This window comes from Streptomyces sp. NBC_00386 (genome assembly GCF_036063235.1).
GTDB lineage: Bacteria > Actinomycetota > Actinomycetes > Streptomycetales > Streptomycetaceae > Streptomyces.
This window is the reverse complement of the sequence record NZ_CP107950.1, coordinates 9,089,449-9,145,201: the sequence shown is the minus strand read 5'-3', so window position 1 is coordinate 9,145,201 and position 55,753 is coordinate 9,089,449. Positions and strand designations below refer to the sequence as shown.

Annotated in this window: 53 protein-coding genes and 1 riboswitch (1 of these 54 cut by a window edge); of the genes, 23 read left to right on the top strand and 30 right to left on the bottom strand. The window is 71.4% G+C overall.

The features are described from left to right. On the bottom strand, positions 1–1,086 hold the 5' portion of the coding sequence (locus tag OG780_RS40025) for an MFS transporter (RefSeq protein ID WP_328456658.1). The gene continues 372 nt to the left of window position 1, outside the view; 1,086 of the gene's 1,458 nt are visible here — the first part of the coding sequence; its start codon is at positions 1,084–1,086; the stop codon falls past the left edge of the window. 250 nt (positions 1,087–1,336) lie between these two features. On the opposite strand from OG780_RS40025, the gene OG780_RS40020 reads away from it, so the two are divergent. After that, on the top strand, positions 1,337–2,122 hold the full coding sequence (locus OG780_RS40020) for an SAM-dependent methyltransferase (protein ID WP_328456656.1): 786 nt from the start codon (positions 1,337–1,339) through the stop codon (positions 2,120–2,122). A 365-nt stretch (positions 2,123–2,487) separates the two neighbouring features. On the opposite strand, the gene OG780_RS40015 is transcribed toward OG780_RS40020, so the two are convergent. The 6 genes from OG780_RS40015 to OG780_RS39990 form a co-directional block, all read right to left on the bottom strand. After that, complete coding sequence (locus OG780_RS40015; protein WP_328456655.1) at positions 2,488–3,015, bottom strand: DUF6328 family protein; 528 nt, start codon at positions 3,013–3,015, stop codon at positions 2,488–2,490. A gap of 130 nt (positions 3,016–3,145) precedes the next feature. Further along, positions 3,146–3,472: a plasmid stabilization protein gene (locus tag OG780_RS40010; protein WP_328456653.1), complete on the bottom strand. Its 327-nt coding sequence runs from the start codon at positions 3,470–3,472 to the stop codon at positions 3,146–3,148. A 241-nt stretch (positions 3,473–3,713) separates the two neighbouring features. Next, positions 3,714–4,217 carry a DUF3618 domain-containing protein gene (locus tag OG780_RS40005; RefSeq protein ID WP_328456651.1) on the bottom strand — a complete coding sequence of 168 codons (504 nt, stop codon included), beginning with the start codon at positions 4,215–4,217 and terminating at the stop codon, positions 3,714–3,716. Between the two features lie 155 nt (positions 4,218–4,372). Continuing rightward, positions 4,373–5,386, bottom strand: coding sequence for an NAD(P)/FAD-dependent oxidoreductase (locus OG780_RS40000; protein WP_328456649.1), 1,014 nt, complete (start codon positions 5,384–5,386; stop codon positions 4,373–4,375). Next, positions 5,383–5,916, bottom strand: coding sequence for an isoprenylcysteine carboxyl methyltransferase family protein (locus OG780_RS39995; RefSeq protein WP_328456647.1), 534 nt, complete (start codon positions 5,914–5,916; stop codon positions 5,383–5,385). Before OG780_RS39995 ends, OG780_RS40000 begins: the two co-directional genes overlap by 4 nt. 41 nt (positions 5,917–5,957) lie before the next feature. Beyond that, positions 5,958–7,016, bottom strand: coding sequence for a type III polyketide synthase (locus OG780_RS39990; RefSeq protein ID WP_328456646.1), 1,059 nt, complete (start codon positions 7,014–7,016; stop codon positions 5,958–5,960). A 143-nt stretch (positions 7,017–7,159) separates the two neighbouring features. Between OG780_RS39990 and OG780_RS39985 the strand changes: the two genes are divergently transcribed. After that, complete coding sequence (locus OG780_RS39985) at positions 7,160–8,032, top strand: UbiA family prenyltransferase (RefSeq protein ID WP_328456644.1); 873 nt, start codon at positions 7,160–7,162, stop codon at positions 8,030–8,032. A 180-nt stretch (positions 8,033–8,212) separates the two neighbouring features. Here OG780_RS39985 and OG780_RS39980 read toward each other — a convergent pair whose 3' ends face one another. Continuing rightward, positions 8,213–8,770 (bottom strand): lamin tail domain-containing protein, encoded by a 558-nt coding sequence (locus OG780_RS39980; RefSeq protein ID WP_328456642.1) that lies wholly within the window; start codon positions 8,768–8,770, stop codon positions 8,213–8,215. An 851-nt stretch (positions 8,771–9,621) separates the two neighbouring features. After that, complete coding sequence (locus tag OG780_RS39975; RefSeq protein WP_037622929.1) at positions 9,622–9,825, bottom strand: cold-shock protein; 204 nt, start codon at positions 9,823–9,825, stop codon at positions 9,622–9,624. Between the two features lie 515 nt (positions 9,826–10,340). Here OG780_RS39975 and OG780_RS39970 point away from each other — a divergent pair. Both OG780_RS39970 and OG780_RS39965 read left to right on the top strand, forming a co-directional pair. Further along, positions 10,341–11,900, top strand: a complete 1,560-nt coding sequence (locus OG780_RS39970) for a hypothetical protein (RefSeq protein ID WP_328456639.1) — start codon at positions 10,341–10,343, stop codon at positions 11,898–11,900. 258 nt (positions 11,901–12,158) lie between these two features. Further along, positions 12,159–16,259 carry a molybdopterin-dependent oxidoreductase gene (locus tag OG780_RS39965; RefSeq protein ID WP_443062350.1) on the top strand — a complete coding sequence of 1,367 codons (4,101 nt, stop codon included), beginning with the start codon at positions 12,159–12,161 and terminating at the stop codon, positions 16,257–16,259. Between the two features lie 39 nt (positions 16,260–16,298). Here OG780_RS39965 and OG780_RS39960 read toward each other — a convergent pair whose 3' ends face one another. Then, complete coding sequence (locus OG780_RS39960) at positions 16,299–16,796, bottom strand: NUDIX hydrolase (RefSeq protein WP_328456635.1); 498 nt, start codon at positions 16,794–16,796, stop codon at positions 16,299–16,301. A gap of 231 nt (positions 16,797–17,027) precedes the next feature. Between OG780_RS39960 and OG780_RS39955 the strand changes: the two genes are divergently transcribed. The 3 genes from OG780_RS39955 to meaB are packed head-to-tail and all read left to right on the top strand — an operon-like array spanning position 17,028 to position 21,990. Beyond that, positions 17,028–18,836, top strand: a complete 1,809-nt coding sequence (locus OG780_RS39955) for a methylmalonyl-CoA mutase family protein (protein ID WP_328456633.1) — start codon at positions 17,028–17,030, stop codon at positions 18,834–18,836. After that, on the top strand, positions 18,836–21,010 hold the full coding sequence (scpA, locus tag OG780_RS39950) for a methylmalonyl-CoA mutase (RefSeq protein ID WP_328456631.1): 2,175 nt from the start codon (positions 18,836–18,838) through the stop codon (positions 21,008–21,010). The genes OG780_RS39955 and scpA overlap by 1 nt, the downstream gene beginning before the upstream one ends. Further along, complete coding sequence (gene meaB, locus OG780_RS39945) at positions 21,007–21,990, top strand: methylmalonyl Co-A mutase-associated GTPase MeaB (protein WP_328456629.1); 984 nt, start codon at positions 21,007–21,009, stop codon at positions 21,988–21,990. The genes scpA and meaB overlap by 4 nt, the downstream gene beginning before the upstream one ends. Before the next feature lie 238 nt (positions 21,991–22,228). Here the strand turns inward: meaB and OG780_RS39940 are convergent, their stop codons facing one another. From OG780_RS39940 to OG780_RS39930, 3 genes are all read right to left on the bottom strand, one after another. Next, the gene (locus tag OG780_RS39940) at positions 22,229–22,450 is read right to left on the bottom strand and encodes a CbtB domain-containing protein (RefSeq protein WP_326784383.1); all 222 of its coding nucleotides are present in this window, start codon (positions 22,448–22,450) and stop codon (positions 22,229–22,231) included. Positions 22,451–22,695: 245 nt separating this feature from the next. Continuing rightward, complete coding sequence (locus OG780_RS39935; protein ID WP_328456627.1) at positions 22,696–23,802, bottom strand: enoyl-CoA hydratase/isomerase family protein; 1,107 nt, start codon at positions 23,800–23,802, stop codon at positions 22,696–22,698. Positions 23,803–23,937: 135 nt separating this feature from the next. Then, complete coding sequence (locus OG780_RS39930) at positions 23,938–24,444, bottom strand: cupin domain-containing protein (protein WP_328456625.1); 507 nt, start codon at positions 24,442–24,444, stop codon at positions 23,938–23,940. Between the two features lie 138 nt (positions 24,445–24,582). On the opposite strand from OG780_RS39930, the gene OG780_RS39925 reads away from it, so the two are divergent. The 12 genes from OG780_RS39925 to OG780_RS39870 all read left to right on the top strand — a co-directional run bounded on the left by OG780_RS39925 (position 24,583) and on the right by OG780_RS39870 (position 36,345). Further along, positions 24,583–25,017 (top strand): RrF2 family transcriptional regulator, encoded by a 435-nt coding sequence (locus OG780_RS39925; RefSeq protein WP_328456623.1) that lies wholly within the window; start codon positions 24,583–24,585, stop codon positions 25,015–25,017. Positions 25,018–25,049: 32 nt separating this feature from the next. Further along, positions 25,050–25,967, top strand: coding sequence for a DsbA family oxidoreductase (locus OG780_RS39920; protein ID WP_328458707.1), 918 nt, complete (start codon positions 25,050–25,052; stop codon positions 25,965–25,967). A 551-nt stretch (positions 25,968–26,518) separates the two neighbouring features. Next, on the top strand, positions 26,519–28,093 hold the full coding sequence (locus OG780_RS39915; protein WP_328456621.1) for an ABC transporter substrate-binding protein: 1,575 nt from the start codon (positions 26,519–26,521) through the stop codon (positions 28,091–28,093). A gap of 31 nt (positions 28,094–28,124) precedes the next feature. Beyond that, entirely contained in the window at positions 28,125–29,153 is a 1,029-nt protein-coding gene (locus tag OG780_RS39910; protein ID WP_328456619.1) for an ABC transporter permease, read from the top strand. 2 nt (positions 29,154–29,155) lie between these two features. Next, on the top strand, positions 29,156–30,058 hold the full coding sequence (locus OG780_RS39905) for an ABC transporter permease (protein WP_328456617.1): 903 nt from the start codon (positions 29,156–29,158) through the stop codon (positions 30,056–30,058). After that, positions 30,055–30,957: an ABC transporter ATP-binding protein gene (locus OG780_RS39900; RefSeq protein ID WP_328456615.1), complete on the top strand. Its 903-nt coding sequence runs from the start codon at positions 30,055–30,057 to the stop codon at positions 30,955–30,957. The genes OG780_RS39905 and OG780_RS39900 overlap by 4 nt, the downstream gene beginning before the upstream one ends. Before the next feature lie 131 nt (positions 30,958–31,088). Next, positions 31,089–31,955, top strand: a complete 867-nt coding sequence (locus OG780_RS39895) for an ABC transporter ATP-binding protein (RefSeq protein WP_442814229.1) — start codon at positions 31,089–31,091, stop codon at positions 31,953–31,955. Between the two features lie 27 nt (positions 31,956–31,982). Further along, positions 31,983–33,323: an LLM class flavin-dependent oxidoreductase gene (locus tag OG780_RS39890; RefSeq protein ID WP_328456611.1), complete on the top strand. Its 1,341-nt coding sequence runs from the start codon at positions 31,983–31,985 to the stop codon at positions 33,321–33,323. Positions 33,324–33,440: 117 nt separating this feature from the next. Then, positions 33,441–34,475, top strand: coding sequence for an LLM class flavin-dependent oxidoreductase (locus tag OG780_RS39885; protein ID WP_328456609.1), 1,035 nt, complete (start codon positions 33,441–33,443; stop codon positions 34,473–34,475). A 1-nt stretch (position 34,476) separates the two neighbouring features. Then, positions 34,477–35,256, top strand: a complete 780-nt coding sequence (locus OG780_RS39880) for a serine aminopeptidase domain-containing protein (RefSeq protein ID WP_328456607.1) — start codon at positions 34,477–34,479, stop codon at positions 35,254–35,256. A gap of 105 nt (positions 35,257–35,361) precedes the next feature. Beyond that, complete coding sequence (gene ssuE / locus OG780_RS39875; RefSeq protein WP_328456605.1) at positions 35,362–35,919, top strand: NADPH-dependent FMN reductase; 558 nt, start codon at positions 35,362–35,364, stop codon at positions 35,917–35,919. 60 nt (positions 35,920–35,979) lie between these two features. Beyond that, positions 35,980–36,345 (top strand): YciI family protein, encoded by a 366-nt coding sequence (locus tag OG780_RS39870; protein ID WP_328456603.1) that lies wholly within the window; start codon positions 35,980–35,982, stop codon positions 36,343–36,345. Here OG780_RS39870 and OG780_RS39865 read toward each other — a convergent pair whose 3' ends face one another. From OG780_RS39865 to OG780_RS39815, 11 genes are all read right to left on the bottom strand, one after another. Continuing rightward, positions 36,346–37,500, bottom strand: a complete 1,155-nt coding sequence (locus OG780_RS39865; RefSeq protein WP_328456601.1) for an NADAR family protein — start codon at positions 37,498–37,500, stop codon at positions 36,346–36,348. It abuts the gene before it with no gap. 132 nt (positions 37,501–37,632) lie between these two features. Beyond that, positions 37,633–38,760: an MsnO8 family LLM class oxidoreductase gene (locus tag OG780_RS39860; RefSeq protein ID WP_328456599.1), complete on the bottom strand. Its 1,128-nt coding sequence runs from the start codon at positions 38,758–38,760 to the stop codon at positions 37,633–37,635. A gap of 14 nt (positions 38,761–38,774) precedes the next feature. Then, on the bottom strand, positions 38,775–39,914 hold the full coding sequence (locus OG780_RS39855) for an LLM class flavin-dependent oxidoreductase (RefSeq protein WP_328456597.1): 1,140 nt from the start codon (positions 39,912–39,914) through the stop codon (positions 38,775–38,777). After that, positions 39,911–41,287 (bottom strand): NtaA/DmoA family FMN-dependent monooxygenase, encoded by a 1,377-nt coding sequence (locus tag OG780_RS39850; protein WP_328456595.1) that lies wholly within the window; start codon positions 41,285–41,287, stop codon positions 39,911–39,913. Before OG780_RS39850 ends, OG780_RS39855 begins: the two co-directional genes overlap by 4 nt. Before the next feature lie 18 nt (positions 41,288–41,305). Then, positions 41,306–42,514: an LLM class flavin-dependent oxidoreductase gene (locus OG780_RS39845; RefSeq protein WP_328456593.1), complete on the bottom strand. Its 1,209-nt coding sequence runs from the start codon at positions 42,512–42,514 to the stop codon at positions 41,306–41,308. A 73-nt stretch (positions 42,515–42,587) separates the two neighbouring features. Continuing rightward, entirely contained in the window at positions 42,588–42,701 is a 114-nt protein-coding gene (locus tag OG780_RS39840) for a putative leader peptide (RefSeq protein ID WP_328456591.1), read from the bottom strand. Between the two features lie 104 nt (positions 42,702–42,805). After that, on the bottom strand, positions 42,806–43,615 hold the full coding sequence (locus OG780_RS39835) for a GNAT family N-acetyltransferase (protein WP_328456589.1): 810 nt from the start codon (positions 43,613–43,615) through the stop codon (positions 42,806–42,808). Positions 43,616–43,705: 90 nt separating this feature from the next. Next, a complete protein-coding gene (locus OG780_RS39830) occupies positions 43,706–44,731 on the bottom strand; it encodes a transporter substrate-binding domain-containing protein (protein ID WP_328456587.1) in 1,026 nt (341 codons plus the stop codon). 150 nt (positions 44,732–44,881) lie between these two features. Next, a complete protein-coding gene (locus tag OG780_RS39825) occupies positions 44,882–45,781 on the bottom strand; it encodes an amino acid ABC transporter ATP-binding protein (protein WP_328456585.1) in 900 nt (299 codons plus the stop codon). After that, positions 45,778–46,782 carry an amino acid ABC transporter permease gene (locus tag OG780_RS39820; protein WP_328456583.1) on the bottom strand — a complete coding sequence of 335 codons (1,005 nt, stop codon included), beginning with the start codon at positions 46,780–46,782 and terminating at the stop codon, positions 45,778–45,780. The genes OG780_RS39825 and OG780_RS39820 overlap by 4 nt, the downstream gene beginning before the upstream one ends. Positions 46,783–46,977: 195 nt before the next feature. Then, a complete protein-coding gene (locus OG780_RS39815) occupies positions 46,978–47,112 on the bottom strand; it encodes a hypothetical protein (protein WP_326789910.1) in 135 nt (44 codons plus the stop codon). 157 nt (positions 47,113–47,269) lie between these two features. Next, positions 47,270–47,414, top strand: a riboswitch (SAM riboswitch). A gap of 36 nt (positions 47,415–47,450) precedes the next feature. Between OG780_RS39815 and OG780_RS44780 the strand changes: the two genes are divergently transcribed. Then, positions 47,451–47,516 carry a putative leader peptide gene (locus OG780_RS44780; protein WP_351121255.1) on the top strand — a complete coding sequence of 22 codons (66 nt, stop codon included), beginning with the start codon at positions 47,451–47,453 and terminating at the stop codon, positions 47,514–47,516. Between the two features lie 111 nt (positions 47,517–47,627). Continuing rightward, positions 47,628–48,419 (top strand): glutathione S-transferase C-terminal domain-containing protein, encoded by a 792-nt coding sequence (locus tag OG780_RS39810; protein WP_328456580.1) that lies wholly within the window; start codon positions 47,628–47,630, stop codon positions 48,417–48,419. A 96-nt stretch (positions 48,420–48,515) separates the two neighbouring features. Here OG780_RS39810 and OG780_RS39805 read toward each other — a convergent pair whose 3' ends face one another. Beyond that, positions 48,516–48,806, bottom strand: a complete 291-nt coding sequence (locus tag OG780_RS39805) for a hypothetical protein (protein WP_328456578.1) — start codon at positions 48,804–48,806, stop codon at positions 48,516–48,518. A 404-nt stretch (positions 48,807–49,210) separates the two neighbouring features. Between OG780_RS39805 and OG780_RS39800 the strand changes: the two genes are divergently transcribed. Both OG780_RS39800 and OG780_RS39795 read left to right on the top strand, forming a co-directional pair. Continuing rightward, a complete protein-coding gene (locus OG780_RS39800; RefSeq protein WP_328456576.1) occupies positions 49,211–50,485 on the top strand; it encodes an acyltransferase family protein in 1,275 nt (424 codons plus the stop codon). Between the two features lie 112 nt (positions 50,486–50,597). Beyond that, on the top strand, positions 50,598–51,554 hold the full coding sequence (locus tag OG780_RS39795) for an expansin EXLX1 family cellulose-binding protein (RefSeq protein ID WP_328456574.1): 957 nt from the start codon (positions 50,598–50,600) through the stop codon (positions 51,552–51,554). A 61-nt stretch (positions 51,555–51,615) separates the two neighbouring features. Here the strand turns inward: OG780_RS39795 and OG780_RS39790 are convergent, their stop codons facing one another. The 5 genes from OG780_RS39790 to OG780_RS39770 form a co-directional block, all read right to left on the bottom strand. Next, entirely contained in the window at positions 51,616–52,854 is a 1,239-nt protein-coding gene (locus OG780_RS39790) for a PP2C family protein-serine/threonine phosphatase (protein WP_328456572.1), read from the bottom strand. A 91-nt stretch (positions 52,855–52,945) separates the two neighbouring features. Next, positions 52,946–53,704 carry an IclR family transcriptional regulator gene (locus OG780_RS39785; protein ID WP_328456570.1) on the bottom strand — a complete coding sequence of 253 codons (759 nt, stop codon included), beginning with the start codon at positions 53,702–53,704 and terminating at the stop codon, positions 52,946–52,948. Positions 53,705–54,038: 334 nt separating this feature from the next. Then, positions 54,039–54,497, bottom strand: a complete 459-nt coding sequence (locus OG780_RS39780; RefSeq protein ID WP_328456568.1) for a MarR family winged helix-turn-helix transcriptional regulator — start codon at positions 54,495–54,497, stop codon at positions 54,039–54,041. 60 nt (positions 54,498–54,557) lie between these two features. Beyond that, the gene (locus tag OG780_RS39775; RefSeq protein ID WP_328456566.1) at positions 54,558–54,917 is read right to left on the bottom strand and encodes a DUF6204 family protein; all 360 of its coding nucleotides are present in this window, start codon (positions 54,915–54,917) and stop codon (positions 54,558–54,560) included. A gap of 104 nt (positions 54,918–55,021) precedes the next feature. Further along, a complete protein-coding gene (locus OG780_RS39770; RefSeq protein ID WP_328456564.1) occupies positions 55,022–55,378 on the bottom strand; it encodes a hypothetical protein in 357 nt (118 codons plus the stop codon). Positions 55,379–55,753: the final 375 nt, after the last annotated feature.

Sequence of the window (55,753 nt, the reverse complement as noted above, 5' to 3'; positions counted from 1 at the left end):
GAGCGGCAGGGGATGCGCCCAGGTCAGCGCGGCGAGCGCCACCCCGCTCAGCAACAGCCCCACCGCCATCAGCACCTCCGCCCGCCACCGGTGCGCCAGATGGCCCGACCAGTAGCTCGCCGCGCCGACTCCCGCCGACAGCGCCAGGAAGACCACTCCCGACTCCAGCGGTGACAGCCCCCGCGCCTGCTCCAGATACAGCGCCGCCAGCACCGCGACGAGGCAGTACACGATGTTCGACACCGTCCCGGCCGCCGTCACGGTCACGAACGGCCTGTTGCGCAGCAGGGTCAGGTCGATCAGCGGTTCCGCCGCCCGCCGCTCGACCGCCACGAACAGGGCCAGCATCGACGCGCCCACGGCGAAGCACGCCAGGGTGGCCGCCGAGCCCCAGCCCCAGTTCGATCCCTGGTCGACGGCGATCATGACGGCTGTCAGACCGCCGGCCAGCGTGATGGCGCCCGGCAGGTCCATCCCCCGTGTGGCCCCCTCGTCCCGCGACTCCGTCACGTACCGCAGCATCAGCAGCACAGCCAGCGCGCAGAACGGAACGTTCAGCAGGAAGACCGCACGCCAGCTGACGAGCTCGGCGAAGGTGCCGCCGACGAAGGGCCCCAGCGCGGTACCGACGGCGCTGAAGGCGAGAACCGTCCCGACGGCCCGGCCCTGACGACCGTCACGAAAGTGCGCGGTCACCACCGCCACCGCGATGGGCAGGACCAGGGCCGCCGCCATCCCCTGGACCACGCGTCCCGCGGTCAGCCACACCGCGTTCTGCGCGGCGCTGCACACCACCGACATCACGGCGAAGCCGGTCAGCCCGACGACGATGATCCGTCTGCGGCCGTACAGGTCGGCTGCCCGCCCGCCGACGATCATCAGTGCCCCGAGTGTCAGCATGTAGCCGCTCACGAGCCACTGAAGGTTCGTGGCCGGTGTCCCGAAGTCCCGGGCGATCACGGGCAGCATCAGGTTCAGCGCGAACCAGTCCAGCTCCACCAGCAGCATCGCGATCGAGGCGGCCGCGATGACGGCGCGGTCCCGGCGTGAGAACAGTCCCGTCGTCCGGCCTGCGGATCCGCTCACGACGACCATCCCCTGCCACGGGTCACTCCTCCCGCCAGCCTGCGGGCGCCCGCGGAGCCCCGCAACCGGAGCCCTGCCCGGTCGGCCGCGCGGCTCCGCGACCCCCGGCGGGGGTGCCCGTCCCGTCCCGTTCCTCGTGGGCGGCTCCTGGTCCGCTCAACTCCCTTGCCGTGCCGACCACATGACCGCTCCGAGTAGGATGATCGAACACTTGGTCTGCCCGCGTTTCCGTGGTGCGATGGGAGCTAGCATGACGATCGACCGACAGTCGTTTCCGCCGCTCGACACCAGTAAGGCGCATCCCGCGCGGGTCTACGACTGGCTGTTGGGCGGCAAGGACAACTACCCGGTCGACGAGGCGGTGGGAGAGAAGCTGCCGCCCGAGGCGAGGGACGCGGCCCGGCAGAACCGCGAGTTCATGCAGCGGGCGTCCGCCTGGCTCGCCGAGCAGGGCGTCGACCAGTTCCTGGACATAGGCACCGGCATCCCCACCCAGCCGAACCTGCACCAGATCGTCCAGGACATCACGCCGTCGGCGAAGGTCGTCTACACCGACAACGACCCGATCGTGCTGCGTCACGCCGAGGCGCTCCTGGTCAGCAGGCCCGAGGGTGTCACCGACTACATCCAGGCCGATGTGCGGCGGCCGCAGGACATCGTCCAACACGCCCGCCACGTCCTGGACTTCAGCCGTCCGATCGCGCTGTCGCTGATCGCGCTCATGCACTTCATCCCCGACGAGCAGGACGCCCACTCCATCGTCCGCAACCTCGTCGACACCCTGCCCTCGGGCAGTTACCTCGTGTTGTCGCACGCCTCCTCCGACGTGTTCCCCGAGCTCTCCGCGCAGGTCACCGCCGAGTACGCGAAGGGCGGTATCCAGCTCGGCTTCCGTACCCGTGCCGAGGTGGAGCGCTTCTTCGACGGCCTCGACCTCGTCTCCCCCGGCCTGGTGACCGCGACGAAGTGGGCCAAGTCGGCGGCGCCCGCTCCGGAGGACAGCGGCATCTACGCGGCGGTGGCACGCGTCCGCTGAGCGGAACGGGTACGGCGGATGTTCCGCGCCCCGCGCCCCCGGTGATGGTGATCCGCAGGACGCGGCCCGGCATCGCGTCCATGCGGGTGGCGTATGGGGCGGCGGCGAGCCCCCGATGGCATGACCGGCGTTGTGCACGGTGCCAACTCACGATCAGTCAGAGAGGACGTCCCGTGCGTCGAACCATGCTGTTGTCTGTCTGTGCTCTTGTCGCCGCCGCCGCCACCGGATTCTTCACCACCAGCGCGATCCGCAACCGCTGACAGCGAGACGCCCCACGCGCTCACGGACATTGCGCGACCGGGCGGCCGCCGGGTGGGACGGCCGGAGGCCGTCCCACCCGGGGCATGTGCCGGGCGTCCGGTTCAGTCCGTTCCATCGCTGTCCTCGTCGCGGGGGTCGGCCGCGCGGTCCGCCATGCGCACGCGAAGAGCCGCCGGGATGACGAGCCACCACAGGATGTACAGCCCGGCCACACCCGCGACGATCCAGGGCACGTACGAGTCGTCGTCGGTGGCGGTGCGCAGCACCAGCAGGAGGGAGGAGATCATGGTGAGCAGCAGGAGCAGCAGGCCGAGCAGAGTCAGCCTGGACGCCCATACGACAGCCTCCGGCTTGATGAAGCGGCCCGTCACGATGCGGTGGAACGCCACGGGGGCGACCAGCGCGCCGATGGCCGCGGCACCGAGGACGATCGTGACCATGTACAGGGTCCGGTCCGCCTCGGACAGCCGCCGGTAGGACGGCTGGAACACCACGGTCAGCAGGAAGCCGAACAGGATCTGCACGCCGGTCTGGGCCACGCGGATCTCCTGGAGCAGGTCGGCCCACTTGCGGTCGGCCCGCTCCTCGGGCGATTCATCGCGTCCGTCGGTCCGTGCGTCGCCCTGCATCGGCAGTCCCTCTCCTGGTGGCACCACCCGCTGAGCCGCCCCTCGTGTCGCGGCTCGCTCGTGTGACGCGGCGTGTGACGCGGCCTCCCGGCCGGCGGCCGGTCTCCCGCTCGGCGCCGCGGTACGTCGCTCAGCGACCCAGCGCGTTCTTCAGCTGCTGCTTGCTCATGGACGAGCGTCCCTGGATGTCGCGCTTCTTGGCCTCTTCGTACAACTGGTCCTTGGTGGGGCCCTGCGCCCCCGAGTGCGAACGCTCGCCACCCCGCTGCGACGCCGACTTCGGGTCGCGCAAAGACGCCTTGCTCGCCGTCTCGGACTCGCCGGCCCTGGCCCGCTCCTTGTTCACCGTGCGGGCCGCGATCTCCTTGGCGCGGCCCGTGGACTCCCCGCGGTCCTGCGCGCTCTGCTTGATGTGTTCGTACTGCCGCTCGCGCTTCCTGTTCGATCCCGCCGGCATGGTGCGCCCTCCTCCTGGATGCGGCCCGTACGTGCTGGATGTGGCCCGTACGTGGACATCGAGTACCCCCGATGGTCCGCGGCCTCACGGGTCGCCCGGAATTGCGTCCCTACGGCCCAGGAACGGCGGAAGTCCCCGCACCGGGACGGCCGGGGACTTCCCTGCGGCAGTGGACACCGGCGGACAGGAGCACCGCGCGTCGCGGCGGATCAGCCCGACGCCGCTCCGCGCGGCCGCCCGTTCATCCCTTCCGGTGGCGGAGCACCAGCCACAGGAGGACGGCGGCGCCCGCCGCGGCCAGAACCAGCGTGCGGTTCTCGCGCGCCAGCCGCGCCCCCTGGGCCGCCTGCTGCCGCAGGGGCTCCGGTGCCTTCTCCTGCCACACGCCGCCGGCCTGCGCGGCCTTGTCCCGCACCTGGTCCGCGGCCTGGGCCGCCCGGTCCCTGACCGGGTCGGGCACCTTGTCCTGCACCGTGTGCGCGGCCCTGGCCGCCCTGGTCCTCAGCTCGCCCGCCTTGGCCAGGGCCTGCTCGGCGACCTCAGCGGTCTTCTCCTTGGCCTGCTCGGCCATCTCCACGGTCTTCTCCTTGACCTCGGCTCCCTTGTCCTTGGCACGGGCCTTGGCATCGGCCTTGTCGGCCAGTGCCTGGACCGTCTCTCCCAGCTCGGCGCGGGTCCGCTCGACCTGCTCACGCATCTCGCCGGGTGTCGTCGGGGTGTGCTTGTCGTCGGACGGTTCACTCATCGGTGGGCACTCCTCTTGATCGCGATCACGGTGGCCACGAGGGCCTGAATTGTCGGGACCCAGCGTGCTCCGGCCGTCGCTCAGGACCCGGGTACCCCGAACCAGGCGGTCCAGGGCGGTTCTCGCCGTTCCCCGTCGGTGAGGTTTCCGCCGCGCTACTGGAGGGCGCGGACAGCGGCGGTGAACACCGGAGGCAGCCGGGCCGCCGCCGGGACGACCATGCGGGCGGTGCCGGGGCGGCGGCTCGCGGCCAGGAGGGCGCCGGTCAGCAACCGGTGCCGCCTGGTCAGCAGGGCCCACGCCCGCTCGTACTCCCGTGCCCTCCCCGAGACGAGGCAGTGGACGGCGGCACCGGCCGTCGCCAGGCCGAGGGCGATCCCCTCGCCGGTGAGGGCGTCGACGTAGCCCGCCGCGTCGCCGACGAGCAGGACACGTCCGGCGACCCTGCGGCGTGTCCGCTGGAGCAGCGGCCCGGCGCCTCGCACGTCCGTGGCCCCGGCCCCGCGCAGCGACGCGGTGAGGTCCGGGAAGCCGACCAGGTGCTCGTCGTATCCGCCCCGCACGCGGCTGAGGACCGCGACACCGACCAGGTCGTCGGCGACCGGTGTCACGTAGGCCTCGCCCTGGCCGGACCAGTGGACCTCGACGAAGTCCGTCCAGGGCTCGACACGGTAGTGCCGGCGCAGTCCGTAGCGCCGGTGCGCGCCGCCGGGCAGTTCCAGTCCGAGGCCGCGGCGGACGGCGGAGTGCAGGCCGTCGGCGGCGATCAGCCAGCGCGCCGTGAGTCCCGCGGCGGTGACCGTGTCCGCGGTCTGGCGCACCTCCCCCGCCCTGCCCGGCACGATCCGCACACCGAGGCCGAGCGCGCGCTCGTGCAGCGCGCGGTGCAGCTCGGTACGGCGGATGCCCAGGCCGCGGGAGCCGCGGAAGGACGCCTCGGCGCGGGCGGTGCCGTCCACGTATCGGATTCCGCGCAGTTCCTTCCCCACGGGTTCGACGCCCAGCGCCCGCAGCCCGGCGACGCCGCTGGGCATGACGCCTTCTCCGCAGGCCTTGTCGACGGGCGCGGTCCGCGGCTCGACGACGACCGCCTCCAGGCCCGCCAGCGCGCTGTGGATCGCGGCAGCCAGACCGGCCGGGCCGCCACCGGCCACCAGGACGTCGATCACGCCGGAACGGACCCGAACGAGGTGGCCACGCCGGCCAGTGCCCGGTTCTCGCACCGGATGCGTACCGTGAGCACGGCGGCGTTCACCAGCGTGAAGACGACCGCCGTGACCCAGGCGGTGTGCACCAGGGGCAGGGCCACACCCTCCGCGACGACCGCCACGTAGTTCGGATGCCGCAGCACCCTGTACGGGCCGCGAGCCACCAGCGGCAGGCCGGGCACGACGATCACCCGGGTGTTCCACCGGGACCCCAGGGTGACGATGCACCACCAGCGCAGGGCCTGGGCGCCCGCGAGCACGGCCAGCATGGACCAGCCGAGTGCCGGGACGAAGGGCCGGCCGGCCAGCCACACCTCGGCCGGGCAGCCGAGCAGCAGGGCGGTGTGCAGGGCGACCATCGCCGGGTAGTGCCCCCGGCCCGCCTCGATCGCGCCGCGCGCACGGCTCCAGCGCCCGTTGCGACGGGCGACGACGAGTTCGCCGGCCCGTTCGGCGGCGACGGCGGCCACCAGCAGTGCGTACCAGTCCATGTGTCCGTGTCCCAACCGTTCCATGTCGTGCGCCGGGTGGCCTACCAGCGCAACAGCACCAGTTCACAGGCGAAGCCCGGCCCCATCGCCAGCAGCAGGCCCGGGGTGCCGGTGGGCGGCCGGCAGGTGGCCAGGGTGTCGCGCAGTACGTGCAGCACGGACGACGAGGAGAGGTTGCCCACGTCGGCCAGATGACGCCAGGTCACGTCCAGGGCCCCGTCCGGCAGGTCGAGTGCGTCACCGACGGCCTCCAGGATCTGGGGCCCGCCGGGATGGCACACCCACGCGCTGACGTCCTTCGTCTTCAGACCGTGGTCGTCCAGGAACCCCCGTACGTCGTCGGCGAGGTGACGGCGCACCACCTCGGGGATCTCCGGGTCCAGAACGACCTGGAAGCCCGAGTCCTTGATGTCCCAGCCGAGGATGCGGCTGGTGTCGGGATACAGCCGGCTGCGCGTGTCCACGATCGTGGGGCCGGCGGCTTCGCCCGTACGACGGGATCCGCAGGCCACCACCGCGGCGGCGCCGTCGCCGAACAGGCCGGTGGCGACCAGGTTGGCCAAGGAGGCGTCGTCGCGCTGGAAGGTCAGCGAGCACAGTTCCACCGACAGCAGGACCGCGACTTCCTCGGGCCGGCCCAGCAGATAGTCGTGCATCCGGGAGAGGCCCACGGCACCCCCGGCGCAGCCCAGGCCGAACATCGGCACCCGTCTGACGTCCGGCCGCAGTCCGAGGCGGCCCGCCACCCGGGCGTCGACGGAGGGCGCGGCGATCCCCGTGACGGAGGTGAAGACCAGCAGGTCCACATCGGCCGCGGACAGACCGGCCAGGCGCAGTGCCTCCCGGACGGCCTTGGCCCCCATGTCCGTCGCGGCCTGGACGAAGACGCTGTTCGCGGCGCCGAATCCGTCCAGCGCCTCGTACTGTTCGAGCGGCAGGGTCATGTGGCGGCCGCCGACCTTCGCGGCGCGGTGCAGCCGGTCGAGCGCGCGGCGGTCGGCCCCGTCCCGCAGACACCTGCGGGCCACCATGTCGGTGATCTCGGACTGGTCGTAGCGGTGCGGCGCGAGGGTTCCGTGAACGGCGGCGATCCGCGTCATAGGGCTCCCGTCCGAACCGGCTGGGGTGGGCTTGCCCCACAGCCCTTCCCCGGACCCGCACATCGGCACCAGGGATCGCCCGTCCGGCCGTTCGTCCCGTGGCGAGCCCGGACCGCGTGGACGAAGCCTTCTACCATCGCCGGGTGGGTACTCCCGAGCACACGACGGCCGGAGACACCGCGAGGCGTGGGAGCGGCCTGGTGGCCGGTCTGGGCCGGGCGTGCCACCCCGGGCCCGTCGTGGCGGTCACCACGCTGACGGCGGCGCTGGCCGTGATCACCGGCCGTGGTCCCGGGGCTTGTTTCCTGCTCTGGGCCGCCGTGCTCGCGGGGCAGTTGTCCGTCGGCTGGTGCAACGACGCGTTCGACGCGCGGCGGGACATCGCGGCCGGCCGCCGTGGCAAGCCCGTCGTGGACGGCGCGATCGGAGCGGGGCAGGCGTGGGCCGCCGCGTACGCGGCGCTGGCCCTGTGTGTACCCCTCTCACTCCTCTGCGGCCTCACGGCCGGCGCCGTCCACCTGACCGGGGTCGGTGCGGCATGGGCGTACAACCTGCGGCTCAAGGCCACCTGTTGGTCCTGGGCGCCCTACGCGCTGGGGTTCGCCGCGCTTCCCGCCTTCGTGACGCTCGGGCTGCCAGGCCGTCCGTGGCCGGCCTGGTGGGTCCTGGCCGCCGGAGCGCTCCTGGGGGTCGGAGCGCATCTGGGCGATGTGCTTCCCGACATCCGCGGCGATCTGGTGGCGGGTGTACGGGGGTGGCCGCAGCGGCTGGGACCGGACCGTGCGCGACTGCTGCTCCCGGTACCGCTGGTGATCGCGTCCGCGCTGCTGGCGCTGGGGCCCGCAGGGCCGCCCGGCCGGCGCGAGGTGACGGCGCTGGCCCTGGTTCTCCTGGTGGCGGTGACGGGGACGGTGCTGGGACGCCGCAGAGAGCGGCTGGCGTTCGCGACGGCGGTCGTCGTGGCGGCGGTCGATGTGGGCCTGTTGCTCGGCGGCACCGGGATGGGGCCCGGCTGAACGGTCATGGCCCCGCAGGGGCGCGTTCCCGTACACGCGGAGGACCCGCACCGTGCGGTGCGGGTCCTCCTCAGCGAAGCCGTCCGGCGAGCCGAGTGATCACGGGGTCTGGCGGCGTCCGGCCGTCGGCCGGTCATCCTCCATCATCCGGTGCTGAACGGGCGTGCCGTCAGGGGACGTTCAGCGGCCGTCGTGACCACGGTGGTCGTCGTGCCCGTGGCCGCGGTGGTCGTCACGGCCGTGGCCACGGTGGTCGTCACGGCCGTGGTTGCGGTCGTGGTGCCGGCCCCAGGAGACACTGTCGACGAAGCGGCCGCGGTCGTTCCGCAGCGTGGCTTCGTCGGAACGGTTGTCCCAGACCTCGTTGCGGCGGTCCTGGAAGAGGTCACGGCTGGTGTCACGGCCGTAGCCGGTGTGGACACGGACGGTGGCACGGCCGGCCAGGGTGTAGTGCCTGAAGGTGTAGCGGTTGCCGTCCTTGTCCTTCAGGGTCCACCCGTTCAGGTTCACCCCGTGGCGACCGGAGTTGGTGATTTCCACCCACTCCGCGTTCAAGGAACGCGCGGAGCGGTCGTCAAAGCCCGGCGCGTCGCTCTGGACCCTGCTGATGGCGACGTGCGAACGGTCGAAGCGCGGATCCGCGGCCGAGGCCGACACGGACGCCGAGCCGACCAGCGCGCCGGCCGCCAGGGCGGCGGCCACCATGCGACGGGCAGTGACAGACGTGGAAACGGACATGAATGCTCCTCAAGGTTCGAGAGCCGGCACACCCCGTGCGGGCGCCCCTCTCGGGGAACCCGCACGGTGCGACCCTGTGCGAGTCCCGGCCCGGTGGCCGAGGACTCATAACTTGCTGCACATCCCCGCCCAGGACGGGCAACACCCGACCCCTGTTACGAATTACGGACATGTCGGTTACAGATGCTTGTATCAGCCCTTTAACTGCTGAAAGCCGACGATTGACGGCTCGTCATCGCCAACTCCCGTACTCCTACAGCTTCCAGGCGATAGTCGGGCATCCTCGACGTCACCCCAGCCCACCGAGCCGTCACCCGAAAGTGAGTAACACCGTTCCGCTCCGGTCGGATCGCGTGACGGTCCGGGGATCAGGCTCGACGAGACGACCCGGAAGACGGGACCTCGAAAACAGGGCCTCGAAAAACACGGCCCGGAAAAAACAGAACCCGGAAGGCAGACACATCATCGACGCGGCCGGACCACAAGTCGCGGAAGCAACGGGGGGCATCCGGGGGAGTCTGCGCCGCGACAAGCGTCATCGGCAGGACCCTCGCCGACGGACTCGGCCCGGTCCCGGGCCGGAAGGCCTCGGGCGCTTCGGCACGACCCGCGCGAGGTGGTGGGTCGCCGACGAGGGAGGACGGCGCCACTCGGGCCGTCGGAGCATCGGCGCCGGAGGCGCCGGAAAGGGCGGATACCGCCCGCCGCAGGCATGTCGCACGCTGCCGCTGTGTCAGTACGCGGCCCGGCCGCCCCTCTTGGGGGAACGGCCAGTCTTTGTCGTCCGTCGTCCCGCACGACGCCTCGACCGAAAGTGTTCGGCGAGGCGCCGTGCGGACGTGACGCGGAAATCAGGCGGGGGTGATGTTCTCCGCCTGCGGGCCCTTCTGACCCTGGGTGATGTCGAACGTCACGGCCTGGCCTTCCTGGAGCTCACGGAAGCCAGTGGCGTTGATGTTGGAGTAGTGCGCGAAGACGTCGGGGCCGCCGCCGTCCTGCGCGATGAAACCGAAACCCTTTTCGGCGTTGAACCACTTGACAGTTCCGCTGGCCATGCCAGTGCCTCTCACTCGATGACGGGTCCGCACCGCGCGAACCCGGAGGTAGTCGTCCTGGTCCTCGGGCACTGCACAGCAAAACGCCCGCACCACGGCGCGGGCAGGTACTGCGAACCACGACATCTGCCAGCGACGTTACACGGCGAGAGCGCCTCTCACCAGAGAGCGAAGGCCGTCAGGTGCGGCGCCACTGCAGACACACACGCCTCACGACGGCCCGATGTCCGCGTCCGGCCCCGGTCGTCGGGCAACGTCGTAACGCGGCCGCCCCATGGCTCATGGTCACGTACACCTGTCAGGGCAGCGCCGAAAAGGCTCGCGGACGGCGCCGCCCCACGTGACGCAGAACACGATGAGAAGACGCGGTCACTTCGTGTGCGACGTGCGGGGCGCCGCCGTTCGGATTGGCGGGCGGGGCGCAGAGAGTCGACGCGGGCACTGTCGCAGGTCGTTGACTGTCCGTACGCTGACAAGTCAGGTAGCTTCAGGCGTGATCGACGGGGGGGACCGTCATGTCCTGGGATCATCAAAGTGCTCGTGACGGCTTCGTCGTTCCGCCGATGCCGGCCGCGCCGCCGCCCGCTCCCGCCAACCTCTGGCGGGCCCTCGCGGTGGCGTTGCTCAACCTCAGCGGACTCGGGCTCGGTTATGCCGTCGTGCGGCGCTGGGGGCTGATGGCCGTCTGCTGGGTCGCGACGGCGATCCTGCTCGTGGTGGCCCTGCCCGCGGACCCCGACGGGGTCCCGGGCACCGCGCTCGTGCTCTACCTGGTCTTCCTGGCGCTGGCCGCCGCGCACGGCGCGTCCGTGGGCCTGCGGGCCCGGTTGGCGCTGCTGCCCAGCGCGTTGATCGCGGCGGTGCTCGGCGTCGTCCTGCTGGCCGTGCCCGCGGGGGGAGTCGTCCTGTACGACGGAGCGCGCGACGAGGCGACGGAACGGATGCTCCTCGACCGGCTCGACCGGGCCGACAAGCTGGTCGGACAGTCCGGGAAGCAGGACTTTGCGACGGCCGAGGCCGGCTATCGCCGCGCTCTGGCCGCCTACAGCGCGCTCGGCGAGGACCACCCGGGCTCACGCGCGGCCCGGCGAGTGCCCGACCGGCTCAAGACCTACTACGCCACCGTCGCCGCCCCGTACGCGCGAAAGGACTACTGCTCCGCCGTACCGCCCTTGCAGTACCTGCGTACGCTGCCGGGCACCATGGACAAGAAGGCGCTGGGAAACCTCGCCCACTGGCCCGACGACCGGCTGGCCACGTCGCTCTACGCCTGCGCGGCGGCGTCCCTGAGCGGCGGGGAAGCGGGCTGGACCGCACAGTTCGGCGAGCTGCTGTCGACCTTCCCCAGGTCCGCGCAGGCCGGGAAGGTCGAGCCCGCCGTGAAGAGCGCGGTCGACAAGGTGGTCGGCGCCGTGGGCGGCGACGACCCGTGCACCGCCGTGAAGCGGCTCGGCACCCTCGACACCCAGGTCCGCGGACTGCCCGGGGAAAAGGCCGGTGTGGCCGACGCCCTCGGAAAGGACGCCGACCGGGCCTCGCAGAGCGCGCGTTCGGGCGCGTACGCCTGCGGTGTCGACCAGTACAAGGACGGGAGCTTCGCCGACGCCGTCACCACCATGAACGACTTCGCCAAGAACAACCCGCACCACAAGAACCGGGCGCGCGCCCAGAAGATCGCCATCGCCGCGGAGGTCGCGCAGACCGTGCCCGCGGCCGGGAAGCGTCTGCCGACGACGGCGTCGGGCGGCAGCATCACCGTCACGGTCAAGAACGACAGCCCCGACGAGGTAACGGTCCTGTACACGGGACCTGTGACGGGGAGCTTCAACCTCAAGGCCTGCGGGGGCTGCTCCTCGTACTCGCTGGGCAGCACGCTGGGAATCGGCTTCAAGCCGTGCAGCGACAGCGGCAAACACTACCCGCAGCGGACCATCCATCTGCCCGTCGGCACCACCTACTTCGTGCACAAGTCCCGGAGCGGCACCGGGAAGTCCCCCGCCTCGGACACCGCCAAACTGTCACCGGGCTACATCTACACGGAGTGTGCGTACACCACCACGAGCTTCGGTTACTGAAACGGTGACGGGGCGCCCGGCGCGAGTCCGGGCACCCCGTCATCGGCGCAGGCCACGCGGCACGGACCACACCTCACAAGCCCCGGAGCAGCGGTGTGTGGAGCGCGTAACCCCCGGTGATCGAGCGGCGTGACAACCGCGTAATGGGTCCTTCGTAGCGTCGGTGGAGGAAGGTACCGATCACACGGAGGGCCGCTCGTGACCACGACCACCCAGCAGGTGCGGACGGTCTGCTCGTACTGCGGTGTCGGCTGCGGGATGGTTCTCGACGTCGGTATGGGGCCCGACGGACGGCGTACGGTCCTGAAGGCGTCCGGCGACAAGGCGCACCCCGCCAACTTTGGGCGTCTGTGCACCAAGGGCGCGACCACGGCCGACATGCTCGCCGCTCCCGGACGTCTGTCCTCGGCCCTCGTGCGCGCCGAACGGGGAGCGGAGGCCGAGCCCTCGCCGGTGGACGCGGCGATCGCCGAGACGGCCCGTCGGCTCCGCGCGGTGATCGACGAGCACGGCCCGGACGCCTTCGCGTTCTACGTGTCCGGGCAGATGAGCCTGGAGGCCCAGTACCTGGCGAACAAGCTGGCCAAGGGTTTCGTCGGGACCAACCAGATCGAGTCGAACTCCCGGCTGTGCATGGCCAGCGCGGGCACCGGATACAAGCTGTCGCTGGGCGCGGACGGCCCGCCCGGCTCCTACCAGGACTTCGAGCACGCCGACGTCTTCCTCGTGATCGGCTCCAACATGGCCGACTGCCATCCCATCCTGTTCCTGCGGATGATGGACCGGGTCAGGTCGGGCGGCGCCCGGCTGATCGTCGTCGACCCGCGGCGCACCGCGACCGCCGACAAGGCGGACCTGTTCCTGCCGGTCCGGCCCGGCACGGACCTGGCGCTGCTCAACGGTCTGCTGCACCTGCTGTACGAGAACGGGCACACGGACGAAGCCTTCATCGCCGCGCACACCGAGGGATGGGAGGCGATGCCGGAGTTCCTGGCCGACTACCCGCCCGCCACGGTCGCCGCGATCACGGGCGTGGCGGAGGACGACATACGCGAGGCGGCCCGGCTCATCGGCGAGGCCGGGGAGTGGATGAGCTGCTGGACCATGGGCCTGAACCAGTCCACGCACGGCACCTGGAACACCAACGCGCTGGTGAACCTGCACCTGGCGACGGGGGCGATCTGCCGGACCGGCAGCGGCCCGTTCTCGCTGACCGGCCAGCCCAACGCCATGGGCGGCCGGGAGATGGGATACATGGGTCCGGGCCTGCCCGGACAGCGGTCGGTGCTGGTCGACGCGGAGCGCGCCTTCGTCGAGGAGCTGTGGGAACTGGCCCCCGGCACGGTCCGCGAGGACGGGGTCGGTCAGGGCACGGTCGAGATGTTCCGGAAGATGGCCGACGGGGACATCAAGGCGTGCTGGATCATCTGCACCAACCCCGTCGCGTCCGTGGCCAACCGCAAGACCGTCATCGAGGGCCTGGAGCGGGCCGAGTTCGTCGTCACCCAGGACGTGTTCGCCGAGACGGAGACCAACGCGTACGCGGATGTCGTCCTGCCGGGGGCGCTGTGGACCGAGACCGAGGGCGTCCTCGTCAACAGCGAGCGCAATGTCACGCTCGCCCGGCCCGCGGTGGATCCGCCCGGGGAGGCGATGGCGGACTGGCGGATCATCGCCGCCGTCGCCCGCGCGATGGGATACGAGCGGGGCTTCTCCTACGACAGCGCGGAAGAGGTCTTCGAGGAGATCAAGCGCGCCCACAATCCGAAGACGGGCTACGACCTGCGGGGCGTCAGCTACGAGCGGCTGCGCTCCACCCCGGTGCAGTGGCCCTCCGCGCGCGAGGACGGTCCCGACCGCAATCCGATCCGCTACGTGGAAGAGGACGGCGGGGGCCCGGTGTTCCCCACGGCGAGCGGCCGGGCGGTGTTCCACGCCCGCCCGCACATCGCTCCCGCCGAGATGCCGGACGACGACTACCCGTACGTCCTGAACACCGGCAGGGTGCAGCACCAGTGGCACACCCTCACCAAGACGGGCAGGGTCGCCAAGCTGAACAAGCTCAACCCCGGGCCCTTCGTGGAGCTGCACCCGGACGACGCCGCCGCGCTCGGTGTCGCCGACGGCGACTCGGTGGAGGTCGCCTCCCGGCGCGGCAGGGCGGTGCTGCCCGCGGTGGTGACCGATCGGGTACGGCCGGGCTGCTGCTTCGCGCCCTTCCACTGGAACGACCTGTTCGGTGAATACCTGAGCGTCAACGCCGTCACGAGCGACGCCGTGGACCCGCTGTCCTTCCAGCCGGAGTTCAAGGTGTGCGCGGTGTCGCTGACCAAGGTGGCGACTCCGGTGTCCGTGACGGCACCGCGAACGGCCACGGTCGCGGCCGCAGTCACGGTCACGACGGGACCCGGGAGCGGGGCCGGCGCGGTTCCGGCCCTCGCGGCGGCCGCCGTGACCGGGAGGCCGGGCCTGCCGGCCGCCCTGCCCGCGGGTCCCGCGGGCGTCTTCGGGCTCGAGCCCGCCCCGCCACCGGTCCTGGCAGAGCACGAGCGGCGGTATCTGGTCGGCTTCCTCGCCGGCATCGAACCGGGCGCTCCCGGCGTACCGGTGCTGCCTCCGGGCGCGCCCTTCAGCCCCGAGCACGCCCTGTGGGTGAACGGGGTGCTCGCCGGCATGTACTCCCGGGCCGTTCCGGGAACACCGCCCCCGGCCCCGGCGCCCGCCGGCCCCGTCCGGGAGGTCGTCGTCCTGTGGGCCTCGCAGACCGGCAACGCCGAGGAGTTCGCCACGGCCGCCACCGACCGGCTGACCACCACCGGGCACAAGGCCACTCTGGTCGGCATGCACGACGCCCACCCGGGGGAACTCCCCGCCGGCGCCGATGTCCTCCTGATCACGAGCACCTTCGGTGACGGTGACGCGCCCGACAACGGCTCCGGGTTCTGGGACGCCCTGGCCGCTCCCGACACTCCCCGACTGGACGGCCTGCGCTACGCGGTCCTCGCGTTGGGCGACTCCTCGTACGACGACTTCTGCGGGCACGGCCGCCGCCTCGACCGGCGCCTCGACGAACTGGGGGCCGTACGCCTCGCACCGCGCACCGACTGCGAACCCGACTACGGGTCCTCGGCCACGGCCTGGCTCGATCAGGTCCTCACCTCCCTGACCGACGACACCGTGGAGACGGCCGCGCCGGGAGCGTCCCCTCCCCCGGCACCGCCGTCCGCCGCCCCGCCGAGGAGGCCGGGCCCCGTCACCGCCCGTCTGGCCGGAAACCGGCTGCTCAGCCTGCCCGGCGCGGGCAAGGAGGTCCGGCGCTTCACCTTCGACACCCGCGACAGCGAGACCCCGCTCGTGTACCAGGCCGGCGACGCCCTCGGCGTACGCCCCGTCAACGGCCCGGAACTCGTCGCGGAATGGCTGGCCGCGACCGGACTCGCGCCGGACGGCACCGTGCGTCTGGAAGGCGGCGGGGAGGTGCCCTTCCACGACGCCCTGCACCGGCATCTGGACATCACCCGGATCACTCCCGGGATGCTGCGCTTCGTCGCCGAACGCACGCACGACCGGGTCCTGAAGAAGCTCCTGCGCCCCGACAACAAGGACGAACTGGCCCAGTGGTCCTGGGGCCGTCAGGCGGTCGACCTCATCGCCGAACACCCGGTCCGGGCGGACGCCCAGGAGTGGGCCGACATGCTGAGGCCGCTCCAGCCCCGGCTGTACTCCATATCCTCCAGCCCGCTGACCGACCCGCACCTCGTCTCGCTCACGGTCTCCGTCGTCCGCTACGAGAACCACGCCGGACGACCGCGCCAGGGCGTCTGCTCACCCTTTCTCGCCGACGCGGCCCCCGGCACACCGGTACCGGTCTTCGTCCAGTCCTCCCCGAGGTTCCGGCCGCCGGTCGACCCCGCCACCCCCATGGTGATGGTGGGCCCCGGCACCGGGGTCGCGCCCTTCATGGGTTTCCTGCACGAACGACGGGCCCTCGGCCACCGCGCGCCCAACTGGCTGTTCTTCGGAGAGCAGCACCGGGCCACCGACTTCTACTACGAGGAGGAGCTCGCCGGCCTCCTCGCCGACGGCACCCTCGGCCGCCTCGACACGGCCTTCTCCCGCGACCAGCGCGCCAAGGTCTACGTCCAGGACCGGATGCGCGAGCACGGTTCCCAGCTGTGGTCCTGGCTCCGCGACGGAGCGCACTTCTATGTGTGCGGCGACGCCTCCCGCATGGCCAAGGACGTCGACCAGGCCCTCCGGGACATCGCCGTCGCCCACGGCGGCCACAGCGCGGAGGGCGCCGCCGCGTACGTCAAACAACTCGCGGCCGAGAAGCGGTACGTCCGCGACGTGTACTGATCGAGGCGGGCCCCGCCGAACGCGGGGCCTCGCTCCCGCTCAGGGCGCGAGGCCGCCGTCGGGCATGAAACCGAGGTCGACGGGCGTCGTGGGCGGACCGTCCCGCCGTACCGAGGCCAGCAGTTCCGGAAGCCGGGGCGGCCACAGAGGTTCCGCCGCTTCCGAGAGGTCGCGCGGCGACCACCATCTCCCGCCGAGAATGCCTTCCGCCGCCTGCGAGGCGGCCAGCTCACCGCCCGGCTGCCTGCGAGGGCCGTACGCGAGGAAGATGTGCTCGTACTGCCGTACGGGGACACCGACGCGGGTGAAGTCGTGTTCCCAGAAGCACAACGCCGTGCCGCCGGGCTCGATGTCCGTCCAGCCCGTCTCCTCCCGCACCTCGCGCACGGCGGCCTGGAGCGGGGTCTCCCCCGGATCCATTCCGCCGCCGGGCAACGCCCAGTGGACGCCGACCTCCTCGTTGTCGTACCGGAACATGAAGACGGCGCCCGCCGGGTCCAGCACCGCGACTCTGGCTGCCTGCCTGGGTATCCGCATCGGTTCACCCTGACAGAGCCGGGCGGGGCTGTCTGTCGATCAGCCCGGACGGCGTCGGCAGAGCACCACCAGGTCGGCGTATTCGCCCGGGGTGAGGCTTCCCGGGCTGTCCTCCCAGCGGCGGGCGAAGGCCCCGCCCGACGGCTGAGATCTGGATCACCGAAACCAAGAGGTCAAGGTCACAGGCTTCGCCTCTGCTGTCGCCCTAGCGGTCTGACCTAGCATCCGAGCATGACAGTCCTGCCCAACGACGGGCTCGCGCTGGCCGCCGAGTTCCCTTCCGCGACCCATGACCAGTGGCAGCTCCTGGTAGAAGGCGTGCTGCGCAAATCGGGCAAGGAGGCCTCGGGCGCGGCAGCCGAAGACGTGCTGACCACAACGCTCGAGGACGGTCTCGCCTCCAGGCCCCTCTACACCGCGCGTGACACAGCCGCCGACGCCGGTTTCCCCGGCTTCGCCCCGTTCGTCCGGGGCAGCAGGCCCGAGGGCAACACCGCGGGCGGCTGGGACGTACGGCAGCGGCACACGGCGGCGGACAACGCCCTGGTCCTCGGCGACCTGGAGAACGGCGTCACGTCGCTGTGGCTCACGGTCGGCGAGGGCGGCATTCCGGTCCCCTCGCTCGAAGCGGTCCTGGACGGCGTCTACCTCGATCTGGCGCCTGTCGTCCTCGACGCGGGACCTGACGTCGAAGCGGCGGCCCAGGAGTTGCTGCGGCTGTACGCGGCACGAGGCGTCGCGCCGAGCGCCGCGCGCGGCAACCTCGGCGCGGACCCGCTCGGCCACGAGGCCCGTACGGGGGCCCCGATGGACTTCGCCGCGGTCGTCCCGCTCGCCGCGCGGTGCGCCGCCGAGTACCCCGGACTCCGGGCGCTGACCGTCGACGCGCTCCCGTACCACGAGGCGGGCGGCTCGCCCGCGCAGGAGCTGGGCGCCTCCCTGGCGACCGGTGTCGCCTATCTGCGCGAGCTGACCGAGGCGGGCCTGTCCGTCGAACAGGCCTGTGCGCAGCTGGAGTTCCGGTACGCCGCGACCGCCGACCAGTTCCTGACGATCGCCAAGCTGCGGGCGGCGCGCAGGCTGTGGGCCCGGATCGCCGAGGTGTGCGGGGCGCCGGGCGCGGGTGCGCAGGTGCAGCACGCCGTGACCTCGCCGGTGATGATGTCGCGCCGCGACCCGTGGGTGAACATGCTGCGCGCGACCATCGCGACGCTCGCGGCCGGTGTCGGCGGCGCCGACTCCGTCACCGTCCTCCCCTTCGACCACGCTCTCGGTCTGCCGGACGCGTTCGCGCGGCGCATCGCCCGCAACACCTCCACGATCCTCATCGAGGAGTCGCACCTGTCCCGGGTGATCGACCCGGCGGGCGGCTCCTGGTACGTGGAGAAGCTGACCGACGAACTCGCCCACGCCGGCTGGGAGTTCTTCCAGGGGATCGAGCGGGACGGCGGCCAGGCCGCGGTCCTGCGCTCGGGCCGGCTGGCGCGCGACCTGGCGGACACCTGGGCGGCCCGTTCGGTCAAGCTCGCCAAGCGGCGCGAACCGATCACCGGCGTCAGCGAGTTCCCGCATCTGGCGGAGCGCCCGGTGGAGCGCGAGCCCGCTCCCGAGGCACCGTCCGGCGGACTGCCGCGGGTGCGCCGCGACGAGGCGTACGAGGCGCTGCGGGCCCGGTCCGACGCGCATCTCGCCGCCACCGGGGCCCGCCCCCGGATCTATCTCGCCACGATCGGCCCGGCCGCCGCGCACACGGCGCGGAGCACCTTCGTCGCGAACCTGTTCCAGGCCGGCGGCATCGAGGCCGTCACGGACGGCTCGTTCGAGGACAGCGGTGCCACCGAGGCCTGCCTGTGCTCCAGCGACGCGCTGTACGAGGAGCGGGCCGTGAGCACCGCCGAGGCCCTCGCGGCGGCCGGGGCCCGGCACGTCTTCCTGGCCGGCCGCCCCGCGGGGTACGCCGGTGTCGACTCCTATGTCTTCGCGGGCTGCGACGCCGTCGCCGTCCTCTCCGCCACCCTCGACCGCATGGGAGTGTCCTGATGGGAATCCCCGACTTCTCCGGAATCGAACTGGGGACGCCCACCACCGAAGGCAGCGCCGACGAGTGGAGTGCCGCCGCAGAGAAGGCCACGGGCGGGAGCGAGGCGTTCTGGGAGACCCCGGAGGGCATCGCGGTCAAGCCGCTGTACACCGGCCGTGACACGGAAGGCCTGGACTTCCTGGACACGTACCCGGGCATGGCACCGTACCTGCGCGGTCCGTACCCGACGATGTACGTCAACCAGCCCTGGACCATCCGCCAGTACGCGGGCTTCTCCACGGCGGAGGAGTCCAACGCCTTCTACCGCCGCAACCTCGCCGCGGGCCAGAAGGGCCTGTCGATCGCCTTCGACCTTCCCACGCACCGCGGTTACGACAGCGACCATCCGCGTGTGACGGGCGACGTCGGCATGGCGGGCGTGGCCATCGACTCCATCTACGACATGCGGCAGCTCTTCGACGGCATCCCGCTGGACAAGATGACCGTGTCGATGACGATGAACGGCGCCGTACTGCCCGTCCTCGCGCTGTACATCGTGGCGGCCGAGGAACAGGGCGTGCCGCCCGAGAAGCTGGCCGGGACCATTCAGAACGACATTCTGAAGGAGTTCATGGTCCGCAACACCTACATCTATCCGCCGAAGCCGTCGATGCGGATCATCTCCGACATCTTCGCGTACACCTCGCAGCGGATGCCGCGCTACAACTCCATCTCGATCTCCGGGTACCACATCCAGGAGGCGGGCGCGACGGCCGACCTGGAGCTGGCGTACACGCTCGCGGACGGCGTCGAGTACATCCGGGCGGGCCGCGAGGCGGGCCTGGACGTGGACGCGTTCGCGCCGCGGCTCTCGTTCTTCTGGGCGATCGGCATGAACTTCTTCATGGAGGTCGCCAAGCTGCGGGCGGCGCGCCTGCTGTGGGCGAAACTGGTGAAGCAGTTCGACCCGCAGAACGCCAAGTCCCTTTCCCTGCGCACCCATTCGCAGACCTCCGGCTGGTCGCTCACCGCGCAGGACGTCTTCAACAACGTGACGCGTACATGCGTGGAGGCCATGGCCGCCACCCAGGGCCACACCCAGTCGCTGCACACCAACGCCCTGGACGAGGCGCTGGCCCTGCCGACCGACTTCTCCGCGCGGATCGCCCGCAACACCCAGTTGCTGATCCAGCAGGAGTCCGGCACGACCCGGGTCATCGACCCGTGGGGCGGCAGCGCGTACATCGAGAAGCTGACGTACGACCTCGCTCGCAGGGCCTGGCAGCACATCGAGGAGGTCGAGGCGGCGGGCGGCATGGCGCAGGCCATCGACGCCGGCATCCCCAAGCTCCGGATCGAGGAGGCGGCGGCCCGCACCCAGGCCCGCATCGACTCCGGCCGCCAGCCGGTCATCGGCGTCAACAAGTACCGGGTCGAGACCGACGAGAAGATCGACGTCCTCAAGGTCGACAACTCCTCCGTGCGCACGCAGCAGATCGAGAAGCTGCGGCGGCTGCGGGCCGAGCGCGACGAGCGGGCGTGCCAGGACGCGCTGGAGGACCTGACGCGGGCGGCGGGCGGTGAGGGCAACCTGCTGGAGCTGGCGGTGCGCGCGGCCCGCGCGATGGCCACCGTCGGTGAGATCTCCGACGCCCTGGAGAAGGTGTACGGGCGGCACGCGGGCCAGATCCGTACGATCTCCGGGGTGTACCGCAACGAGGCAGGGGAGTCCCCGTCCGTGGACCGCACCCGCACCCTGGTGGACGCGTTCGAGGAGGCCGAGGGCCGTCGCCCGCGCATCCTGGTCGCCAAGATGGGCCAGGACGGTCACGACCGCGGCCAGAAGGTGATCGCGACCGCCTTCGCCGACCTGGGCTTCGACGTCGACGTCGGCCCGCTGTTCCAGACGCCGGGCGAGGTCGCCCGCCAGGCGGTGGAGGCGGACGTGCACATCGTGGGCGTCTCGTCGCTGGCCGCGGGGCATCTCACCCTCGTCCCGGCGCTGCGCGAGGAGTTGGCGGCGGAGGGCCGCGAGGACATCATGGTCGTGGTCGGCGGGGTGATCCCGCCGCAGGACGTGCCGACGCTGCTGGAGATGGGCGCGGCGGCGGTCTTCCCGCCCGGGACGGTGATCCCGGACGCGGCGTACGACCTCGTCCAGCGGCTCTCTGCCGACCTCGGGCACGACCTGTGATCCAACTCGACACCTATGTCAAGGGTGTGCTCGACGGGAAGCGGGCGCTGGTCGCCCGCGCCATCACACTCGTCGAGTCCACCCGGCCCCAGCACCGGGCGCTGGCGCAGGAGTTGCTGACCGAGCTGCTCCCGTACAGCGGGAAGGCCCGGCGGATCGGCGTCAGCGGGGTGCCGGGCGTGGGCAAGTCGACGTTCATCGACGCGTTCGGCACCATGCTGACCTCGCTGGGGTACCGGGTCGCGGTGCTCGCCGTCGACCCGTCCTCCAGCCGTACCGGCGGCTCGATCCTCGGCGACAAGACCCGTATGGAGCGCCTGGCCGTGGACCCGGCCGCGTTCATCCGCCCCTCCCCCACCGCCGGCACGCTCGGCGGGGTGGCGAAGGCGACCCGCGAGTCGATCGTGGTGATGGAGGCGGCCGGCTACGACGTGGTACTCGTGGAGACCGTCGGCGTCGGCCAGTCGGAGACCGGGGTCGCGAACATGGTCGACTCCTTCCTGCTGTTGACGCTGGCCCGCACCGGGGACCAGTTGCAGGGCATCAAGAAGGGTGTCCTGGAGCTGGCCGACGTGATCGCCGTCAACAAGGCGGACGGCCCGCACGCGCGCGACGCCCAGTCCGCCGCGCGTGAACTCGCGGGCGCCCTGCGGCTGATGCACGGCAGGGACGCGGCCTGGACGCCTCCGGTGCTGAGTTGCAGCGCCCGCGAGTCGGCCGGCCTGGACACGGTCTGGGACCGCCTGGAACAGCACCGCACACTGCTCGACTCGACCGGCCGTCTCGCCGAGAAGCGCCGTGACCAGCAGGTGGACTGGACCTGGACGATGGTCCGGGACGAGCTTCTCGGCCGCCTGCACTCCGATCAGGCCGTCCGGGCGCTCGCCCCCGACCTCGAACGGCAGGTACGGGAGGGCGGGTTGACGGCCACACTCGCGGCGGAACGCATTCTGAAGGTGTTCGGCGGCGAAGGCCGCTGAGTCGGACGGCGGTGGCGGGGCAGGTCGGAGCCCGGCCACCGCTCACACCCGCGGTGACCCGCGACGGGCCCGGCTCCCCGCAGCCGTCCGTCGCGGCCCGTACAGGACGACAGGCCCCCGGAAGGATTCCGGGGGCCTGCGGTGTAGTCGGTTCACCGAGCAAGTAGGCGACGGCCAGGGCGAGTACACCGGCCGCGAGGCCGACGAGCGTGCCTCGCACGAGCAGGTGTCCCTCGCGTCAGTGACAGGGGAAACCGAGCAGGTGGCGGGCGTCGTGCACCCACTCGTGGACGTTCTCGCCGGAGACGACGGAGGTGGCGCCCTGTTCGGCGCCGACGAAGTACAGCAGGACCAGCATCAGGATGCCGAAGAAGGCCGCCCAGGGGACGATCGCACCGATCGGCAGTTTGGCGGGAAGAGCGGGGGTGGTGGCTGTCGGCGGAGCGACGGTCTGCGCCATGGCAGGACCTCCTCGGGAGTTCGCGTCCCATCTCGGTGGTGCACAGGATGACGCCTACGGGTCTGACTCACGGGCGCCCAGCATGGCTGGAGCGTCTCGTTCACAGTGGCGCGACCGTGCCGGATCTCCACCGGCTTCCGTCTTGACGTCATCGTTATCGGACCGACCGTACCGCGTGGCGCGTACCTGGCCAAGACCGCGCCGACCGGGGTGATCTTCCTCTCGTCCCGGGTGACGCGCTGTGCTCAGTCCTGCCCCGCCGTGTCCCCGCCGGTGCCTGACTCGTCGTCGGACAGCCCGAGTTCACGCTCACCGAGGGGAGAGAAGAAGCGCTCGACGTCGGCGTCGGTGACCTCGGCGAGCGTGGCCGGGGACCAGCGCGGCTCGCGGTCCTTGTCGATGATCTGAGCCCGGACACCCTCGACCAGGTCGGGGGCGGACAGGGCCGCGCAGGAGACGCGGTACTCCTGGTCCAGAACGCGCTCCAGGGATCCGAGCCGCCGGGCCCGGCGCAGGGCGGCCAGCGTGACCTTCAGGGCGGTGGGCGAGTTGCCGAGGAGAATCTCCGCCGTCTCCTTGGCGGCCGGGTCGTCCGCCGCGAGCAGGCGCCGGATGATCTCCTCGACGGTGTCGGCGCTATAGCAGGCGTCGATCCACTCGCGCCGCTCCGCGAGTTCCGCCGGTGGCGCGGGCCGCGCGTGAGCCGCCACGGCCTCCGGTACGGGCCGGTCCGCGAGGTCGGACACGAACCGCCGGAGCGCGGAGGACGGCAGATAGTGGTCGGCGAGGCCGCACAACAGCGCGTCGCCTGCGCCGATGGAAGCGCCCGTGAGGGCGAGGTGGGTGCCAAGTTCGCCCGGGGCGAGGGCGAGCAGGTAGGTGCCGCCGACGTCGGGGACGAAACCGATGCCGGTCTCGGGCATGGCGACGCGGGAGCGTTCGGTGACGATCCGGACGCTGCCGTGCGCGGAGATTCCGACGCCGCCGCCCATGACGATGCCGTCCATGACCGCCACGTACGGCTTGGGGTAGCGAGCGATACGGGCGTTGAGGTGGTACTCGTCGCGCCAGAACGCGGCGGACGCGGTGCCGTCCCCGTCGCGCGCGTCGTCGTGGACGACTCGGATGTCGCCGCCCGCGCACAGCCCGCGCTCCCCGGCGCCGGTGATGACCACGGTCCCGACGGCCGGATCGTGCTCCCAGCCGGTGAGCGCCCGGTCGATGCGGCGCACCATCGCGTGGTTCAGCGCGTTCAGCGCCCTGGGCCGGTTGAGGGTGATGTGGGCGACCCGCCCCTCGGTGCGCAGCAGGACGGATTCCCCGGCGGCGCCCGGTACCTCGGTGCCGCTCATCCGAACGCCTCCGTCAGGCGGCGGGCCACGATGACGCGCATGATCTCGGTGGTTCCTTCCACGGTCCGGTCGCGTCGCAGGTCACGACGTCGTCCTCGCTACCGTACCCACCGAGTGATCGAACAGCCTGTGCCGTCAGCCCTCTTCCCCGTCCCGCAGCACGTACAGCCCCGGCAGGTTGACCACGATCGCCTCCTGGGTGCTGCGGGCGATGACGACGACGGCCTCCTGTGCGGGGTCGGGGTTCTCCTCGCGGTGCGGCACGAACGGCGGCACGAAGATGTAGTCACCGGGTGAGGTGCGCAGCCGCACTTCCTCGGGTTCTTCCCCCGAGTCGTCGAGGAAGACGAACTCGGGGTGTCCGCTGACCACATAGATGGCGGTCTCGGAGGCTCCGTGGTGGTGGTCCGAGGAGGCGGTGGAAGGGGCGACGTGGGTCTGGCCCATCCACAGCTTCTCGGAACCGGTGGTGCCGCTGACGGCGGCGAATCTGCGCATGCCACCGGTCTGCGCCGTGTCACCGTCGAGGGCGTCGGCGCGGATGTGGTGCAGGCGGGTGCGCAGGGGGCGTACGGACTGCGTTTCGGCGTCCGGGAGATGGGGGTGGAAACCTTCGCCGGGGGTTGTCGACGGCTCGCTCATGGAGGGGACGCTAGAGCGGCCCGGAAAAGGATGTCAAGAGGTATCCATTGCGCTTCACCTGCGGCAATGTTCCCGCAATGTACGTGGGGAACCCGTGGAGACCCCGTCGGCGCACACCTGGTCGGGCATCATGGGCCCATGCATATCTCCGCGAAGGCGGACTACGCCACGCGAGCTCTGCTGGAGCTCGCCCGCGAACCGGCCCGCCCGCTCACCTGTGAGGCCATAGCATCCTCGCAGCATGTTCCGTTCCGCTTCCTGAAGTCCGTGGTGGGCGAGTTGCGCAGGGCCGGCCTGGTACGCAGCCAGCGCGGCTGCGAGGGCGGGTACTGGCTCGGCCGGCCCGCCGACGAGATCACTCTGCTGGACGTCGTACGCGCCGTGGACGGTGAGCTGATCACCTTGCGGGGCGAGCCACTGGCCGGACTCGACTATCCGGGGGCCGCGTCCGGACTGCCCGGGGTCTGGCGTCGTATCGAGGCGGACGCCGCGGCGGTACTGGGCGGGACGACCCTGGCCGCGCTGCTGCCCGCCGAGGCGGCCGGGCGGATGGGCCACAAGGGAGCCGCGTGACCCGCCCGCCGGACCGGCCGATCGTGGAAGCGGTGGAGGCGGTCGACACCGTGCAAGCGGTGGAGGTGGTGGAGTACACCGACCCGCTGTGTCCCTGGGCCTGGGGATCGGAGCCGGTGTTCCGCAGGCTCCGGGCCGCACTGGCGGGCCGGGTCCGCTGGCGACGCGCGTACTGCGTCCTGTTCGACCACGACGACGACCCGCCACCCGATCCCGCCGCGGAGACCGCCTGGTACACGCGGTACGTCGAGGACATCAGCGCTCACACGGGGGCACCGCGGGCACGGCGGCTGAGCCGGGTCGCGGCGAGTTCGTGGCCGTCCTCGCTGGCGGCCAAGGCCGCGGAGCGTCAGGGCGACGAGGTCGCCGGGCGGGTGCTGCGGCGCCTGCGGGAGAGCGTGTTCGTGCTCGGAGAACCGGCGGACACCCCGGCGCTGGCGTTGTCCGCGGTCCGGGGTGTGCCCGGCCTCGACCATGAGCGGCTGGCCGCCGACGCGGCGTCAGCATCCGTACGGGAAGCGGTACTTGCCGACCGCTCCGAGGCACGCCGGCCGGTCGGCGAGGTGCTGTCAGTGCGCGGTGGTTCGCCGCATCCCGGTGCCGCCAAGGAGACCGACGACGGCGGGTACCGCTACGCGCTGCCGACGCTGCTGGTCCGCGCTCCCGCGGGGCGGCGCGTCGTACCCGGCTGGCGGCCGTACGAGGAGTACGCGGCGGCGTTCGACGAGCTGAGCCCCGGGCTGCTGACGGAGCCCGCGCGGCCGGCTCCCCCGGAAGCGCTGGCGCGGTACCGGAGCCTGACCGGCCCGGAGGCGGAGGTGTTGAGCGACGGACCGTGGCCTCCCGGGGACGCCGTGCGCGTCGAGACCGGCAACGGCCCCCTGTGGCTGCACCCGGACGAGGCCGCCGTGCACCCGGCGCGCGACCGCGGCACTCCCGCCTTTCCCTGAGCGCCTCCTGACGGATGGTCAGGGCGGCGGAGGGTGGCCGTGAAGCCCTCTCCCGTCCCTGCCGGTGCTCTGATCAGCGGTCAGAACCCGTCCCGCCCAATGAGACACCAAATGGTGTCCATTGACAGCCGCCGAGAACCGGCCCCAGGATGTGCACCATGCTCACGACGCACCCCGGCGTGGTGTGCCGCTACGTGGACCTGCGGCGCACCTGCAGCGCACTCTGTCGCTGACCGCCCGCCAGCCGCGGCCCCCAGGCGCCTGACGCCCGTCCCGCCGACTCCGGCACCGGCCCCGAGCCGACTCGCCGCCCGGCCCCCGTCATCGCGCGCCGTTCTCCCAGCGTTTCGTCGTTTCCGCTCCCCGGCCTCCCGGCCCTCCCCGCGATCCGCCGACGCCTCCTGCCCTGAACGCGGCATGCCCCCGTGCGCACCGAAGCACACACAGGCATGCGCGTCTTCGGCCTGCGTGGCGTCCGTCCGCGGGGCGGGCCGCCCTCGCTCCCCGCCCGCCGCCCCGGCGCGGCGGGAGCCTTCGCAGAAAGCAATCCGATGCCCGGACGTCTCACGCCCCGCACCCCCGCCACGGCCTTCCGTTCCGCCCCTCGACCCGGCCGGCTGCGCGCCGCCGCCCTGGGCACCGCCCTCGCCACCGTGCTCGTCCCCGCGCTCAGCGCCTGCGGCGGCGAGACCTCCTCGTCCGCCGGCTCCGCCGCGCTGAAGTGGACCTCCTCCTACTTCCCCGCCCACTGGGACCCGGTCGTCAGCGGCAGTGGCGCACAGTTCCGTGAACTCGCGCTGGTCTACGCCTCGTTGACGCGGACGGACGAGAACGGAAAGGCCGTCCCCGACCTGGCCAAGAGCTGGGACTACAACGCCAAGGGCGACGTGGTCACCTTCCATCTGCGGCCCGGCCTGAAGTTCAGCGACGCCACGCCGGTCGACGGTGCCGCCGTGAAGGCCGCGATCGAACGGGCCAAGAAGCAGAAGAACTCCGCCCTGTTCGGCGACCTGACCTCGATCACGTCGGTCGACGCCAAGGGCCTCGACGCGGTGATCCACCTCAGCCAGGTCGACTACCAGATACCCCAACTGCTGGGCGAGCGCGTCCTCCAGATCGCCAGTCCGAAGGCGGCGGCGTCCCCCGCCAAACTGGACCAGGGCCCGGTCGGCGCCGGCCCGTTCACCGTCACCCAGCTCGTCCCGGGCACCAAGGCCGTCCTGAAGAAGAACCCGGACTACTGGGACGCCAAGAACATCCACATCGACACCGTCGAGCTGAGCTCCGCCCCCGACGCCTCCACCGTCGTCTCCGGACTCCAGACCGGCGTCTACAACTTCGCCGACATAGCCCCGAGTCAGGCCGACGCGGCCAAGAAGGCCGGACTCGACGTCTTCGTGCAGCCCGGCTTCAACGCCTCCAACCTCAGCCTCAACACCAACAAGGCGCCGTTCGACGACGACAAGGTCGTCGACGCCGTCCGCTACGCGATCAACCGTCAGGAGTTCGTCGACAAGCTGACCTTCGGCTACGGCTCGGTGACCAACCAGCCGTTCCCGAAGGGGTACGTCGCCTTCGACCCGGAATCGGCCGACACCTACGCGTACGACCCCGCGAAGGCGAAGAAGCTTCTCGCCGAGGCCGGCCACAAGGCCGGTGACCTCAAGCTCAACCTGGTCATCCCGGCCGAGGACCCTCAAGCCGAGATAGTCCAGGCGCAGTTGGCGAAGGTCGGCATCACCGTCACGATCAAGATCGACAAGAACTGGGCCACTCCGTTCTTCGCCAAGGACCTGACGTTCTCGCTGTACGGCACCACGGGCCGTGACTCCGCGGCGCAGACGCTCACCGCGCACTTCGGCCCGAACGGCCCGCTCAACCTCAGCTCGCCCTACGAGCCGTCCGGCTTCGAGGCGGCCATCGCCAAGGTCCGCCGGACCCCGCTGGACTCGCCCGACTACGCGAAGGTCCTCCAGACGGCGACCCGGGCCGGCCTCAAGAGCAAGGCGCTGGTCTTCACGTACTCCTCGCCCAACCTCATCGCCAAGAGCAAGAGCATCTCCGACCTGCCGAAGAACCCCGCCCACATCGACTGGACCGGCGTGACCATCGCCGGCGGCAACTGACACTCCGTCCATCACAGAGAGGGGGCAACCCATGACGACGACGGAGACAACGGCCCCGCCCGACGTCCGTCTCCCGGCCGCCGCGGCCCGGACCCGGTACACCCTGGGCCGCGTCCTGGCCACCCTCGCCCGGTCGGTCGCGATCTTCGTGCCCGTCTTCCTGGTCGCGACGTTCGTGACGTTCGCGCTGCGGTCGCTGAGCGGACTCAGCCCGGCGCGCATCCAGCTGGGCGAGGAAGCGACTCCCGAGGCGGTCGCCCGTGTCGAGGCCCACTGGGGCCTCGACCGGCCCTTCCTCGTCCAGTACGGGGACTGGTTCGGTGACGTCCTGCACGGCCGGCTCGGCACGAGCTGGACCAACGGCGCCGACATCTCCACCCTCATCGGCCTCGGCCTGGGCGTGAGCCTGTCGGTGGCGACCTTCGCGCTGATCATCGGTGTCGTCGCGGGCTTCGGTCTCGGCACGCTCGCGGCGGTGCGCCGCACCACCTGGGTCGACCGCGCGATCACCGGCTTCGTGACGGTGATCTCGGTGATGCCGGCCTTCGTCGTCGGCATCGTGCTCGTCGCCGTCTTCTCGGTGGGGCTGCACCTGTTCCCGTCCGCCGGATACATACCGGCGGAGCAGGGGTTCGGGCCGTGGCTCGCGCACATCACCCTGCCCGCCGTGGCGCTGAGCTTCGACGTCGTCGCCGATGTCGCCCGTCAGCTGCGCGGAAGCCTCGTCGGGGCCTACCGCGAGAACTACGTGACCGGCGCGGTGGTCCGCGGGCTCGGTCCGCGCCGGATCTTCTTCGGCCACGTGCTGCGCAACGGCCTCGGGCCCGCGCTCGCCACCCTCGGCCTGAAGTTCCCCGCCCTGGTCGGCGCCTCCGTCGTCACGGAATGGATCTTCGGACTCCAGGGTTTCGGACGGTTCGCCAACGACTCGGCGCAGGCCGGGGACGTACCGGCCGTGCAGGGCGTCCTCGTGGTGTCGATCGTCCTGGTCGTCGCCTTCAACCTGCTCGTCAACCTGGTGCTGGCCCGCGTGACGCCGGCCTCCCGGCGGGGGGTGTGACCATGGTGCGCCGCGTCCTCGCCCTCACCTCCGGCCGGATCGCCCTGGCCGTCCTCACCGCGATCGCCGTGCTCGCCGTGTTCGGGCCGCTGCTCGCTCCGCAGAGCCCCCTGGCGACCAGCGACCATCCGCTCGCCGCCGCCTCCGGCGCCCACTGGCTGGGGACCGACTACCTCGGCCGTGACGTGCTGAGCCGGCTCCTCGACGGCTCCCGCGTCAGCGTCCTCGGCTCGCTGGAGGTCGCGTTCACGGCCCTGGCCATCGGCGCCGTCCCCGGCATCCTGTCGGTCCATCTCGGCCGGGTCTTCGAATGGGTCACCCTCCGGCTCGCCGACACGCTGGTCGCCCTGCCGTTCCTGCTGTTCGCCGTAGCCGTGGTCGCCCTGCTCGGCAACGGTCTCACCCAGGCGATGCTGGTCACCGGCGCGCTGGTGTCCCCGTTGTTCTACCGCGTGGCCCGCGCCGCCACCCTGGCCGTCGCCCGCTCGCCGTACGTGGAGGCCGCGATCATCTCGGGCGCCTCGACCGGCTGGATCGTACGCCGTCACATCTGGGGCAAGGTGCTTCCGCCGATCGCGGTCGCGCTCGCGCAGACGGTCGGGGTCGGCTTCGTCATCGTGTCGAGCCTGACCTTCCTCGGGATCGGGGTACAGCCTCCCGCACCCACCTGGGGCGGCCTGCTCGCCTCGGATCTGGGCTACCTCAGCCACCAGCCGTGGGCACCGCTCGCCCCCGCCCTGCTGATCATGGTGACCGTCTGGGCCTGCAACCTCCTCGCCGACGCCGTCCGCGACGTCTCCGGCGAGGCGGGCCGCACACCGGCCGCCGACCGCGGCGCACGGGCCGGCCGTCGCACCGACCGCCGCACCGAGGCCGACCCCGCTCCCGCAGGAGGTGCGCGATGACCACCCTGTCCGAGAAGCTCCCCGCCCAGGCCGAGGCGACCGAGGAAGCCACCGGACCCGGTCCCGGAGAGCCGGCCCGGTCTCCGTCCCCGGTGCTGGCCGTACGCGATGTGCGCATCGGCGACCCGGCCACCGGCCGGGAGATCGTGCACGGCGTGAGTTTCGCGCTCACGCCCGGCCGTGCCGTCGGCATCGTCGGCGAGTCCGGCAGCGGAAAGACCCTCACCTGCCGTGCCGCGCTGGGCATCCTGCCCGGCCCCTTCGAGATCACCGGCGGCTCGGTGGAGATCGACGGCAGCGACATCGCCGGCCTGTCCCCCGCCCGGTGGACGGACCTGCGGGGCGCGACGATCAGCGCGGTCTTCCAGGACCCGGCGTCCTATCTCAACCCCTCGATCCGGGTCGGGGCGCAGATCGCCGAGGTCGTCCGGGTCAAGAAGGGACTGAAGCGGCGCGCGGCCCGACGCCGGGCGGTCGAACTGCTGCGGTCCGTCCACCTGCGGGACCCGGAACTCGTCAGCTCCCAGTACCCGCACGAGCTGTCCGGCGGCATGCTCCAGCGGGTCCTCATCGCCGTGGCGATCGCCGCGGGACCGCGGATCCTCGTCGCCGACGAGGCCACCACCGCGCTCGACGTCACCGTCCAGGCCGAGATCCTCGACCTGCTCGCCGATCTGCGCGAGCGGACCGGACTGGCCCTCGTCGTGGTCTCCCACGACCTCGCCGTCGTCGCCCAGCTGTGCGACGAAGTCCTCGTCATGCGCCACGGCGAGGTGGTCGAACAGGGCCCGACCGAGGACGTGCTCCACCGTCCGCGGCACGAGTACACCCGGCTGCTGATCGCCGAACACCAGCAGTACGGCCTGGAGAAGTTCCTCGCGCCCGAGGAGGACGCATGAGCACCGAGACCGCGAGGACCGAAGCCGCGGACACCGAGACCGTGAACGCCGGAACCACGGACACCCAGGCCTTGAACTCCGGAACCACGGACACCGAGACCGTGGAACCCGGAGTCACGGGCACCCAGGCCGTGAGCACCGGCCCGGCCGCGGGGCCCACCGCCTCCGGGGAGCCGACCCGGCCCGTCCTGGAGGTCACGGACCTCGAAGTGCGCTACGGACCGCGCCGGCGGCGCCGGCACGCGCTGCGGGGTGTCTCGCTGCGCGTCGTGCCCGGCGAGACCGTCGGGATCATCGGCGAGACGGGCTCGGGCAAGTCCACCCTGGCGCGGGCCGTGCTCGGCCTGGTGCGCGCCTCCGCGGGGTCCGTCGTCGTCGACGGCGAGGACGTGACGGCCTACGGCGGGCGCCGGTGGCGCGCGCTGCGCCGCCGCGGTCTGGTCCAGTACGTCTTCCAGGACCCGCTGCGCAGCCTCGACCCGGACCTCACGATCGAAGCCTCCCTGGCCGAGCCGCTGCTCGTCCGGGGTGTGTCCCGCGACGAGGCCGCACGCCGGGTCCGCGCGTTCCTCGCCCGCGTCCAGCTGTCCGAGGACCTGCTCGACCGGCTGCCCGGTGAGCTCTCCGGCGGGCAGCGCCAACGCGTCGCCGTGGCACGGGCGTTGGTCACCGAACCGCGTCTTGTCATCCTCGACGAGCCGGTCAGTGCCCTGGACTCCGCCAACCGCGTCCAGATCCTGCGGATCCTCCAGGAACTCCGCGACGAGGGTGTGGCCCTCGTCTTCATCTCCCACGACCTCGGTTCCGTCGCCGGGATCGCCGACCGCATCGCCGTGCTGTACCAGGGCGAGCTGGTCGAGACCGGCGCCGCCCGCGATGTCATCGGCCGGCCCCGGCACCCGTACACCCGCCTGCTGGTCCGTTCCGCGCCCACGCTGCACTCGGCCCCGGCCGACCGGGCCGAACGCGCCGCCCTGCGGGCCCTGCTGAACGTCTGAACCCCACGAGAGACAGGAAGAAACGCCATGCCCCGCACCATCCATCTCGCCCTGCACCCCTACGGTGTCGGCGGTCCCGGCCAGCACGGTCTGTGGAAGGACCCGCGCGTGGCGAAGAACGCCAGCATCGACATCGACTACTACATCCGGCTGGCGAAGGCGGCCGAACACGCCCTCTTCGACGCGCTGTTCATCGTCGACAGCCAGTTCATCAACGCCACCTATCCGGCGCACTACCTCAACCGCCTGGAACCGCTGACCCTGTTGTCCGCGGTCGCGACCCACACCCGGCACATCGGCCTAGTCGGCACGGCGAGTTCGACGTACAACTCGCCGTTCAACCTGGCCCGCCGGTTCGCCTCCCTCGACCACATCAGCGGCGGTCGGGCCGGCTGGAACGTCGTCACCAGCTTCGACACCGGTACGTCCCGGAACTTCGGGCTCGACGAACACCTCGACTACACCACCCGCTACGGCCGCGCCCTGGAGTTCGTCCGGGTCGCCCGCGGCCTGTGGGACTCCTACGAGGACGACGCCTTCCCGGCCGACGTGGACCGGGGCGTCTTCCTCGACCCGGCCAAGCTGCACGCGCTCGACCACGAGGGCGAGCACTTCAAGGTGGCGGGACCGCTCAACCTCTCCCGTTCCCCGCAGGGCCAGCCGGTCATCTTCCAGGCCGGGGTCTCCGAGGAGGGCCGTGACCTGGCCGCGCAGGTCGCCGAGGGCATCTACGCACCGGGCGGCTCCCTCCAGCAGGCCCAGGAGTACTACGCCGACGTCAAGAAGCGCACCGCTTCCTACGGCCGGAACCCCGACCACATCAAGATCTTCATCCACGGGAGTCCGGTCGTCGCCGCCACCGACGAGGCGGCCCGGCGCCGCGAACGGGAGATCTTCGAGGAGGACAACGACTTCGACCGCAACCTCGCCCTGCTCGGCCGCTCCTTCGGCGCCTACGACTTCAGCGCGCACGACCTGGACGCGCCGTTCCCCGATGTCGCGCACCTCGCGGAGAAGGGTGGCCGCACCGGAGCGTCCGCCCTCATCGAACGGGCCCGGACCGAGGGCCTGACCCTGCGTCAAGTCGCGGAGTCCGTCAATCAGTTCCGCGGCTCGCCGTTCGTCGGCGCCCCGGAGACCGTCGCCGACACCGTGGAGAAGTGGTTCGACGCCGGCACCTTCGACGGCATCAACCTCGCCTTCCGCACCGAGGACGAACTGAACCTCTTCGTCGACGGTGTCGTCCCGATCCTCCAGAAGCGCGGACTGTTCCGCACCGAGTACGCGGCCGACACCCTGCGCGGCAACCTCGGCCTGCCCGTCCCGGCCAACCGCCACACCCGCGAGCCGCAGCTCGTGAGCGACTGAGATTCGCGCCGCGACCGGCCGGTGGACCACGCCTTCGCCTCCACCGGCCGGGTCCACCGGCCCGCTCACCCGGCAACCGGCCGGCACGGCGGCCCGACACCGAAAGGCCGACATCCCATGACGAGCGAGCGACCACGTTTCAGGCTCGGCTTCCTCACCCACGTCCAGGGACGCGATCCCGACATCGCCCGCACCTACCGCAACGCGCAGGAACTGTTCACCGTGGCGGACGAACTCGGCTTCGACGTCGGCTGGGTCGCCCAGCACCACGTCTCCCTCGGGGGCGGTGGACTGTCCTCGCCCTGGACCTTCCTCGCCCACGCGGCCGCGCGGACCACCCGGATCCGGCTGGGCACCGCCGTCACCGTCCTCCCGCTGGAGGATCCGGTCCGGCTCGCCGAGGACATCGCCACCGTCGACGCCCTCAGCGGCGGCCGCGTCGAGATCGGCGTGGGCAGCGGATCGAGCGCCCTGGAGTACGCCGCGTTCGGCAAGGACGCCGGCCGCAAGCGCGAACTGACCAGCGAGAACCTCGACGTCCTGCGCCGGGCCCTGGCCCACGACGACGTGGGCACACCCGGCTTCCGCATCCAGCCCCGCCCCGGCGACTTCGGCCGCCGCTTCTGGCAGGGCGTCTTCAGCGCGCAGGGTGCCGAGTACGCCGCGCGCAGCGGCTCGAACCTGCTGCTCAACCGGGCGGCCTACGGGTTCGACGCCCCCATCGACGAGGTGCAACGCCCCTGGGCCGACGCCTTCCTCGCCGCCTGGGACCAGCCGCACCGCCCGCGCATCGGCCTGTCCCGCTTCGTCTTCCCGGCCAAGGACCGGCGCACGGCGCTCCGCGCGATCGGCGACGACGTGCACCGGGCGGCACTGCGCATGGCCGAGAGCGGCGCGTTCCCGGAGGGCCTCGGCCCGGACGAGGCGCTGCGCCGCTTCCACGCCTTCTACGGCCATCCCGACGACATCGTCGCAGCCCTGGGCCGCGAGAAGGTCCTGCCCGTCGCGACCGACCTGATCACCCAGTTCAACCCCGCCGTCCCCGACCACGACGCCTCCGTCCGTGCCCTCGAACTCATCGCGACCGAGGTGGCACCCGCGCTCGGCTGGAAGCCCGCGCACACGGACGAGCCCGCATCCGCAGGAGTATGAGATGACCCAGTACAGCGACCACCACGGGCCCGAGGGGCTCCTCGTCCGCGGCACGATCCTCGTGGTGCCCGGTCGCGGCGAGACCCGGGCGACCTACGCGCGCTTCGGCGGACGGCTCGCCGCCGACGCCTACCGCGTCCGGGTGATCGACCCCCCGGCCCTCGACGCCGAGGACCCGACCGCTTCCCTGGCCGATCTGGCGGCCCGGCTCGCCGACGCCGTGGAGGGCACCTCCTCGAAGGAGGGTGTCGTACGGCCTGTCGTCCTCGTCGGGGTGGACTCGGGGGCCGTCGCGCTCGCCGCGCTCCTCGGCGGGGCGCAGGCTCCGGCCGCCTGGTGGCCGGACGCCCTCGTCCTCGCCGGCCTTCCCGGCCCGTCCGCGGAGACCGGCGAGGGCGTCGGGACGTGGGACGACGAGCTCGACGTCCGCACCTCGTGCCCCACTCATCGGGGCAACCTCTCCCAGGACCCACAGGTACGGCGAGGGTCACTCAACGACGCGATACCGGAATTCGTGCTCGGCGCGGCCTACGACAGCGAGACACCCGTCCCTACCCTGCTGCTCGTCGGCGACTCCGATCCGCTCGCCGACGACGAGGCGCTCGCCCGTCTGGCCAAGTCGCTGCCCCTGGCCCGCCTTTCGGCCGTGCGCGGCGCCCACCACGACGTCCTCAACGACCTCCAGCACCGCTCGGTGGCGGCCGAGGTCATCACCTTCCTCGAAGCGCTGCGGGGTGGTGACCCGCGGCCGCTGATCACCGTGCGCTCGAGCGCCTGGTGAGGGCTCGCGGTGCGGTCGCGGCGGGTGAACTCTCCCGCCGCGACCGCACCGCCCTTCGCCGCACACCCGCTTCACGTAACCGAATCCCGACCCGGAAGGTCCGCCATGGCCACGATCGTGTCCGTCTCCGGAAGCCCCTCCCCCACCTCCCGCACCACGCGTCTCCTGCGTCACCTGGATGACCGGCTCCGCCTCCAGGGCCATGAGGTGATTCCGCTGGAGGTACGTGCACTTCCCGCCCATGCGCTGCTCGGGGCCGACTTCCAGCACCCCGCGATCGTCGAGGCCGCCGCCCTGATCGAGGGGGCGGACGGGGTGGTGATCGGCACGCCCGTGTACAAGGCCGCCTACTCGGGCCTGTTGAAGTCGCTGCTCGACCTGCTCCCGCAGTACGCGCTGGCCGGCAAGACGGTACTGCCCCTCGCGACCGGCGGCAGCACGGCCCATGTCCTCGCCATCGACTACGCGTTGCGCCCGGTGCTCACTTCCATGGGCGCGTCGCACATCGTGCCCGGCTGGTTCACCCTCGACAAGGATGTCACCGCCGACGAGGACGGCACAGCCGTGATCGCGCCCGCCGCGGCCCAGGCGCTGGAGCAGGTGACGGACCACTTCTCCGCCGCGCTGGGAGGCCGCACGACCGCCCTCGCCCCGACCGGCTGAACGGGACCGCCGGCATCGCCCCGCACCGTGGATGTCAGTCCCCGATGCCGGCATGAAGCCATGAAATACATGGTGCTGATGTACGCCGATCCCGCGGCGACCGAAGCGATGACGGCGGAGCAGCGGACCGAGGTGTTCCGCCGGCATGAAGCCTTCCACAAGGATCTGGAGGGCTCGGGCGAGTTGCTGAACGGAGCGGGGCTGGCCCATCCGCGGGACACCACGACTCTGCGATGGAGCGAGGAAGAACCGGCCGCGGCCGCCGGGCCGTTCGTGGAAGCCGCCGAACACCTCACCGCCTACTACGTGATCGAGTGCGCGACCCCCGAGCGGGCGCGCGCCGTCGCCGAGCGCGTACTCGACTTCCACGTGGTGGCGGTCGAGGTGCGGCCGATCCATGACGTGTCCGGCATGGGAGACGGCTGATCACACGCTTCCGACGCCGGGTTCCTCGAACCGGAGCAATCGCTGGGCAGCGAGCTCGGAACGGGTCAGTTCGAGCAGTCGTCCGATCCAGTTTCGCCCTCGGCCGTCGGACACGTCTCGCCAGAAAGGTGAGTCCGAGAGACCGGTGTAGCTGATCCTGGCATCCTCGGTGGACACGAGGACCTGGGCGAGTGCGGGGTGCTGTGTGAACTTCGCGCGAAGGAGACCTGCCATGACCGCGAGGCGAACCTCCGGCCAGTCGGTCCTGTGTTTCACCTGACCGCCCAGGTCATGTGCCTCCCGGCCGGAGGCCGCGTCCCGGATTCTCCTTCTGTCGGCGTCGTCCGCCGCCGCCCAAGCCCAATACCCATGCAGAACGGACGCGTAGCATTCGCCGGCGAACACGATCTGCGCCGGGAAGTCGTTGCGGAGCATGAACAGACCCGGTTCCTCGGGCCAGCCCTGGGGGTAGACGGTCTCGTGGGAGATCAGAGCCGGTCGGCCAGGTTCTGAAGGATCGTCGGAATGCCGGGCGGCTCGCCGCTCTCTCTCGCTCCGGACTCCCTGATCTCCGGCGTTGAAGTAGTTCAGGACGTCCTGATGCATCTTCGCCGTCACGACCGGGCCATCGCCGTCGACGGGCTCACCGATGTCCGTGAGCAGGATCCGCAAGGGCCGGTCCTGACGGTCCATGTCTCCGAGGACATAGATCCGAAGATGCGGTGGCACCGCCAGGTACGCCGCTCGGAGAAGTGCCCGGTTGGACTCGGCCGGCTCCTGTTGAAAGCGCCGAATCGCATCACGGCAGCGTTGCCCGGCGGTCGGCCGCTCGTTGAGCGCTTCGACGCGGTCGGAGACGTCCAGAAGAAATCCCTCTGGTGTCAGCGGTTCCCCGTGACGAGAGGCCCACTTCGATGGCTCGCCGGGAAGCGGCGGAGCGTCAGGCCCGGTCACCGCCAGTCGGCCCGTCGCCAGCATCCTCCCGAGGCCGGCCAGGTCTGTGCGTTCCCCACAGGTGATCGCCCCGTCCGCAAAGACGATCAGGTCGTCGACGTAGTAATCAGCATCTGCTCGATGCCGCCGCCAGACGTGGCACCAGGTCCCGTCGATCCTCTCTCCGCCCACCATCCGATAGGTCGGTCCCCGCCAGGTCATGGGCACACGCTATCGCCTGTCCTTCGCGAGCGGTACGCGTGGGCCCTCATGTGACGGCCCCGTGCCCGCAGTCCCGGGCACGGGGTTCACGGCTCGTCGGCTGCGGCCGTCTCTCCTGAGGCCGACGCCGGCTCACCGCACGCGCCACTCCTCGGCCAGCAGTTCGTACGACCGCACCCGGTCCGCGTGCCCGTGGGTGATGGTCGTGATCAGCAATTCGTCGGCTCCGGTGGCTTCTTGGAGCTGCTCCAGCTGGTCGGCGACGCGGCGCGGTGAGCCGACGAACTGGGTGTCGAGGCGGTCCTGGACGAGTGCCCGGTCTGCGTCCGACCAGACGTGGGCGCGTGCCTCGTCCGGCGTGGGGAACTCGATGGCCCCCTCGGCCGTACGGATGCTGCGGACCCAGAGGCCGTATCCCGTGGCGAGTTCACGGGCGGTCTCGTCGTCCTCGGCGACCACGACGTCCGCGGACACGCTGACGTACGGCTTGTCGAGGACCTCGGAGGGCTGGAACGCCGCTCGGTAGCCGTCCACCGCCTCCAGCACGGTGGCCGGACTGACGTGGTAGTTCGCCGCGAACCTGAGTCCGCCCCGGCCCGCGACCTCGGCACTCGTCCCACCGCTGCTGCCCAGGATCCACAGTTGCAGGTCCGCGCCCTCACCGGGGACGGCGCGCGCCTGCGTGCCGTCCGCCGAGCGGTAGGTGCCCGCGAGCAGCGCGAGGATGTCGTCGATCTGCTCGCCGTAGTCCTGCGACTGGGCGTTGGGCTGCTGGAGGAGGGCGCGCTGGACGGCGACCCGCGGTGAGCCCAGAAGGTGTTCGAAGGAGAAGCGGGGTGGAATGCGGAGTCCGTTCGGGGCGCGGCCGTCGACCACGGGAGTCGCGGTCACGGGCGGGACGGAGGGCGGACCGGACGGTTTGCCGCCGGAGCGCCCGAGGCCCAGGTCGAGGCGCCCGGGGTGCAGCGCGTCGATCAGGCCGAACTCCTCGACCGTGGACAGGGCGGTGCGGTGGCCGAGTTGCACGGCACCGGAGCCGAGGCGGATGGTCGAGGTCGCGGAGGCGGTCAGGGCGAGGACGACCGCGGGCGAGGTTCCGGCCACGCCCGGGTTGAGATGGTGTTCGGCGAACCAGTAGCGGGCGTACCCGAGGCTCTCGGCCCGCCGGGCCAGATCGATGGAGTTGCGCAGGGCGTCACCGGCGGTGGAGCCGGAGGAGACCGGAACGAGATCAAGGACGCCGAGAGGGATGTCGGACATGGGCGGAGGCCTCCTCAGCGCTCGGCGGATGTGCGGGCGGGTACGAGAGCGGGTACGGGTTCGAGAGCGGGTACGGCTTCGGGCGCGGGCCCGGACGACCCGAGGACCGGCTCCCACGGGAACGGCGGGTCGGGAATCTCGCGGCGCAGCACGGGCGCGACGGCGGACTGGAACAGTTCGAGTGAGTCGCGGTGCTGACGGTCCGTCAGCCCTCCCGCGTCCGCGTGCAGATGCAGCACGCTGTGCCCGAACTCCGCGTGATACCGGTGTACTTTGTCGATGATCTGCTGGGGACTGCCGATCAGTGCCGAGCTGCGCTCCACGAAGTCCTCCAGCGAGGTGAACACCGGCTCCAGGCCGAGCCGCTTCTGGAACGCCAGGTTTCCCTCGAAGACAGGCCGGTAGGCGGTGAGCGCCTCCTGGGAGGTCCGGGCCGCGTAGATGCCGGCCGTCCCCGCTCCGACCGCGATGCCGGCCGGATCGTGGCCGTAGTGCTCCCAGCGTTCGCGGTAGTGGCGGATCAACTCGGCATATGGCTCGATGGGGTTGGTGACGTTGGCGGAGAAGAGCGGGTCGCCGTGGCGGGCGGCCAGGTCGACCGACTCCTTGCTGGTGGCGCTGCCGTGCCAGACCCGGACGGGCCGCTGGAGGGGACGGGGCCACACCTCGGCGTCCTTGAGTTCCGGGCGGAAGCGGGTCGCCGCCGTGACCTTGTCCTGCCGCCAGATCCGGCGGAACACCTCGTAGCTCTCGGCGTTGCGGTCCCACTGGTCCTCGGGGGTGACCTGGAACAGCTCCCGCTGCGCGGCGCCGTTCCCCTTGCCGACGATCAGCTCCAGGCGTCCGCCCGACAGATGGTCGAGCGTCGCGTAGTCCTCGTACGCCCGCACCGGGTCGAGGAGGCTGAGGGTGGTGACCGCGGTGAACAGCCGGATCCGTGAGGTGAGCGCGGCGATGTGGCTGAGGACCACGGGCGGTGAGGACGAGATGAACGGACGCTCGTGCCGCTCCCCCACGCCGAAGCCGTCGAAGCCCAGCTCCTCGGCGAGCAGCGCGTTGTCGATCACCTCGCGGAAGCGGTCGTTCGTGGGTTTCCGGATCCCTGTGACGGGGTGGGGCGCGTGCACGATCAGGGTGATCGCCAGGAACTTCATGACGCCACCCGGTCGGCCGGCGTCCCGGCGTCGGGGTGGGCGAGGCCGAGATGGTCGCGCAGGGTCGTGCCCTCGTACTCGGTGCGGTGGACGCCGCGTTCCTGGAGGAGCGGGACGACCTTGTCGGCGAAGGCGTCGAGGCCGCCCGGGGTGATGTGCGGGACGAGGATGAAGCCGTCGGAGGCGTCCGCCTGGACGAAGTCGTTGATGGTCGCGGCGACCGTGGCGGGGCTGCCGACGAAGGCCTGCCTGCTGCCGGTCTCGATGACGAGGTCGCGGATGGACCACTTGTTGGCGGCCGCCCGTTCGCGCCACTCACGAGCGGTGGCCAGCGGGTCGCGGTACATCCGGACCTGCGCGCGGCCTCGTGCGACGGTGTGTTCGCCGAGGTCCGGGTCGATGTCGGGAAGCGGACCGTCCGGGTCGTAGGCGGACAGGTCGCGGTTCCAGACGAATTCCAGGTGCTTGATGGCGGTGGCGCCGCTGACCTGGAGGCGTCGCACCTCGCGGGCGTGCTCCTCGGCCTCGGCGTCGGTGTCACCGAGCACGAAGGTCGCGGCGGGCAGGATCAGCAGCTGGTCGGAGCGACGGCCGTAGCGGGCGAGACGCGCCTTGACATCCGTGTAGAAGGCCTGGCCCTCCTTGAGCGTGGAGTAGCGGCTGAAGATGGCGTCGGCGCCGGAGGCGGCGAACTCGCGCCCTTCCTCGGAGTCACCGGCCTGGAAGATCACCGGGCGGCCCTGCGGGGAGCGCGGGACGTTGAACTGCCCCTCGATCTCGAAGTGTTGTCCGTGGTGGACGAAGGCTCCGGCCTTGGCGTCGTTGAGGAAGGTGCCGCCCGCCCGGTCGGCGACGATCTCGTCCCCCCGCCAGGAGTCGAAGAGTTCGTTCGCCGTGGCCAGGAACTCCTTGGCCCGCGAGTAGCGCTCCTCCTGCGGCAGGAAGCCGCCGCGGCGGAAGTTCTCGCCGGTGAAGGCGTCCCAGGAGGTGACGACGTTCCAGGCGGCACGCCCGCCGGAGAGGTGGTCGAGGCTGGCGAACTGGCGGGCCACCTCGTAGGGCTCGTTGAAGGTGGAGTTGATGGTGCCGGTCAGACCGAGGTGTTCGGTGACGGCGGCGAGCGCGGCGAGGACGGTGAAGGTGTCAGGCCGTCCGACGACGTCCAGGTCGTAGATGTGTCCACCCTGTTCGCGCAGGCGCAGGCCTTCGGCGAGGAACAGGAAGTCGAACTTGGCGCGCTCGGCGGTGCGCGCGAAGTGCGCGAAGGAGCTGAACTCGATATGGCTGCCGGCCTCGGGGTCGCTCCACACGGTGGTGTTGTTGACGCCGGGGAAGTGCGCCGCGAGGTGGATCTGCTTGAGCGGCTTGCTCATGGTCGGGGTCCTTCCGGCTCAGGCGGTGGTGGCGTAGCGGTTCGCGGGGTGGGCGAGCCCGAGCAGCCCGCGCAGGGTGTCGGCCTCGTAGGCCCGCCGGAAGGCGCCCCGGCGCTGGAGTTCGGGCACCAGGCCTCGGGTGATCGCGGGGAGGTCGTGCCCGACGACGGCGGGCCTGAGCCGGAAGCCGGACAGTCCCGCCTCGCTCAACTCCTGGAGGAGATCGGCGAGTTCGGCCGGGGTTCCGGTGAAGATCCGGGCGTCACTGGTGTACGGGTGGCCCGCGAGGGCGTCCAGCCGCTCGCGACGGGCCTCGGCGGCTCCGGGGTCGTCGTCCAGGAAGACCACGAGGTCGCCGAAGACGTGCACGGTCTCGTCCCCCCGGCCGGCCGCGGTCTGTTCGGCGCGGATCTCCTCGACGACGGCGCGTGCCTGTTCGGCGTCGTGAGGGGTGACGTAGCCGAGGTCGGCGGCCCGGGCCACGAGCTGGTACGGGACGGTGGCGTGGGCCAGGGCGCTGACGATCGGCTGGCCCTGTGGCGGCCGGGGGGTGATAGAGGGGCCCTTGACGCTGAAGCGGCCGCTCTCGAAGTCGATGTAGTGCAGCTTGTCGCGGTCGATGAAGCGGCCGGTGGCGACGTCGCGTATCTCCGCGTCGTCCTCCCAGCTGTCCCAGAGCCTGCGGACCACCTCGACGTAGTCGGCGGCCTCCTCGAAGAGGTCGGTCACGAGCTCCTGCCCGGCGGGCGTGCGGTAGTCCTCGATTCGGAACTGCGGGAGGGTTCGGCGTCCGAAGTGTGCGGCCTCGTTCTGGCGTGCCGTGACCTGGACGCGCACACCGGCACGGCCGGTGCTCACATAGTCGAGGGTGGCTATGGCCTTGGAGGTATGGAACGGCTCCGTGTGGGTGGCCACTACGGTCGGCACGATGCCGATGTGACGGGTCAGTGGCGCGATCCGCGCGGCGATGAGGACGGCGTCCAGGCGTCCGCGGACCTGGTCGGTGCGGCCGTCCGGTTCCGCGGGCGAGGAGGACTGGAGGCCGAGCGCGTCCTCGATGGTCACGAAGTCGAGCAGACCGTGCTCGGCCTCGGTGACCAGATCGGCCCAGTAGGCGGCGGTGAGCAGTTCACCGGGGCGGGCGACCGGTTCGCGCCAGGCGGCCGGGTGCCAGCCGGCGCCGTCGAGGGCGACGGCGAGGTGCAGGGGAGAGCGTGACGAGGACACGGGAGGTGCCTTCCTGATCGGCCGTACGAGGATTCCCGCCCCGGCGAGCGGGGCGGGGCTGCGTGGAGACGGGTCAGGGGCGACAGAGCGCGCCGGCGACCCGCTGCAGATCGATGTGCGGCCGGCCGTACAGGTGCAGGGGGCGGGGTGCGAGCGGCCTCGGCACGCGGCGGGACACGCGGCGCATGTGCCTCACCTCCGCCCTCTCGGCCCGGTGCTCCCGGGTCTCTCGTCCGCCCGGCCCTCGCGGTTCCCCGACGGGGCGCCGCACGGTCGTGAACAGTCCCAACCTCACGGGTGTGCCTTTTCTTCCGGCTGCCCGGCCTCTTCCTGTCCGGCGTGCACCGACTGCTGTCCGCCGGGTGTGCGGACGAGCACGAAACGCGTGCGACGGCGCAGGGTGAACCCGATCGACTCATAGAGCCGGATCGCGTTCGTGTTGTCGGCGGCGGCGTGCAGGAAGGGGATGTCTCCGCGCTCCCTGATCCCCGCCGCGACCGCGCGGACGAGACGGGTGGCCAGGCCCCGGCCTCGGTGGCCGGGGTGCGTGCACACCGCGCTGATCTCGGTCCAGCCCGGCGGGCGCAGGCGCTCGCCGGCCAGGGCGATCAGGCGACCGCCTTCCCGGATGCCCAGGTAGGTGCCGAGTTCGACGGTACGGGGCAGGAAGGGGCCCGGCCGGGTGAGGGCGATCAGGCCGAGGATCTCGGGCACGTCGGCGGGGCCGAGCCGTACCGCTTCGGGCGCGGGCTCGGAGTGCAGCGTGGTGGCGGTCAACTGAACCCCGTCGCCGCTGCGTTCGATCGTCCAGCCGTCGGGCACGGCCCGCACCGCGGTGACGGGGGTGACCGCGCCGGGACCGACCAGTGCGGCCAGGTCGTCCCACGAGCGGGGGTCGGCGGGGTCGTCGAGGGCGGTGAACGGGGACATGTCCGTGGGATAGCGGGCGGCCCGGCCGACGCGCTCGGCGAGGTGGGCGTGCGGACCGGTCAGCGCGGCCCACGCCGCGTTGTCGAGGACGTGCGGTGCGGTCGGACTCGGGGAAGGGACGGGGACGGGGACGGGGACGGGGACGGGGACGGGGTGGACGCTGGTGGACATGGCGGTGCGGGTTCTCCGTATCTGGAACGCGGCCGGACGCGCCCCGGGACTTCGCCGCGCACGGCGAAGTCCCTTGGGCGCACGGTGGTTTCAGGAGTTGTCGAGCGGCAGGCCGGGCGGGTTGACCTGGGAGGTCTCCACCGCCTCGTCGGAGAGGTTCCAAGAGGCCAGCCACTTGCCGTACTGGCCGTTCTTGATCAGGTAGTTGATGGCATCGGCGACCGGCTTCGCGAGCCCGCTGTCCTTCTTCGCGGTGGCCGCGATCAGGCCCTGGATCGTCTCGCCCGCGCCGGAGAACTGGCCCGCGTTGCGGGTCGGGTGGGGGGACTTGGCGTTCTGGGTGGCGCGGTAGGCGACAGCCGGGTTGGGGCCGAAGAAGGAGTCGATCTTCCCGCTGTTCAGCGCCAGAGCCGTGGCGTTGTTGTCCTGGTAGTACTTGACGGTGAACGCCTTGCCCGCCTTGGCCAGCTTCGCCTTCCACTCCAGCAGGATCTTCTCCTGGTTGGTGCCGGCACCCACCGCGACGGTCTGGCCGGCCAGGTTCCGGTAGTCGCCGTCGAAGTTCCACGTGCTCTTCTTCAGGACCTCGAAGGCGAGGTTGTCCTGCCGGTACGAGGCGAACTCGTACTTCTTCTTGCGCTCCTCGGTGTCGGTGACGTTGGAGAAGGCGACGTCCACCTTGCCGCTGTCGACGCCGACGAACAGGTTCTCCCAGGTCGAGTTCTTCACGACCGGCTTCAGCCCGAGGACCGCGGCGACCAGCTTGCCGAGGTCGGGTTCGCTGCCGGTGAGCGTCTTCTGGTCCTGTCCCACGAAGTTCAAGGGCGGGGACCCTGCGGGCAGTGCGCCGATCCCCACGACCAACGTGCCTCTCTCGGCTACGGACTTGGGCAGCTCATCGCTGATCGACTTCACCTCGGAGACCTTCAGCACGGTCTCCTTGGCGGCCCCGTTGGAGAGCGCGCCCACGGTCACGGTTCCGGCCGCGTCGGTCCGCGTGCGGGTGGCGGCGTCGCTGTCTCCCCCGCACGCGGCGAGGGAGGCCGCGAGGGAGGCGACGGCGGCGGTGGCGGCGACGCCGCGGAGGGCCTTGCGGTTCAGGCTGAAGGTGGGCATGGCTGTCCTTATCGGGTGTGCGGTGAGAGATGTGGGGGAACGGTCCCTGCGGGCCGCCGAATCGGGGGAGAGCCGCCCCGCCGCGGGTCGGGGCGGTGAGGCAGGAGCACCTCGGCGAGAGGTGTCTCGCTGCGCGTCGAGAGGAAGCGGTCAGAGCACCTTGCTCAGGAACTCTCTGGTGCGCGCTTCTCGCGGATGGTCCAACACCTGCTCGGGCGGGCCCTGTTCGACGATGCGGCCGCCGTCCATGAAGACCACCCGGTCGGCGATCTCGCGGGCGAAGCCGATCTCGTGGGTGACGATGACCAGCGTGGTGCCGCTGTGTGCCAGATCCTTGATGACGGCGAGGACCTCGCCGACCAGTTCGGGGTCGAGCGCCGACGTCGGTTCGTCGAAGAGGATGACTCCGGGCCGCAGGGCGAGCGCGCGGGCGATGGCCACGCGCTGCTGCTGACCGCCCGACAGTTGCCGGGGGTAGGCGGCCGCCTTGTCGGCCAGGCCCACCCGGGCGAGCAGATCGCGGGCCAGGTCCCGCGCCCCGGCCCTGGACAGCCGCCCGGTCGCCACGGGAGCGGCGGCCACGTTGTCCAGCACGGTCAGGTGCGGGAAGAGGTTGAAGTTCTGGAACACGAACCCGATCCGGCTGCGCTGGGCCAGGATGGCCCGCTCGCTCAGCTCCTTGAGACGGTCGCCGTGCCTGCGTACGCCGATGAGCTCACCGTTCAGGCTCACATGGCCGATCTCGGGCTTCTCCAGATGGTTGATCACCCGCAGGAGGGTGGACTTCCCGGAGCCGGACGGACCGAGGACGACCGTCACCTCACCGGGCCGCACGGTCAACTCCACACCGTCCAGAACCCGTTGGGCTCCGTACCACTTGTGCACATCGTGCACCTCGACCGCGGCCGGCTCGACCTGGAGCGCTCCGGCGCTCTCGGCGGTCGCGGTGGCGTCCGCCGCCCGGGCGGAGGCGGTCGACGCGACTTCCGCCGCGTCGGCGGCCGGGGCCGTCCGAGTCCTCACTGTCGTCAGATGCGTCTCGCCGCTCATATCGCCGTCTCCCTCCGGAACCGGGCCCGCACGTCACGCAGAGCGTTCCGCGCCTTCTGCAACGGGGTCGGCGGCAGGGTGCGCAGCGCGCCCCGCGAGTAGTACCGCTCGACGTAGAACTGGATGACGGACACGACGCTGGTGAGGATCAGGTACCAGGCGGTGGCCACGAGGAGCAGCGGCACGATGTCGCCGGGGTAGGTGCTGCCCATGCTCTGCACGGAGCCGAACAGGTCCAGCAGGGACACGTAGAAGACCAGCGAGGTGCCCTTGATCAGGCCGATCAACTGGTTCACGTAGTTGGGGGTGATGGAGCGCAGTGCCTGCGGGAAGACGATCTTCGCGAACTGGTACCGCTTCGGCAGCCCCAGGGCGGAGGCCGCCTCGTGCTGGCCCTGGTCGACGGAGAGAACGCCGCCGCGTACCACTTCGGAGGCGTACGCCGCTTCGTTCAGGCTCAGTCCTACGACGGCGACGGCCATGTCGGTGGCCAGGCGGGACTCGTCGAAGGTGAAGAAGGCCGGCCCGAACGGAACGCCCACGCTCAACGTCTGGTACAGCGCGCTGAAGTTGTAGAGGAACAGCAGGACCACGATCAGCGGCACCGATCGGAACAGCCAGGTGTAGACCCAGCTCACCGCGCGCAGCACCGGGCTCCGGGAGAGCCTGGCCAGAGCCAGCACGATACCGCCGAGAAGGCCCAACACGGCGCTGTAGAGGGCCACTTCGAGGGTGATGAGAAGGCCGTCGAGAATGGTGGGGCGGAAGAACCAGTACTGGAACCGATCCCACTGGTAGAAGGGGTTGGTCACCAGGCCGTGGGCGATCTGGGCGGCCAGCACGAGTACGACGGCCGTGATGATCCAGCGGCCGGGACGCCGGAGCGGAAGGACTCGTTGGGCCGCCAGAGGCTTGGGTGCGGCGGGGAGGTCGGTACGGGGGATCGCCTCTGCGGGCGCCGCTGATCCGAAGGACACAGCGCTGCCGGAAGGTTGACTCATGGAGAGCTCCAGCGGATTCGGACACCCCGGACCACGGAGCGGCAGCGCCACGCCGAGCGGGACGGCTCAGTACGCGGCGAGGCACGGGCACACGTGGAACGGGGGCTGAACGGGAAAGGACACATCGCGACAGCGGTGGTCGTCGAAAACTCGAAGAGCCGTCAGCCCCTGGTCGTCAAAGACCCGAAGGGGCGGTCAGCCTCGGCTGAGGGAGCGACACATGCCCGTACAGAGGGCGCTGTTGACGCGCAGCAGGTCCACGGAGCGGTCGGCGCACAGCACATCGCGGCCGAGGCGCCGCCATGCGGCCGTCCCGTCAGCTGTGTGCATCGCCGTCACCATTTCTACTCCGGCCGAAAAGGCATCCTGTAGTGGGCCGCAGGTTAGGCCCGCCCCGAAAACAATGTCAATGCGGGTGACCACCAGGTGAGACCGCACGTGCGGCCTCCTTGACGGCACAACAGAGCGCACCGAGACTGGCATGGACGGTCACGATTGTCAGCGCCCACGGTGCGGGTTCGCCCGCTCCGGTGGTCATCGGCCCCGGCCCGCTGACAGGCAACCCTTCCACCGCGACGGGGTGCCCCGGGTGACGACCGGGTCCCGCCGGTGCGGCGGGACAAGAGCGGTCTCGCGTCTCGCGAGCCCCGGAGTCGGGACCGGTGGGAATGCCAAGGAACGGCTTGACGAGGCGCCTGCACATCGATCTGTTGCGTGTCTCCAGCGCTTACTGATCCGCTGCCGGTCCGTGCGATCCGGACCGGTGCGACCAGCGCAGTCAATCCGCATTCGGCCGCCGGTGCCCACAAAGCGGCGGTGGCTTCCTTCTTCCCCCAGGGAGAGTCATGCCCGAGACAGCTTCGCGCACGTCCAGCACTGCCAACGCACGCCCCTGTGAGCAGGTTTCGTTCCCCTCGGCCCTTCGCCTCCAGCCGACGGCGACACCGTCCGTCCTCCCCCACCGCGTCGACAGCCGCATCGGTGTCGGTCTCGCCGGCGGCTTCTACCCGGCTCCACACCGCTACGAGCTGTATCTGTCGCGGAGTTGTCCGTTCTCGCTGCGTATCGCCATCACCCTCGAACTGCTCGGCCTTCGGGACTCGGTCGCCACCACACTCCTGGCGGACCCCGCGCGGACACCCGACGCCTTCGCCTCACTGCGCCGCGCCTACGAGGCCACCGAGTACCACTTCGACGGACCGCTCACCGCTCCCGCCCTGTGCGACCGGTGGAGCGGACGCATCGTCAGCAACCACCCGCCCGCCATCCTCCGCGATCTGGCCGGACTGTTCTCCGGTCACACCACGACGAGCCCCTCCGCGCTCTGCCCTCCGTCCCTCGCCGCCGACATCGAAGCCCTCCGCGATCTGCTGGACCGCGATGTCACCCCGTCCGCCCCGTCCTCGGAACTAGCGGCGGCCCTGGAACTGTTGGACTGTCAACTCGCCGCGAAGCCCTACGTGTTGGGCGACTCCCTCACGGCGGCGGACGTGGACGTATGGACGGCTCTGACCGGGCTGGGCCCCTGCGACGCCCTCCGCTCGCGTCCCCGGCTCCGGGACTACGTACGCCGTCTCGGCGATCACCCCGCCTTCCGGCACGGGAGTGATGCGGTGCCCCTGTCGGCGGACGTCTGACGCTCCCGCCGGAACCGGGCCTGCCGGGCAGGCGGACGGTGACTCGCGCGGACGGCGAGCGCCGGGCCGGAAACACCGGCCCGGCGGCCGCGCGGATCACTCGCGCGGAACCAGCAGAATGCTCACGCCCCTCAGGGTGGAGGCCCAGTGCCGGCCCTGTTCCAGGACCTCGCGCCCCGGTCCCATAATCTGCTCCTGGAGGAGCAGCGCCGACTCGCGGAGTTCCTCCCACGGCTCCGGTACCTCGAAGGCACGCCGGGACCGCTCCACGGAGCCGATCAGGGCACGGCAGGCCGCCTCGACGTCCGCGACGTTCTGGCCGGCCGATCCGACACCCTCGAGCGACCAGGTCATCCACAGGCGGCCCATGGCATCACTCTGTCCCATCCCCGGATACGACGCATGCCCGATGCCACCTCTCGCCGCCGCGACTCTCCTCCCCCGGCCGCCCAGAAGCCGGACCAAGCCCTGCGTCCCCGTGAAGCCGACGACGCCGGGCAACGCCTGCGGACCTGTTGTCCGGATCATGCGGCGGGCTCCTCGACCCGATCGGCCTACGCGTAGCGGGAACACGCGACCGACCGGCGCGTAGCCAATCCCGGCGAAAGCCGTCTCCTCAGGGCGTGTCCCGTACCGCGCAGCGGCGTGTCCGCACTTCGATGTGGATTCCAGGGCCTCGCGAGCCGAGCGCCGGCGAATCGCGGACCGGGCCGCCCCGCCCTCCGTGCCCGCTTCCCGGCCGGCCCGGCGCACCCGTCACCCCACAGGACCCGGTCCAGGCAGGCACCTCCATGGAACCCGCACCTCCCGTTCCCCGGCCGCCCTCACACCGGCCGTCCCCGGCGTCAGGTCCACCCGCGTCCGGCGGCTCCGCCGGTCCCCCACGGCTGGGCTGGCTGGACGCCCTGCGCGGGATCGCCGCGCTCCTCGTGGCGGTCGACCACTCGTCGTACGCCTTCATGGCGGAGTTCCGTGAGCAGCTGATGCCCCAGCTGAACATCGGCCGGTACGGCGTCATGGTGTTCTTCCTGGTGAGCGGCTACGTCATCCCCGCCTCGCTCGAGCGCCGGGGCTGTGTGAGGACCTTCTGGATCGGGCGGGCCTTTCGCGTCTACCCGCTGTGGGCCGCCGTGGTGGGCTCGGTCCTCGCGCTGGATCTGCTGGGCGTCGCGCACCTGGGGGCTCGCTTCGACGGGCGGAATCCCGTCACGGTGGCCGTCGCGCACGTCACCCTGCTCCAGGAACTGCTGGGGACGCCGAGTGTCGTCCTCGTCCTGTGGACGCTGTCGTACGAGCTGGCGTTCTACCTGCTGGTCGTCGCCCTGTTCACGGTCCGGCTGCACCGGCGCTCGGCGACGGTCGCGGTGGTTCTGGGAGCGCTGGCCGCCGTGAGCGCGACGGCGGCGTTCGTGCCGCGGGCGTCGGCGCTCTCGTCCGCGGTCGGTACCGGACCGCTCGTCGCGCTCGCCGCGACGGCGCTGGTGTTCGCCGTCCTCTGCGGAAGTTCCACGACGTCCGCGCTGCGTGTGCCGGGGGCCGTGGCGGGAGGCGTCCTCGCGCTGGTCCTGGTCCCCTTCAACGGCACCGTTCCCCTCTGGGAAGGCCTGGTGATCCTGGCGGTGATATTCCTCGGCACCGCCGTCCGGCGGGCGGAAGGCGGGGAGATCACCTGGCCATGCGCGGCCCGCACCGCCGCCGTCGTGCTGATCTGCGCCGTGGGGAGTGCGTACGAGCACGGCGCGGCGACCCACTTCGCACGGCGCGGCTGGATCACCGCGTTCCTGCTGGCCGTACTCACCTTCGGCGTGGCCCTCGCGCTGCGCCGCCGGAGATTTCCGCGCGCGCTGACCCGGTTGGGGACGGTCAGCTACTCGGTGTACCTGGTGCATCCGGCCCTGCTGGCGGTGAGCGGCAGCGTGATCGGCCGGTACCGCCGCGACAGTCCCGTACTCGAAGCGGCGTTCCTCGCCGTGCTGCTGCCGTTGGCAGCGCTGACCCATCGCCTCGTCGAGGTGCCGGGTCAGGCCCGGGGCCGGAAACGGATCCGCCGCATGCGTTCGACGTGACCCGTCCACGCGCGGCCCACAGGAGAGATCTCCGGGGAACGGGCGGCAACCTTTTCGCTTCCGGCGGCCACTGATGGACACATCACCGGCTCGATCCTCCGAACGGATGCGCATGAAGGAAACGAGGCAGGCCGCGCGACGGCGCGGACGTCGGCGGACGCTGTGGGCCCTCACCCCGGTCGCCCTGGTCGCGGTCGGTGCTCTGGTCTGTCTGGCCGTGGCGTTCCGCCCCGGTCACCGGGCCGATACGGGACACCCGGCGGTCTCGACCGCCGCCGGTTCCCGGGGGACCGCGGCTCCCGGCCGGGGGTCCCCGGCCGGATCGACGTCCCCCACGGTGACCCGGTCGCCCGGCTCGGCCGTCTCCCCGACCGAGACGGCCCGCCCCTCCACGGCGTCTGCGCGGCCGTCGACCCCGGACGCCTCCCGGACCACGGCGACGACAGCCGCGCTGGCGGGACGGATCCGCCCGGGGGTCGGTTACCGGGGAGTGGCGACCACGTACGACGCCGGAACCGGCGACGGCGCCTGCTCCTACGGTCCGAGCGGCGATCTCATGACGGCGGCGATGAACCACACGGACTACGAGACGTCCAAGGCGTGCGGGGCCTACGTACTGGTGCGCGCGGCCGGCGGCGCGACCGTCACGGTCCGGATCACCAACGAATGCCCGACGGGCTGCGCCCCCGGGCAGCTCGACCTCAGCGCACAGGCGTTCGCCCGGCTCGCGAACCCGGTGGCCGGCCGGATCCCGATCACGTGGAAGCTGCTGAGTCCCGGCGATTCCGGCACGGTCGCGCTTCGCTACAAGACCGGGTCCAGCCGCTACTGGTGCGCGGTCCAGGTGATCGGCCACCGGAATCCGGTGGCCCGGCTGGAACTGCGAGCCGACGGCGGATGGCGGCTGCTGCCTCGCACCGACTACAACTACTTCCTCGCCGAGGACGGCGGCGGGTGCGGCGGCACGATCAGGATCACCGACATCTACGGTGAACGCCTGACCGTCGACGGCATCGCGCTGCGCCCCGGCAGCGCGCAGACGACCCGGCTCCAGTTCGCCCGGCACTGAGGAGTGCGCCCCGTCGCACGCCGGGGCGCATCCGAGGTGAAGGCGTCCTCGCCGGAACGGCCTACTCCGCGCCCCTGCCGCAGCGCACACCCGCGGCAGGCGGCCGGGGCGGGGAGGGAACGGTGACGGAGCCACCGCCCGCGGCCACCGCCGACGCCGGCTCGACCGAGGCCGGCATACGGAGCAGCAGCAGGGCCGCGTCGTCGTGCAGCCGGCCACCCACATGGGCCTGGAGCTCGGCGTCGAGCGCGGCGAGCGTGGAGGCCGGCTCGTCGGACACGTGCCGTGCCAGCCCTTCCGCGAGGGCGTAGAACTCCCGACCGTGGTCACGGGCCTCGGTGACCCCGTCGGTGTACAGCAGGAGCTGGTCGCCGTCGGCGAGCGGCAGCACCTGGAGGCTCGGGGTCTCCCCCGTCAGGGCCCGCAGCCCGAGCGGCGGAGCGGGATTGACGGGGTCGACCGACGCGACGCTCCCGGACGCGCGGACATGCAGCGGAGGCGCGTGACCGCAGTTGACGACCTCCAGCCGGCCCGGTTCCGGGTACCCGGCGACCACGGCGGTCACGAAGTCGTCGTAGCCCAGGTTGCGCGCCAGACTCCGCTCGATCCGGGTGACGACGGTGAGGAGATCGGGCTCGTCGTAGGCCGCCTCACGGAAGACGCCGAGCACGAGCGCGGCCGTGCCCACGGCCGGCAGTCCCTTGCCCCGGACATCGCCGATGATCATGCGGACCCCGTACGGCGTGGGCACCAGCGCGTAGAGATCCCCGCCGATCCGGGCCTCGGCCGCGGCGGCGCTGTAGCGGACGGCCACCTGGAACGGTCCGACACTCGACGGTATGGGAGCGAGCACAGCGTGCTGGGCGGCCTCCGCGACGGAGCGGACGGCCGCGAGGACCCGCTCCCGGCGCCAGCGCAGCGCGCTGGCCAGGGCGCTCGCCAGCGTGACGGCCGCCAGGGCGGACAGGACGGCCATGAGCTCGGCACCCGGAACGCCGTCCCGGATGCCGAGCACCGCGCTCAGCGTCGCGGCCAGCAGACCGACGCACAGAACTCCGAACGGCCGGCTGGTGGTGGCAGCCAGCGCGGGCCCTGCGGCCAGCAGCGGCAGCCAGATGATCCCCGCTCCCCCGGCCAGGTCGGCGAGCACGATGGCACCGACGACCAGTAAAGGCAGCACCGGGGTGCCGAAGGCCAGATGGGCGGCGCGCTTGCGGGCCGCCGCGCCGGAACCGACGCCCCCGTTCCTGAACGTCCGTTTCGGCCAGTGCTCGCTACCGTGCTCTCGGGCCTGACTCATGTTCGTCCGCAGTCCTCACCTGGGTTCATCCCTGAAATGTCCGGTTGATCCAGGAAAGACGTTCGAGGCGTGATCCACAAGCACGGAGATTTCAGATAGTGAGTGACAGGCCCCTGGTCACCCGGTTCGCGGTCGGGATCAGCCGCGTCAGGACTTTGTCGAGCCGGGACAGCTGCGCGGCGGGGAGCGAGACGCCGAGTGAACCGAGCGTGTCCCCGCTGTAGACGGGTACGGCGACGCAGACCGTACCGAGAGCGTACTCCTCCAGGTCCGTGACGGCCGGGGCCGCCGGCGACGAGGCCAGGTGGCGCAGCAGCTGCCGCCGGCTGGTGATGGTCCGCGGGGTGAGGTCGGCGAGGGTGTGCCGGGCGAGGTAGTCGTTGCGGGACTCCTCGTCCAGCTCCCGCAGCACGGACTTGCCCAGCGCGGTGGCGTGCCCGGCGTCCTCGAAGCCGACCCACAGGTCGACCCGGGGCGCCCGGGGCCCGTCGACGATCTCGGCGACCCTGATCTCACCGTCCTCGTAGAAGGTGAGGTAGGCGGCCGAGGCGAGTTCGTCACGCAGAGCGGCGAGCGCGGGACGGACACGGCTGAGCAGCTCCTGCCCGCGGCCCTGCGTCCGCAGCGTCTGCATCTTGTCGCCCAGGATGAACCCGCCGTCGTCGAGTTTGCGGATGTACCCGTCGTGAACGAGAGTCCGGAGCAGGTGATAGGCGGTGGCCAGCGGCAGTTCGGTCTCGCGCGCCAGCTGTTTGGCAGGCGCACCGTTCTCGTGCGCGCTCACCGCCTCCAGCAGGCGGAAGGCCCGCTGAACGGAGGTGATGAGCGTGGGCCCGTCGCGAGCTCCCATGCCACCAGAGTGCGCCGAGGTCACGGCACAGGCAAGGCGCCACCGGATCCGGTGATCGTCACGGTGAACGTCAGAACGTCCTCCCGGGCCTACGGGCCGCTGTTGTCGTGAGGACCGGCGGACGGGTCCCGGGTCCCCGCCGATGGACGAGGCAGGGTACTCACGGTCCCGGGTCCCCGCCGATGGACGAGGCCGGGTACCCCGGGTCCCGGGTCGCCACTTCCTCGCCGCCTCGGCCACAGTCCATCGATTCCGGGACCGCCGATGATCCCCGATGATCCCCGGGCGGGGCGCCGGTCCCAGGTGGGGCGTCCGCCCGGGACCGGCGACGGCTTCAGGAGCCGCCGGACGTGTGGCGGGTGAACCCGGTACCGCCGAGGCGGCCGAGGAGACCGGCGAGCCTCGTCGTCTCCTCCTCGGTCCACGCCGGCTCGGCGAAGACCTCCTCGGCGACCCGTTCCGCCGTGACGAGCATCTCCGCCAGGCGTTCCCGGCCGGTCTCCGTCAGGGCCGCGTAGGCAACCCGCGCGTCACGGGCGTCCGGGTCCCGCCTGACCAGACCGATGCGCTCCAGCGGTACGAGTCCCCGGGTGACACCGGAGGCGGTCAGCCCCAGCGCCTCCGCCAGGTCCACCCGGCGCATGCGGTCTCCTGGGGCCTCGGACAGACGCAGCAGCATCGTGAAGTCGGCCAGGCTCACTCCGTGCAGTCCGCCGAGGCTCGCGTCGAACCGCTTCACCAGGGTGGCCTGCGCCCGCACCAGACGCAGTGCCGCGTCCAGCCCTTTACTCATTGACATCTCCTTGACTACTCAAGCATATGGGGAGCGCAAGCCACCCTTGACGTACGCGGATCAGGGGGTGTTCTGCGCGATGGCCCGCCGCTGCCGTTTGCCGAGGGGCGCCTGGGAGAGGTCCTCGGCCTGCGACTTGAGCCGCTTGAAGCCGTAGTTGCGCTCACTGAGCCAGGCCGTCGCGGCGGCCTCGGCCCGTTCGACGGCCTCCAGGATGTCCTCCTCCGCCTCCCCCGAGTCCAGGAAGCGGAAGGTGAAGGCCGGCCGGGCGGCCACGTCGTAGCTGAGGTGCCCCTCGGGCGTGAAGGCCGCCCGAAGGACGTCATGTTCCGCCGCGTGCGCCAGAAGGTCGGCACGCTGGTCGGCGCCGAGCCCGTCGAAGACACCGCGAACGGTGATGCGGAAAGTGCGTGTGGTCATCCGACGAGCCTAACGAACGGGATCGGCCCTGTTCCACCGCGTTTCCCGAGGGACGGACCGGGGCGGGGTCACCGCACCCGGTCCTCACGCCTCGGCCGGAGCGCTCAGTGGCCGTGGTGGTGGCAGTCCCAGTGGGCCTTGACCCACACGTGGTCCCAGTGACCGGGCACGTAGACCCACTGCTTCACCCAGCCGTGGCTGTGGTGACCGTGGTGCCAGGAGTCCTGGTGGACCCACTTCTTGACCCAGTGTCCGGGCACCCACTTCTTCTCCCAGTGGCCCTTCTTCCACTCGCAGCGGTCGTGGTGACCGTGGTGGTCGACTGTCGCCACCGAAGCCGTGGACGTCGGGGCCGGGGCCGCGGTGGCGGTACCGGACATGCCCAGAGCGGCACCTCCGGCCAGCAGGCCTGTCGCGGCCGCACCGGCGAGCAGTCGCCGGGCGCTGATGCGTGTGGTCATCGGACTCACCTCCCTCGCAATGTGATGGACGTGCGCCACGGGGGCCGCTGTCCGGGAAGTTCACGCCGAAGCTGACGGTGCGTTTCCAGGCCCTCGATGCGCGGGACATAGGGCATTCGGAGCAACAAAAGGTATGTATGAGGATAGACCTGTGTAAGTTTTCGGTACGAGTTTTCGGGAGTGGGCGAACGGGGCGGCTCCGGCGGTGACCGGCACCGGCCCGCGATCGGCCCGTCATCGGCCCGGCACCGGGAAACGCGTCGGTGCCCCGGCCCATCCGCGGGCCGGGTGGCCACGAATACACGGTGACGGGACCCCTCCCGTCCGCGGGACGCCCGCCGACCGCGCCGGCCACCGACCGCGTACGTGCCGAAC

Excerpts from the sequence above, each read along its gene's own strand:
- OG780_RS40020 (WP_328456656.1), top strand. The coding sequence starts at position 1,337 with ATGACGATCGACCGACAGTCGTTTCCGCCGCTCGACACCAGTAAGGCG.
- OG780_RS40015 (WP_328456655.1), bottom strand. The coding sequence starts at position 3,015 with ATGCAGGGCGACGCACGGACCGACGGACGCGATGAATCGCCCGAGGAG.
- OG780_RS40010 (WP_328456653.1), bottom strand. The coding sequence starts at position 3,472 with ATGCCGGCGGGATCGAACAGGAAGCGCGAGCGGCAGTACGAACACATC.
- OG780_RS40005 (WP_328456651.1), bottom strand. The coding sequence starts at position 4,217 with ATGAGTGAACCGTCCGACGACAAGCACACCCCGACGACACCCGGCGAG.
- OG780_RS39995 (WP_328456647.1), bottom strand. The coding sequence starts at position 5,916 with ATGGACTGGTACGCACTGCTGGTGGCCGCCGTCGCCGCCGAACGGGCC.
- OG780_RS39990 (WP_328456646.1), bottom strand. The coding sequence starts at position 7,016 with ATGACGCGGATCGCCGCCGTTCACGGAACCCTCGCGCCGCACCGCTAC.
- OG780_RS39980 (WP_328456642.1), bottom strand. The coding sequence starts at position 8,770 with ATGTCCGTTTCCACGTCTGTCACTGCCCGTCGCATGGTGGCCGCCGCC.
- OG780_RS39975 (WP_037622929.1), bottom strand. The coding sequence starts at position 9,825 with ATGGCCAGCGGAACTGTCAAGTGGTTCAACGCCGAAAAGGGTTTCGGT.
- OG780_RS39970 (WP_328456639.1), top strand. The coding sequence starts at position 10,341 with ATGTCCTGGGATCATCAAAGTGCTCGTGACGGCTTCGTCGTTCCGCCG.
- OG780_RS39965 (WP_443062350.1), top strand. The coding sequence starts at position 12,159 with ATGGTTCTCGACGTCGGTATGGGGCCCGACGGACGGCGTACGGTCCTG.
- OG780_RS39960 (WP_328456635.1), bottom strand. The coding sequence starts at position 16,796 with ATGCGGATACCCAGGCAGGCAGCCAGAGTCGCGGTGCTGGACCCGGCG.
- OG780_RS39955 (WP_328456633.1), top strand. The coding sequence starts at position 17,028 with ATGACAGTCCTGCCCAACGACGGGCTCGCGCTGGCCGCCGAGTTCCCT.
- scpA (WP_328456631.1), top strand. The coding sequence starts at position 18,836 with ATGGGAATCCCCGACTTCTCCGGAATCGAACTGGGGACGCCCACCACC.
- OG780_RS39940 (WP_326784383.1), bottom strand. The coding sequence starts at position 22,450 with ATGGCGCAGACCGTCGCTCCGCCGACAGCCACCACCCCCGCTCTTCCC.
- OG780_RS39935 (WP_328456627.1), bottom strand. The coding sequence starts at position 23,802 with ATGAGCGGCACCGAGGTACCGGGCGCCGCCGGGGAATCCGTCCTGCTG.
- OG780_RS39930 (WP_328456625.1), bottom strand. The coding sequence starts at position 24,444 with ATGAGCGAGCCGTCGACAACCCCCGGCGAAGGTTTCCACCCCCATCTC.
- OG780_RS39925 (WP_328456623.1), top strand. The coding sequence starts at position 24,583 with ATGCATATCTCCGCGAAGGCGGACTACGCCACGCGAGCTCTGCTGGAG.
- OG780_RS39915 (WP_328456621.1), top strand. The coding sequence starts at position 26,519 with ATGCCCGGACGTCTCACGCCCCGCACCCCCGCCACGGCCTTCCGTTCC.
- OG780_RS39910 (WP_328456619.1), top strand. The coding sequence starts at position 28,125 with ATGACGACGACGGAGACAACGGCCCCGCCCGACGTCCGTCTCCCGGCC.
- OG780_RS39905 (WP_328456617.1), top strand. The coding sequence starts at position 29,156 with ATGGTGCGCCGCGTCCTCGCCCTCACCTCCGGCCGGATCGCCCTGGCC.
- OG780_RS39900 (WP_328456615.1), top strand. The coding sequence starts at position 30,055 with ATGACCACCCTGTCCGAGAAGCTCCCCGCCCAGGCCGAGGCGACCGAG.
- OG780_RS39890 (WP_328456611.1), top strand. The coding sequence starts at position 31,983 with ATGCCCCGCACCATCCATCTCGCCCTGCACCCCTACGGTGTCGGCGGT.
- OG780_RS39885 (WP_328456609.1), top strand. The coding sequence starts at position 33,441 with ATGACGAGCGAGCGACCACGTTTCAGGCTCGGCTTCCTCACCCACGTC.
- OG780_RS39880 (WP_328456607.1), top strand. The coding sequence starts at position 34,477 with ATGACCCAGTACAGCGACCACCACGGGCCCGAGGGGCTCCTCGTCCGC.
- ssuE (WP_328456605.1), top strand. The coding sequence starts at position 35,362 with ATGGCCACGATCGTGTCCGTCTCCGGAAGCCCCTCCCCCACCTCCCGC.
- OG780_RS39870 (WP_328456603.1), top strand. The coding sequence starts at position 35,980 with ATGAAATACATGGTGCTGATGTACGCCGATCCCGCGGCGACCGAAGCG.
- OG780_RS39865 (WP_328456601.1), bottom strand. The coding sequence starts at position 37,500 with ATGACCTGGCGGGGACCGACCTATCGGATGGTGGGCGGAGAGAGGATC.
- OG780_RS39860 (WP_328456599.1), bottom strand. The coding sequence starts at position 38,760 with ATGTCCGACATCCCTCTCGGCGTCCTTGATCTCGTTCCGGTCTCCTCC.
- OG780_RS39855 (WP_328456597.1), bottom strand. The coding sequence starts at position 39,914 with ATGAAGTTCCTGGCGATCACCCTGATCGTGCACGCGCCCCACCCCGTC.
- OG780_RS39850 (WP_328456595.1), bottom strand. The coding sequence starts at position 41,287 with ATGAGCAAGCCGCTCAAGCAGATCCACCTCGCGGCGCACTTCCCCGGC.
- OG780_RS39840 (WP_328456591.1), bottom strand. The coding sequence starts at position 42,701 with ATGCGCCGCGTGTCCCGCCGCGTGCCGAGGCCGCTCGCACCCCGCCCC.
- OG780_RS39835 (WP_328456589.1), bottom strand. The coding sequence starts at position 43,615 with ATGTCCACCAGCGTCCACCCCGTCCCCGTCCCCGTCCCCGTCCCCGTC.
- OG780_RS39830 (WP_328456587.1), bottom strand. The coding sequence starts at position 44,731 with ATGCCCACCTTCAGCCTGAACCGCAAGGCCCTCCGCGGCGTCGCCGCC.
- OG780_RS39825 (WP_328456585.1), bottom strand. The coding sequence starts at position 45,781 with ATGAGCGGCGAGACGCATCTGACGACAGTGAGGACTCGGACGGCCCCG.
- OG780_RS39820 (WP_328456583.1), bottom strand. The coding sequence starts at position 46,782 with ATGAGTCAACCTTCCGGCAGCGCTGTGTCCTTCGGATCAGCGGCGCCC.
- OG780_RS39815 (WP_326789910.1), bottom strand. The coding sequence starts at position 47,112 with ATGCACACAGCTGACGGGACGGCCGCATGGCGGCGCCTCGGCCGCGAT.
- OG780_RS39810 (WP_328456580.1), top strand. The coding sequence starts at position 47,628 with ATGCCCGAGACAGCTTCGCGCACGTCCAGCACTGCCAACGCACGCCCC.
- OG780_RS39805 (WP_328456578.1), bottom strand. The coding sequence starts at position 48,806 with ATGGGACAGAGTGATGCCATGGGCCGCCTGTGGATGACCTGGTCGCTC.
- OG780_RS39800 (WP_328456576.1), top strand. The coding sequence starts at position 49,211 with ATGGAACCCGCACCTCCCGTTCCCCGGCCGCCCTCACACCGGCCGTCC.
- OG780_RS39795 (WP_328456574.1), top strand. The coding sequence starts at position 50,598 with ATGAAGGAAACGAGGCAGGCCGCGCGACGGCGCGGACGTCGGCGGACG.
- OG780_RS39790 (WP_328456572.1), bottom strand. The coding sequence starts at position 52,854 with ATGAGTCAGGCCCGAGAGCACGGTAGCGAGCACTGGCCGAAACGGACG.
- OG780_RS39785 (WP_328456570.1), bottom strand. The coding sequence starts at position 53,704 with ATGGGAGCTCGCGACGGGCCCACGCTCATCACCTCCGTTCAGCGGGCC.
- OG780_RS39780 (WP_328456568.1), bottom strand. The coding sequence starts at position 54,497 with ATGAGTAAAGGGCTGGACGCGGCACTGCGTCTGGTGCGGGCGCAGGCC.
- OG780_RS39775 (WP_328456566.1), bottom strand. The coding sequence starts at position 54,917 with ATGACCACACGCACTTTCCGCATCACCGTTCGCGGTGTCTTCGACGGG.
- OG780_RS39770 (WP_328456564.1), bottom strand. The coding sequence starts at position 55,378 with ATGACCACACGCATCAGCGCCCGGCGACTGCTCGCCGGTGCGGCCGCG.